We start from the raw sequence: 56,311 nt of genomic DNA, 5'->3' as shown, positions 1-56,311 counted from the left end.
CGGCAAGTTCGTGCAGATTTATGGCGCCAAAGGCCTGGCGTATATGAAGGTCAACGAGCGCGCAAAAGGCCTCGAAGGCATCAACAGCCCGGTGGCTAAATTCCTCAACGCGGAAATCGTCGACGCTATTCTCGAGCGCACCGCTGCGCAGGACGGCGATATGATTTTCTTCGGCGCCGATAATAAGAAAGTGGTTGCCGACGCTCTGGGCGCGCTGCGCCTGAAGCTGGGTAAAGACCTCAGCCTCACCGATGAAGCTAAATGGGCGCCGCTGTGGGTTATCGACTTCCCGATGTTTGAAGACGATGGCGAAGGCGGCCTGACCGCGATGCACCACCCGTTCACCTCCCCGCGCGATATGACCGCGGACGAGCTGAAAGCCGCTCCGGAAACGGCGATTGCCAACGCCTACGATATGGTCATTAACGGTTACGAAGTCGGCGGCGGCTCGGTGCGTATTCACAGCGGTGAAATGCAGCAGACCGTGTTCGGCATCCTCGGGATCAACGAGCAGGAACAGCGGGAGAAGTTTGGCTTCCTGCTGGATGCGTTGAAATACGGTACGCCGCCGCACGCGGGCCTCGCATTCGGCCTTGACCGTCTGACGATGCTGCTGACCGGCACCGATAACATCCGCGACGTTATCGCTTTCCCGAAAACCACCGCCGCCGCCTGTCTGATGACCGAAGCACCGAGCTTCGCCAATCCGGCCTCGCTGGGTGAATTAGGTATTCAGGTTGTGGCGAAAGAGACAAAAGAGTCTCTGGAGAATAAGTAAGATGTCATTCAAGCTCCCCGTTTCTGTACTGGTGGTGATTTATGCCGAAGATACAAAGCGGGTGCTGATGCTGCAGCGGCGCGATGATTCCGCTTTCTGGCAGTCGGTAACCGGCAGCCTGGAAGCGGGGGAAACCGCGCTGCAAGCCGCCGCGCGCGAAGTAAAGGAAGAGGTCGCAATAGATGTTGCCGATGAGCATCTGGCCTTAATTGACTGTCAGCGTACGGTGGAGTTCGAGATTTTTTCTCATTTACGTCATCGCTATGCGCCGGGCGTTGAGCGCAATACGGAATTTTGGTTCCGCCTTGCGCTCCCTCATGAACGCCAGATTGTGTTTACCGAACATCTGGATTACCGCTGGGTCGCCGCGACGGAAGCCGCCGCGTTGACCAAGTCGTGGAGTAACCGGCAGGCGATTGAAGAATTTGTAATTAACGCCAACTAATATTCCCCGCCTCCTGCTGGTCAGAAGGCTTCGGGAAAACGGCATTTTTGGAGAGTTTTTTATGGCAGGTCATAGTAAGTGGGCCAACACCAAGCACCGCAAAGCGGCACAGGATGCCAAACGCGGTAAGATCTTCACTAAAATCATTCGCGAACTGGTCACCGCCGCGCGTTTAGGCGGCGGCGATGCGGCTTCTAACCCGCGTCTGCGCGCAGCAATTGATAAAGCGCTGTCCAACAACATGACCCGCGATACCCTGAACCGCGCTATCGCCCGTGGCGTAGGCGGCGATGATGACGCGAACATGGAAACCATCATTTATGAAGGCTACGGCCCTGGCGGCACGGCGGTGATGGTTGAGTGCCTGAGCGACAACCGCAACCGTACCGTTGCCGAAGTGCGTCACGCCTTCACCAAAACCGGCGGTAACCTCGGCACCGACGGCTCGGTGGCCTATCTGTTCAGCAAAAAAGGGGTGATCTCCTTCGAAGCTGGCGACGAAGACGTGATTATGGAAGCGGCTCTGGAAGCGGGTGCGGAAGACGTTGTGACCTATGACGACGGCGCGATTGACGTCTACACCGCGTGGGAAGATATGGGCGCCGTACGCGACGCGCTGGAAGCGGCTGGCCTGAAAGCTGACGCGGCCGAAGTCTCAATGATCCCGTCGACGAAAGCCGATATGGATGCGGAGACCGCGCCGAAGCTGCTGCGTCTGATCGATATGCTGGAAGATTGCGACGACGTGCAGGAAGTTTATCATAACGGCGAGATCTCTGATGAGGTCGCCGCAACGCTGTGATTCCCGTAATCCTTCAGCCCACAGCGGCGTTGGCTCTCCTCGCTTACCCCGGTTACGTAGTGAATCTACGCTTCCGGGGATGCGCTGCGTGGTCGTCTGGCTGTGAACTGAAATATTTAGGGTCTCAGGGATTCGTTATTACCGGAGATGCGTGATGGCTATTATTCTCGGTATTGACCCGGGTTCGCGCATTACCGGCTATGGCGTTATCCGCCAGGTCGGGCGGCAGTTAAGCTATCTTGGCAGCGGATGCATTCGCACTAAGGTAGACGATCTGCCGTCGCGCCTGAAGCTGATCTACGCGGGCGTGACGGAAATTATCACCCAGTTCCAGCCGGACTATTTCGCGATTGAACAGGTGTTTATGGCGAAAAACGCCGACTCGGCGCTGAAGCTGGGGCAGGCGCGCGGGGTGGCTATCGTCGCGGCGACCAATCAGGATCTGCCGGTCTTTGAGTACGCCGCGAGGCAGGTCAAGCAAACCGTGGTCGGCATCGGCAGCGCGGAAAAAAGCCAGGTGCAGCATATGGTGCGCACCCTGCTGAAGCTGGCGGCTAACCCGCAGGCGGATGCGGCGGATGCGTTGGCCATTGCGATTACCCACTGCCACGTGAGTCAAAACGCGACGCAGATAGGCGATAGTCGGCTAAACCTGGCGCGCGGACGCTTGCGATAACCTCAAATCAGGCTGGATATTTATCCAGCCTTTTTTTATGATACCGGCAGATACTTTAGCCCTTAATGCAGGAGTAGCATGTGATAGGCAGACTCAGAGGCATCGTTCTCGAAAAACAACCCCCGCTGGTATTACTGGAAACGGGAGGCGTTGGCTATGAAGTGCATATGCCTATGACCTGCTTTTACGAACTGCCGGAAGTAGGCAAAGAGGCGGTCGTATTTACCCATTTTGTGGTTCGCGAAGACGCGCAGCTGCTGTTTGGTTTTAATAACAAACAGGAACGCACGCTGTTCCGCGAGCTGGTTAAGACCAACGGCGTAGGGCCGAAGCTGGCGCTGGCGATCCTTTCCGGCATGTCGGCGCAGCAGTTCGTTAACGCCGTCGAGCGCGAAGAGGCCGCGGCGCTGGTTAAGCTGCCAGGAATTGGCAAGAAAACCGCCGATCGCCTGATCGTTGAAATGAAAGATCGTTTCAAAGGGCTGCACGGCGACCTGTTTACTCCGGCGGCGGATCTGGTGCTGACCTCGCCGGCCGGCCCGTCCGATGACGACGCCGAACAGGAAGCGGTTGCCGCCCTGGTGGCGCTGGGCTATAAACCTCAGGAGGCCAGCCGAATGGTGAGTAAAATCGCGCGTCCGGATGCCAACAGTGAAACGCTAATCCGCGAAGCGCTGCGCGCCGCGTTGTGAGGTAGGGGATGATTGAAGCAGACAGGCTGGTATCGGCAGACAGCACCGGGTTTGAAGAGACGGTCGATCGCGCAATCCGCCCTAAATTACTGGCAGAGTACGTGGGCCAGCCGCAGGTGCGCTCGCAAATGGAGATCTTTATCCAGGCGGCTAAGCTGCGCGGAGACGCGCTCGATCATCTGCTGATCTTCGGCCCTCCGGGGCTGGGGAAAACCACGCTGGCCAACATCGTCGCCAATGAGATGGGCGTCAACCTGCGCACCACCTCCGGGCCGGTGCTGGAGAAAGCGGGTGACCTGGCGGCGATGTTGACCAACCTCGAACCCCACGACGTGCTGTTTATCGATGAGATTCACCGCCTTTCGCCGGTGGTGGAAGAGGTGCTCTATCCGGCGATGGAGGACTATCAGCTGGATATCATGATTGGGGAAGGTCCCGCGGCGCGTTCGATAAAAATCGACCTGCCGCCGTTCACCCTGATTGGCGCGACCACGCGGGCCGGTTCGTTAACCTCGCCGCTGCGCGACCGCTTCGGCATCGTCCAGCGGCTGGAGTTTTATCAGATTGCCGATCTGCAGCATATTGTGAGCCGCAGCGCCCGCTACATGGGGCTGGAGATGAGCGAAGAGGGCGCGCTGGAAGTGGCGCGTCGCGCGCGGGGCACCCCGCGTATAGCCAACCGCCTGCTGCGGCGGGTGCGCGACTTCGCGGAGGTGCGTCACGACGGCAGCATCTCCCTCGACATTGCCGCCCAGGCGCTGGATATGCTTAACGTTGATGCCGAAGGCTTTGACTATATGGACCGCAAGCTGCTGCTGGCGGTGATCGATAAATTCTTCGGTGGTCCGGTCGGCCTGGATAACCTGGCGGCGGCCATTGGCGAAGAGCGCGAAACCATTGAAGACGTGCTGGAGCCGTATCTTATCCAGCAGGGCTTCCTACAGCGAACGCCGCGGGGACGCATGGCAACGGTTCGCGCCTGGAACCACTTCGGCATCAAGCCGCCGGAAATGCCCTAGCCGGGCGCCTCAGCCGGTAGCGCTGCCCGGCGCAGCGCTACCGGAAGAAGAGTGCTCAGGCGGCCGCTTTCTTCATCATGCTGAAGATAAACAGCACCGCAGCGCACAGCACCACCGACGGGCCGGCCGGCGTGTCGTAGAACGCCGAGAAGGTCAATCCTCCGGTGACCGCGATCGCCCCGATGCCAACGGCGATAGCCGCCATCTGCTCCGGCGTACGTGCAAAACGGCGCGCCGTGGCGGCGGGGATGATCAGCAGCGAGGTGATGATCAGCGCCCCGACAAACTTCATCGCCACGCCGATAGTCAGGGCAGTGACCAGCATCAGCAGCAGCTTCACCCGCTGCAGCTTCACGCCGTCAACGAATGCCAGGTCGGGACTGATCGTCATTGACAGCAGGTTGCGCCACTGCCAGAGCAAAATGGTCAGCACGATCGCCACGCCAATGGCAATTGAGATCAGATCCTCCGGCGTCACCGCCAGCAGATCGCCAAACAGGTAGGCCATCAGGTCGACGCGGACGTTCGACATCAAGCTGACCACCACCAGACCCAGCGACAGCGCGCTGTGGGCCATAATCCCCAGTAGCGTATCGATGGCGAGGTGAGGGCGCTTCTCCAGCCATACCAGCCCCCCCGCCAGCAGCAGCGTGATAGCGATAACGGCGTAGAAGGGGTTGACGTTGAGCAGCAGGCCAAAAGCGACGCCGAGCAGCGAGGCGTGGGCGAGCGTATCGCCAAAATAGGACATCCGGCGCCAGACGACAAACGAGCCCAGCGGGCCGGCGGCGCAGGCGAGCATCACCCCGGCCAGCCAGCCGGGTAACAGTAGTTCAATCATCAGCGGTCATTTCCCCGACGCAGTACAATCCGCCCCTGCAGGTCGTGGCGGTGATTATGATGGTGACGATAAATACCCAGCTGTTCCGCGCCGCGCTGGCCGAACATTGAGATAAACTGCGGGTGCATCGAGACCACTTCCGGCGTGCCAGAGCAGCAGATATGCTGATTTAGGCACAATACTTCATCGGTTTTCGCCATTACCAGGTGCAGGTCGTGGGAGACCATCAGCACCGAGCAGTTAAGCTCCTGGCGCAGCTGGTTGATCAGGTCATACAGCGCTACCTGGCCGTTGACGTCGACGCCCTGCGTCGGCTCATCAAGCACCAGCAGCTGCGGCTGATTTAGCAGCGCCCGCGCGAGCAGCACGCGCTGCGTTTCACCTCCGGAGAGTTTCTGCATCGGGGCATCGATAAGATGTCCGGCCTGGACACGCTTCAGCGCCGGCAGAATATCCTGCTTACGCGTCTGCGGACGCAGGCGTAAAAAGCGGCTGACGGTGAGCGGCATCGTGGCATCAAGGTGTAATTTTTGTGGGACATAGCCAATGCGCAGCTTTCCCTCTCGTTTGATAACACCGTCAGTTGGTGCTACCAGCCCGAGAACGACCCGTACAAGCGTGGATTTACCGGCGCCGTTCGGGCCGAGTAAGGTCAAAATTTTGCCTGGCTTAAGCGTGAGCGAAATGTCAGACAGCACGCGCCGTTGGCCGAAGGCCACCGAGACGTTTTGCAAAGTTACAAGATTTGTCATGTCAAATTAAGGGTTGCACAAGCTAGTGAATGTTATAATATCACATCTTTCTCATTCATTACGACGATCAGACGCATTATGTTACATAAAAATACGCTTCTTTGCGCTGGACTTAGCGCCGTTTTTTTGTTCACCCAGACCTCCGCGGCGAATGCCGCCGTGGTTGCCTCAATGAAACCTCTTGGCTTTATCGCTTCCGCTATCGCTGACGGGGTCACCGACACCCAGGTGCTGCTGCCAGATGGCGCCTCCGAGCACGACTATTCTCTGCGCCCTTCAGATGCAAAACGCTTACAGAACGCAGACTTAGTGGTGTGGATTGGCCCTGAGATGGAAGCCTTTATGGATAAGTCAACGCAAAGCATTGCGACAAACAAAAAGGTGACGATCGCCCAGCTTGACGGCGTGAAACCGCTGCTCATGAAAGGCGCGGATGATGACGATGACCACGACGGCCACGGTCACGCTGCAGGTGGAAAAAGTGACGACGATCACCATCACGGCGAATACAACATGCATCTGTGGTTATCCCCAGAGATAGCGCGGCTTTCGGCGGTTGCAATCCACGATAAATTATTGGAACTTATGCCGCAGAGTCGAGCCAAACTTGACGCTAACCTGAAGGAGTTTGAGGCAAAATTAGCCTCGACCGATAAACAGGTGAGTCACGAGCTGGCACCGCTGCAAGGAAAAGGGTATTTCGTTTTTCATGACGCCTACGGCTACTTTGAAAAACACTACGGTCTGACATCGCTTGGTCATTTCACCGTCAACCCTGAAATTCAGCCTGGTGCGCAGCGTTTACACGAAATCAGAACACAGCTGGTTGAGCAAAAAGCGACCTGCGTTTTTGCTGAGCCACAGTTCAGGCCAGCCGTTATAGAAGCTGTCGCCAGAGGTACCTCCGTGCGCATGGGAACCCTCGATCCGCTGGGTACAGGAATTAAGCTGGGTAAAGATAGTTACCCGCAGTTCCTGAATCAGCTGGCGAACCAGTATTCGAGCTGCCTGAAAGGAGATTAACGAGGAAGTGAATACGTGCAACAGATAGCCCGCGCTGTCACTCAGGCATTTAACAATTTGCCACGACCTCACCGCGTAATGCTGGGGTCGTTGAGCGTTCTAACCTTAGCGGTCGCCGTCTGGCGACCGTACATCTACCACCACGAATCAGCCCCTATCGTCAGAACGATTGAGCTGGAAAAAAGCGAAATCCGTTCCCTGCTGCCGGAAGCCTCTGAACCTATCGATCAGGCCGCGCAGGAGGAAGAAGCTATCCCTCAGGACGAGCTGGACGATAAGGCCGACGGCGATTCAGGCGGCCATGAGTACGTCGTATCAACCGGCGATACGCTCAGCAGCATCCTCAATCAGTACGGTATCGAAATGGGCGATATCTCCCTTTTATCGACCGCTGATAAAGAGCTGCGCAACCTCAAAATTGGCCAGCAGCTTTCATGGACCCTGACGGCGGATGGCGATCTGCAAAGCCTGACCTGGGAAATGTCCCGTCGTGAAACCCGCACCTATAATCGCGTGGGTAACGGCTTCAAGATGAGCAGCGAGCTGCAGGAAGGGGACTGGGTCAACAACGTGCTGAAAGGCACCGTTGGCGCCAGCTTCGTCTCCAGCGCGCGTAACGCGGGCCTCACCAGTACCGAAGTCAGCGCGGTTATTAAAGCCATGCAGTGGCAGATGGACTTCCGCAAGCTGAAAAAGGGCGACGAGTTCTCGGTGCTGATGTCGCGCGAAATGCTTAACGGCAAGCGGGAGCAGAGCCAGCTGCTGGGCGTGCGTTTACGTTCAGACGGCAAGGATTACTACGCCATCCGTGCCGAAGACGGCAAGTTCTACGATCGCAACGGTACCGGCCTGGCGAAGGGCTTTATGCGCTTCCCAACCGCGCGCCAGTTCCGCGTGTCGTCAAACTTTAACCCGCGTCGCCTCAATCCGGTGACCGGGCGCGTCGCGCCACACCGCGGCGTAGACTTCGCGATGCCGCAGGGCACGCCGGTACTTTCCGTCGGTGACGGCGAGGTGGTGGTGGCCAAACGCAGCGGCGCGGCGGGGTACTATGTTGCCGTGCGCCACGGCCGTACCTACACCACCCGCTATATGCATCTGCGTAAGCTGCTGGTGAAACCCGGGCAGAAGGTGAAGCGCGGTGACCGTATTGCGCTGTCGGGTAACACCGGCCGCTCTACCGGGCCGCATCTGCATTATGAAGTATGGATTAACCAGCAGGCGGTAAACCCGCTGACGGCGAAGCTGCCGCGTACGGAAGGGCTGAGCGGTTCCGACCGCACGGATTATCTGGCGCAGGTGAAAGAAGTGATGCCGCAGCTGCGATTCGACTAACGCGCTGTTAATAAAAGCCGGTGCCAGCGCGCGCCGGCTTTTTCTTTTGTACCTTCCCCAACGTGTCGCTAAACTATAGCCTTAAGTATCTCCTTATCTTTATTCAGCACCATTTTTGCGGATCGGGCATGGAAACGAAAAAAAATAATATTGAGTTTATTCCAAAATTTGAGAAATCCTTTTTACTCCCGCGCTACTGGGGCGCGTGGCTGGGCGTTATTGCTTTTGCGGGGATTGCGCTGACGCCCCCGTCGTTCCGCGATCCGATTCTCGGCAAGCTGGGGCGCTTTGTTGGCAGGCTGGCCAAAAGCTCGCGCCGCCGCGCGCAGATAAACCTGCTGTACTGTTTCCCGGAAAAGAGCGAGCAGGAGCGCGAAGCGATTATTGATGAGATGTACGCCTCTGCGCCTCAGGCGATGGTCATGATGGCAGAGCTGGGCCTGCGCGATCCGCAGCGCATTCTTTCCCGCGTCGACTGGCAGGGAAAAGAGATCATCGACGAGATGCAGCGCAATAACGAAAAGGTGATCTTCCTGGTGCCGCACGCCTGGGGCGTGGATATCCCGGCTATGCTGATGGCGTCCGGCGGACAAAAAATGGCGGCGATGTTCCATAATCAGGGCAATCCGGTATTTGATTACGTGTGGAATACCGTCCGCCGCCGCTTTGGCGGGCGCATGCACGCGCGTAATGACGGCATCAAGCCGTTTATCCAGTCGGTGCGTCAGGGCTACTGGGGCTACTATCTGCCCGATCAGGATCACGGCGCCGAGCACAGCGAGTTCGTAGATTTCTTTGCCACCTATAAAGCCACGCTGCCGGCGATCGGCCGCCTGATGAAGGTCTGTCGGGCGCGGGTGGTTCCGCTGTTCCCGGTCTATGATGGTAAAACCCATCGTCTGACGGTGCTGGTACGCCCGCCGATGGACGACCTGCTGGAGGCCGATGACAATACGATTGCCCGGCGGATGAACGAAGAGGTGGAAATTTTCGTCAAGCCGCATAGCGAGCAGTACACCTGGATCCTCAAGCTGCTGAAAACCCGCAAACCCGGAGAAATCGAACCCTATAAGCGCAAAGAGCTCTTTCCGAAGAAGAAATAGCGCCGCCTGTCGCTCAAGGTAACGATTATTTAGCCACTGTACGCCGACGCGTCAGTGGCTAAATTGTTTAAGCAGTGAGTCGTGCTCCACAATCAGCCGATAGCGGTACTCCGGCCTCCCCGTGGCGCCGTAGTGGTTGCTGGTGTGCAGAATATCGATCTGCGCCAGCCAGAGCAGATACTTGCGGCAGGATACCCGGGAAATATCCAGCTGCGCCGCCAGCTCGTTGGTTGAAAATTCGGCCTCAGGATGAGCGCCTATCCAGCGGCACACCGTGCGCAGCGTTTCGGCGGTCAACCCTTTTGGCAGGCGACGGCTCTCCGCGCGCTGCCGCGAAGCGTGATTGAGCAGGTCGTCAATGTCCGACTGCTGGTAACAGGGCACGGCGTGGCGCTGGCTACGCTTGTGGCTCCAGGCGATCAGCGCCTCTTCAAAGCGGGAGAACTGGAAGGGCTTGATGAGGTAATCCACCACCCCGTAGCGCATTGCGCTCTGCACGGTGAGCGCGTCGGCGGCGGAGGTGATCATGATGACGTCAATATCGTGCGCCGCCCGGCGCAGCGCCGGCAGCAGGTCCAGCCCGTTTTCCTTATGCATGTAAACATCGAGCAGGATCAGGTCAATGCCCTGCGGCCGTTCGCTGATGATGCGCTGCGCTTCGCCGAGGGTCGGGGCGATACCGCAGCAGCAAAAGCCGCTAAGCCGGCTGAGAAACAGGCGGTTTAGCTCAGCGACCATCGGATCGTCATCGATAATAAGGACATTTATCACGCAGGCCTCTCTTAAGGCCGGGAGGCTATCTGCCTCCCGGATATCACATTACCAGCCGGACCCGTCTTTTCAGAACGATGAGCGTTTATAGGCGGTGTAGCGCGCCTGCCAGTAGGTTTGTTCGATGCGGGCAAGCAGCTGCTCTTCGCTGAGCTGCGGCGCCACGCCCTCCTGCTGGGCGACCTTCGCGATAGCCAGGGCAATGGCGCGCGATATCGTTTCGATCTCCGCCACCGGCGGCAGCAGCCCGCCGCTTTCCGCCGCTGCCAGCGGGGAGTGAGCGGCCAGGGTGCGGCTTGCGGCGGTGAGCATCTTTTCCGTTATCCGCTCGACCTTGCCGGCCAGCACGCCGAGCCCGAGGCCGGGGAAGATATAGGCGTTATTACATTGGGCAATATCGTAGGTTTTACCCGCGTAAACCACCGGGGAAAAGGGGCTGCCGGTGGCGACCAGCGCGGCTCCTTCCGTCCAGGCGATCAGATCCGCTGGCTGGGCCTCGGCGCGAGAGGTTGGGTTCGAGAGCGGCATGATAATCGGGCGGGCGCAGTACCGGTGCATCTCTTTGACAATCTCTTCGCTGAACAGACCGGGCTGCCCTGAAACGCCGATCAGTACGGTCGGATGCGCATTGCGCACAACGTCGAGCAGCGAGACGGGGCCGGTGCCGACGTCCCAGTGGGCAATGCTGTGTCGGGAGGTGACCAGCTTTTGCTGGAAATCGAGCAGCTCGGGGATCGCGTCCGTCAGCAGGCCGCAGCGATCGACCATAAACACCCGGCCGCGGGCCTCGTGCTCGGACAGCCCCTCATCGACCATCATCGCCACGATCTTTTCCGCGATACCGCAGCCCGCGGAGCCGCTGCCTAAGAAGACCACGCGCTGATCGCATAAGCGGCTGCCGGCCGCCTGGGCGGCAGCGATGAGGGTACCCGTCGTCACGGCGGCAGTACCCTGAATATCATCGTTGAAGCAGCACAGCCGATCGCGATAGCGCTGCAGGAGGCGGGTGGCGTTCTTTTGGGCAAAATCTTCGAACTGCAGCAGCACGTCAGGCCAGCGGCGCTTCACCGCTTCAATAAACATATCCATAAACTCGAGGTAGCTGTCGTCGTCGATGCGCGGGTGGCGCCAGCCCATATAGAGCGGATTGTCGATCAGCTGCGCGTTGTTGGTGCCAACGTCGAGCATGATTGGCAGGGTAGAGGCCGGATGAATACCGCCGCAGGCGGTATAGAGCGAGAGTTTGCCAATCGGGATGCCCATTCCGCCAACGCCCTGGTCGCCTAGGCCGAGAATGCGCTCGCCGTCGGTGACCACGATGACCCGGATATCGTTGCGCGAGAAGCTTTGCAGCATCTCATCAATTTGGTGGCGGTCCGGCCATGAAATAAACAGGCCCCTGGCGCGGCGATAAATTTCCGAAAAGTGCTCACAGGCCTCGCCGACCGTCGGGGTATAGACGATAGGCAGGGTATCGGTCATATGCGTGCGCAGAACGTTATAAAACAAGGTCTCGTTAGTATCCTGAATATTGCGCAGATAGACGTGGCGTGAAATATCGCGTTTAAACTGACAAAACTGTTCCCAGGCTCTTGCCGTTTGCTCCTCAATCGTTTCCACCTTTTGCGGCAGAAAACCGTGCAGGCCAAAGGCGTCGCGTTCGCCGTCGGTAAATGCCAGCCCTTTATTTAGTAACGGGTTTTCCAGTAATACGGAGCCGTTATAGGGAGTGTAAATAGTTTCCTGGTTTAACATGGGTTACTCCTGAATATGTATTATGCAAAGAATACCGATCAAAAATTTATAGCTAATTAATAGCGCGGAGACCGCCGGGCATAATTTAGGAAATTAAATAGATCATTATGCCCTCCGTCACCACGCCGAGAGCGGTGCCGATTAAAATCGATGAGGATGCTGATTCAATATAGGTATCGCTGCGCAGGGCAAACATTCCGGCGGCAATTGCGGATGGGGTGGCGCCGATAATAATAACCTGCTGCATTAGGCTATGGCTCAGACCCAGCGCCAGCCCGGCCGTCGCCATCATTCCCGGTTGGATCAGGTTTTTAATTCCGATATTGGTAAATACCTGACGATTTAACGCCGGGCGTTCACCGTAAAACAGCAGGCCGAGGGCAAACAGGGAGAGGCCGCCGGCAATTTTACCGACCATTTCAATCGGGGCGCTCAGGAGGTGCGGCAGCTTTATTCCGGCAAGGCTTAACAGGACGCCTAGTATCGGGATCCAGACAATCGGATTTCTGACCGCCTTCATCAGATTTTGCCATACCAGCATCGCGGGGTTCAGCTGCGGCTCCTGTGCCGCGGCGTTTTTATCGCCGAGGCGAATAAGGATAATCGTCAGCGGGATCATAAACACGCTGGTGATGAGATTGCCGATCAGCACGCCAAGGAAGCCTTCCGGCCCGATAAGTACCGCCAGCACGGGCGCGCCAAAATAGGCCATGTCGGGGAACGAACAGACCAGGGACTGGATCGCGCTGGTCTTGATATCGTGGCGGAACACGTAGCGTGAAAGCAGCAGGGTCAGAAAATAAGAGCCCATCAGGCCAATAACCAGCACCGCCATAAAAGTAAAGTTTTTAATTTTATCGGGGTTGGTGTTTAAGGCGCCAATAAAGAGATGAAAGGGCAGCGCGAAGCGAATAACCACGGTCGCTAAAACCGTGGCATCCTCTCGGCGGGTATAGCCGAGCTTGCCGCTGATCCATCCGAGCAGCATGATAAATACCAGCGGGAACAGTGATTCTAATAATAGTGAGGGCATAGGGTATCCTGATAAAGTATGGTCTGCGACTACTGTTTTTTAAATCTAACAATCCCTCGTGCGCCGCAGGGTGATAGAAATCACAGTCTGTTTTGTTTAAATACTTTTACGCCGAGGACTTTACTTACAAATATAGGCGGGAAGGTAACCTGATGTTTTCATTGAGGGCGGTTAAAAATACTCGCCGCGATAATTTTAATTACAAAAGGCCGACTTAAATTACTTAACGTTGAGATTCAAGGTCAATCACAAAAGCATCATTAGAAATGGCGCATGGCTTTTTTATGCCCGACGGCTGTGCTACTTTTTTTTAGGTTCAATGTGCTCGATGTACTATTTTATTCTCGATTTTACTCTGGTTGAATAACATTATTGTTATTTATGCCCCTACCTGGCTATTTATAAAAAATAAGGTGCAAGATGGAAAATAATTCACTAAATCATCCTGTTGATAATTCACTGCCTGCGCGACCCGCGCTCAGAATGCTGGGAAGTGCGGAAGTGGGATCCGTTCCGCTGGTGCTGTTTGTCGGTATTGCGATCGTTGTGGCCGTTGCCGCCTACGCCAGCGTATTGCCAAAAAATATGATCGGCGGCCTGGCGGTGATTATGACCCTGGGCTTTGCGTTTGCCAAAATCGGCCGCATGGTTCCGGTACTGAAAGATATCGGTGGCCCGGCGATACTTTGCCTGATGGTGCCTTCGGCGCTGGTCTACTTTGAAATGTTTGCCCCGCACACGCTAGCGACGGTGCATCTGCTGATGAAAGAAGCCAATCTGCTTTATTTCGTTATTGCCTGTCTGGTGGTGGGCAGCATCCTGGGGATGAATCGGGTGATCCTGATTCAGGGGATGGTCAGAATGTTTGTCCCGCTGGTTGTCGGGACGTTTGCCGCTATCCTCACCGGCCTGCTGGTGGGGACGCTGTTTGGCTACAGCCTGTACCACACCTTTTTCTTTATCATCGTGCCGATCATCGGCGGAGGGATCGGCGAGGGCATTCTCCCGCTTTCGCTGGCCTATTCGGCGATCCTTGGGCAAACCCCCGACGTCTACGTTGCGCAGCTGGCTCCGGCGGCGGTCGTCGGCAACATCTTTGCGATTATTTGCGCCGGAGTACTGGCGAGACTGGGCGTTCGTCGCCCGGAGCTGTCCGGGAGCGGGATGCTGATCCGCAGCCGTGAGGATAACAGCGTCTTCACTCAGGCTCAGGGCCCGCAGCAAACCGACTTTCAGCTGATGGGCGGCGGGCTGCTGATGATTTGCGCCTTTTTCATCGTCGGCGGGCTATTGGAGAAGCTGGTGCATATTCCCGGCCCGGTGCTGATGATCCTTGCCGCCGTCATTTGTAAATATACCAAAGCGATCCCGGCGGCGATGGAGGTGGGTGCCTACAGCTGCTACAAATTTGTCTCCGCGGCGCTGGTATGGCCGCTGATGATCGGGCTTGGGATGCTGTACGTGCCGCTGGAAAGCGTGGTGGCGGTATTCTCCGTCGGCTACGTGGTGGTGTGCGGGTCGATCGTTATCGCCATGGCGCTGAGCGGGTTCTTGATTGCATCGCGCCTCAATATGTACCCCGTGGAAGCGGCGATCGTCACCAGCTGCCATAGCGGCCTTGGCGGGACCGGAGACGTCGCGATCCTGTCGGCCTCTAACCGAATGTCGCTGATGCCGTTTGCACAGATTGCGACCCGTATCGGCGGGGCGTCGACGGTGATTGCCGCCACGCTGCTGATGAACTGGGTGGTGTGATGTCTTTGCCCGGCGAGCGCCCGCGCACAGCCGGGATAAAAAAATACCTGCCGATTTTACGTCGGCAGGTAGGTGGTACGCGGGGTCCGTTGCGCGATGGCTTATTCGACGGTCAGGATCCGCGTGGTGTTGGTGCTACCGATGGTGCTCATGACGTCGCCCTGGGTGACGATAACGAGGTCGCCAGAGACCAGATAGCCTTTATCACGCAGCAGGTTTACCGCATCGTGGGCGGCGGCAACGCCATCGTTGGTGCTGTCAAAATAAACCGGCGTCACGCCGCGGTACAGCGCGGTCAGGTTAAGAGTGCGCTCGTGGCGAGAGAGGGCAAAAATCGGCAGGCCGGAGCTGATGCGCGAGGTCATCAGCGCGGTGCGGCCGGATTCGGTCATGGTGATGATAGCGGTTACACCTTTCAGGTGGTTCGCAGCATACATCGCCGACATGGCGATCGCTTCCTCCACGTTGTCGAACTGAATGTCCAGACGGTGTTTGGAGACGTTGAGGCTCGGGATTTTTTCCGCGCCGAGGCAGACGCGGGCCATGGCGGCAACGGTTTCCGACGGATACTGGCCGGCTGCGGTTTCAGCCGAAAGCATCACCGCATCGGTGCCGTCCAGCACGGCGTTGGCTACGTCCATGACTTCTGCACGAGTCGGCATCGGGTTGGTGATCATCGACTCCATCATCTGGGTGGCGGTGATGACCGAGCGATTCAGCTGACGGGCGCGGCGGATCAGGGCCTTCTGAATACCCACCAGCTCCGGATCGCCGATCTCGACGCCCAGATCGCCACGGGCGACCATCACGACGTCGGAGGCGAGAATAACGTCGTCCATCGCGTCCTGATCGCAAACGGCTTCCGCACGTTCCACTTTAGCCACGATCTTCGCGTCGCAGCCCGCTTCACGCGCCAGGCGGCGAGCGTAGTTCAGATCTTCCCCGCAGCGCGGGAAGGAGACGGCCAGATAGTCAACGCCAATTTTTGCCGCGGTGATGATATCGGCTTTGTCTTTTTCGGTCAGCGCTTCGGCGGAGAGGCCGCCGCCCAGCTTGTTGATGCCCTTGTTGTTGGACAGCGGTCCGCCGACGGTGACTTCGGTGAACACCTTCAGGCCCTGAACTTCCAGCACTTTCAGCTGAACGCGGCCATCGTCAAGCAGCAGGATATCGCCAGGCACGACGTCCGCCGGCAGTCCTTTATAGTCAATACCGACTTTTTCTTTGTCGCCTTCGCCTTTGCCAAGCTCGGCGTCCAGCAGGAATTTATCGCCGACATTGAGGAAAATTTTGCCTTCTTTGAAGGTCGAAACGCGAATTTTCGGCCCCTGCAGATCGCCGAGGATTGCCACGTGGCGGCCCAGTCTGGCCGCGATCACGCGGACTTTATCCGCGCGAATCTGATGATCTTCCGGGGTACCGTGAGAGAAGTTCATGCGTACGACGTTAGCGCCTGCAGCGATAACCTTTTCCAGGTTGTTGTCGCGGTCGGTTGCCGGGCCTAAAGTGGTAACGATTTTGGTTCTGCGAAGCCTTCTGGACATGTAATACTCCGTTGACTAAAACAACTTTGGTGTTGCGTGAACATGGAATCGGTCGTGCCAGCCGGTAAAGTTGCTATGCTGAAACGTAACCGAAGGTGTAATGGGTCACTACTTATTATCTGGTTTTATGGGTTGTCGCTGTGTACGGGCAGTTCTTTATCAAAACGCGATTCTTTCAACGCTTCCTTGACCCTCTTCAAGTTATCTCTGAATTTTGCGCCGCGGCGCAGGGTAAAGCCGGTAGCCAGCACGTCGATGAGGGTCAGCTGGGCGAGGCGCGAGACCATCGGCATATAAATATCGGTATCTTCGGGAACATCAAGCGTAATGGAGAGCGTCGCCTCACGCGCCAGCGGCGTTCCCGCCGAGGTGATCGCGATAACCATGGCATCGTTTTCACGGGCCAGCTGCGCCAGCTCAACCTGACTTTTCGTTCTGCCGGTGTGGGAGATTATCACCACCACGTCATCATCATTGCAGTTCATACAGCTCATGCGTTGCAGGACAATGTCATCGGAGTAGATTACCGGCACGTTGAAGCGAAAAAATTTATTCATCGCGTCATGGGCCACGGCGGCCGAGGAGCCGAGGCCGAAGAAGGCGATTTTTTTCGCCTGGGTTAAAAGATCGACGGCACGATTAACCGCGGACATATCGAGAGAATGGTGGACCTGATCTAAACTGGCCATCGCGGACTCGAAAATTTTTCCGGTGTAAGACTCTACGCTGTCGTCTTCATCGACATTGCGGTTAACATAGAGGGTGCCGTGCGCCAGACTTTGCGCCAGATGCAGTTTAAAATCAGGGAAGCCGCGGGTTTCAAGGCTGCGGCAAAAGCGGTTGACGGTGGGTTCGCTGACGCCGGCTTCCAGGGCGAGCGCGGCAATGCTTGAGTGGATGGCCTGCGCGGGCTCCGCAAGAATGACCTCGGCCACTTTGCGTTCGGATTTGCTAAGGTGTTCCAGCCGGGACTGAATTTTTTCCAGCATATTCATGGTAACAAGGCGCTCATCAATGGAAGCGATTTCATTAATGGGTGAAATCATCAGGCGTTTTAGCAAGAATATACCCCTCCGCAATCGTCAGCGGGGAGGAATGACCTAAAAAAATGTTGTTTTTTTTCATTACATGATCAGAGTCGTATTTTATTAACTGATAACCGGTCGAAACAACGAACAATATTAGCCGTCTGCCCAAATTGTCGCCTGAAGTTTTCTCCTCGTGCGGTTTAGCGCCTGGAAAGGGGGGCCGAGGCTTTCGGGAAAATCGTAAACACAGTACAGTGCAGTGTAAGAAAATTACAAATTATAGCCTGGCATAAGCACCAGACTATCAACTGAGGAGAATGACATGGCGGTAACGCAAACGGCCCAGGCATGCGATCTGGTCATTTTCGGCGCGAAGGGTGACCTGGCGCGTCGTAAATTGTTGCCTTCCCTGTATCAGCTTGAGAAGGCTGGCCAGATCAACCCGGATACCCGCATCATCGGGGTGGGACGCGCTGACTGGGATAAAGATGCTTACACCAAGGTAGTTCGTGAAGCGCTGGAAACCTTCATGAAGGAAAAGATTGATGAAGCGCTGTGGGATACTCTGAGCGGGCGCTTGGAGTTCTGCAACCTTGATGTTAACGACACCAAAGCTTTTACCCGTCTGGGCAAAATGCTCGACCAGAAAAATCGCGTCACCATCAACTACTTTGCCATGCCGCCAAGCACCTTTGGCGCCATCTGCAAAGGCCTTGGCGAAGCGAAGCTGAACGCTAAGCCGGCGCGCGTGGTGATGGAAAAACCGCTGGGAACCTCTCTCGATACCTCCCGCGAGATCAACGACCAGGTCGGCGAATTCTTTGAAGAGTGCCAGGTTTACCGTATCGACCACTATCTCGGTAAAGAAACGGTCCTCAACCTGCTGGCGCTGCGCTTCGCCAACTCCCTGTTCGTCAACAACTGGGACTGCCGCACCATCGACCATGTGGAGATCACCGTAGCGGAAGAGGTGGGTATTGAAGGACGCTGGGGCTACTTCGATCAGGCCGGGCAGATGCGCGACATGATCCAGAACCACCTGCTGCAGATCCTGTGCATGATCGCCATGTCCCCGCCGTCGGACCTCAGCGCAGATAGCATCCGCGATGAGAAAGTTAAGGTCCTGAAGTCGCTGCGTCGTATCGATCGCGCCAACGTGCGTGAGAAAACGGTACGCGGCCAGTACACCGCGGGCTTTGCGCAGGGTAAAAAAGTGCCTGGCTACCTTGAAGAAGAGGGGGCTAACAAATCCAGCAATACCGAAACCTTCGTGGCGATCCGCGTTGATATCGACAACTGGCGCTGGGCCGGCGTGCCGTTCTACCTGCGTACCGGTAAACGTCTGCCGACCAAATGCTCTGAAGTCGTGGTTTACTTCAAGACGCCGGAGCTGAACCTGTTCAAAGAGAACTGGCAGGAGCTGCCGCAGAACAAGCTGACCATTCGCCTGCAGCCGGATGAAGGCGTCGATATCCAGGTGCTGAACAAAGTGCCGGGCCTTGACCACAAGCACAATCTGCAGATCACCAAGCTCGACCTGAGCTACTCGGAAACCTTCAATCAAACGCACCTCGCCGACGCCTACGAGCGTCTGCTGCTGGAAACCATGCGTGGGATCCAGGCGCTGTTCGTGCGCCGGGATGAGGTTGAAGAGGCGTGGAAGTGGGTTGACTCCATTACCGAAGCCTGGGCCGCCGACCGTGATGCGCCGAAGCCTTATCAGGCGGGTACCTGGGGACCGGTTGCCTCGGTGGCGATGATCACCCGCGACGGGCGTTCATGGAACGAATTCGAGTAAGCGCTCGTTATCCGGAGGAGTTATTTTACCGGTAACATGATCTGGCGCAGAAAGCCGCATAATTTTTAATCTTTTAAGCTCCGGGAGGATTCACCCCCGGAGCTTTTTTTATTACACTGCGGGCAGACATTTTGCCTCTGAGCTGCAGCATTGGTGCCTTTTACATCTTCTGATATCGTAAAAATGCCGCAGCCGGACAGATAAATTTTTAGGAGCCTTTATGAATTCGACAATGTTACGGGTAACAAATCGCATTATCGAACGGTCGCGCGATACCCGTGCTGCCTACCTCGCACGGATTAACCAGGCCAAAACGGATACCGTCCATCGCGCCCAGCTGGCGTGCGGTAATCTGGCCCACGGTTTTGCTGCCTGTCAGTCGGATGATAAAGCCTCGCTGAAGAGCATGCTGCGTAACAATATTGCCATCATCACCTCCTATAACGACATGCTGTCCGCGCATCAGCCCTACGAGTCCTATCCCAATATCATCCGCAGGGCGCTGCATTCGGTGAACGCGGTTGGCCAGGTTGCCGGCGGCGTGCCGGCGATGTGCGACGGGGTCACCCAGGGGCAGGACGGAATGGAGCTCTCGCTGCTGAGCCGCGAAGTGATCGCCATGTCTGCGGCCATCGGCCTGTCGCACAATATGTTCGACGGCGCGCTGTATCTTGGCGTCTGCGATAAAATCGTCCCCGGCCTGACGATGGCCGCGCTCTCCTTTGGCCATCTGCCGTCCGTATTCATTCCGTCTGGCCCGATGGCCAGCGGTCTGGCGAATAAAGAGAAGGTGCGTATTCGCCAGCTGTACGCTGAAGGTAAGGTCGATCGAATGGCGCTGCTGGAGTCGGAAGCCGCCTCTTACCACGCGCCGGGCACCTGTACGTTCTACGGCACGGCTAACACCAACCAGATGGTGGTGGAGTTTATGGGCATGCAGCTCCCGGGCTCTTCGTTCGTGCATCCGGATGCTGAACTGCGCGAAGCGCTGACCGTCGCCGCCGCGCGTCAGGTCACCCGCCTGACCGGCAACGGCAACGAGTGGATGCCGCTGGGCAAAATGTTCGACGAGAAAGTGGTGGTTAACGGCATCGTGGCGCTGCTGGCGACCGGCGGCTCAACCAACCATACGATGCACCTGGTAGCCATGGCGCGCGCCGCGGGCATCATCATCAACTGGGATGACTTCTCCGAACTGTCGGACGTGGTGCCGCTGCTGGCGCGCCTCTACCCGAACGGTCCGGCGGATATCAACCACTTCCAGGCAGCAGGCGGCGTGCCGGTGCTGATCCGCGAGCTGCTGAAAGGCGGGCTGCTGCACGAAGATGTCAACACCGTGGCCGGCTTTGGGCTGTCGCATTACACCATGGAGCCATGGCTGAACAACGGCGAACTGGACTGGCGTGAAGGGGCAAGCGCGCCGCTTGACGACCAGGTTATCGCAACCTTCGACAAGCCGTTTTCTCGCCACGGCGGCACCAAAGTCCTGAGCGGCAACCTCGGCCGTGCGGTGATGAAAACCTCGGCGGTGCCGGTGGAAAACCAGGTTATCGAAGCGCCGGCGGTTATTTTTGAGAGCCAGCACGACGTGCTGCCCGCTTTTGAAGCCGGGATGCTGGACAAAGATTGCGTGGTGGTGGTTCGCCATCAGGGGCCAAAAGCGAACGGCATGCCAGAATTACATAAACTTATGCCGCCACTTGGTGTATTATTGGACCGCCGTTTCAAAATAGCGCTAGTCACCGATGGGCGACTCTCTGGCGCATCAGGCAAAGTTCCGTCAGCCATCCACGTCACGCCTGAAGCTTACGACGGCGGGCTGCTGGCGAAGGTCCGCGATGGCGATATCATTCGCGTCAACGGCCAGACCGGCGAGCTGACGCTGCTGGTGGACGATGCCGAACTGGCCGCGCGGCAGCCGCATATTCCTGACCTGAGCGGTTCGCGAGTCGGGACCGGTCGTGAAATGTTCTCTGCGCTGCGTGAGAAACTCTCCGGAGCCGAACAGGGCGCAACCTGCATCACTTTTTAAGACCATACAATTTGTAGATCTGGCGAGAGAGAAACTCTGATGAAAAACTGGAAAACAACTGCAGAAGCAATCCTCACCTCCGGCCCGGTTGTCCCGGTGATCGTGGTGAAAAAGCTGGAACACGCCGTGCCGATGGCAAAAGCGCTGGTTGCAGGCGGCGTACGCGTACTGGAAGTGACCCTGCGCACCGAATGCGCGCTGGATGCCATCCGCGCTATCGCTAAAGAAGTCCCGGACGCGATTGTCGGCGCCGGTACCGTAACTAACGCGGCTCAGCTGAAAGAAGTGACCGAGGCGGGAGCACAGTTTGCGATCAGCCCGGGCCTGACAGATTCTCTGCTCAAGGCGGCAACTGAAGAGGGGACGATTCCGCTGATCCCGGGTATCAGCACCGTATCCGAGCTGATGCTGGGCATGCAGTACGGCCTGAAAGAGTTTAAATTCTTCCCGGCTGAAGCCAACGGCGGCGTGAAGGCGCTGCAGGCGATTGGCGGTCCGTTCGCCCACATTCGTTTCTGCCCGACCGGCGGGATCTCTCCGGCTAACTACCGCGACTACCTGGCGCTGAACAGCGTCCTGTGTATCGGCGGTTCATGGCTGGTACCGGCGGATGCGCTGGAAGCAGGCGATTACGACCGCATCACCACTCTGGCTCGTGAAGCGGTAGAAGGCGCGAAGTAATTTCCGCGCCTCAGTTCTGACCCGGTAAGCGGCAACGCTACCGGGTTTTTTTATCCCTCAACCACCACCGCTGACGCCGCGGCTTTGGCGCGCGCCACCGCTTCATCGACGCTCTCCGCTACCGCCAGCGTGACGCCCAGACGACGGGAACCGTCAATTTCTGGCTTAGCGAACAGGCGCACCTGCAGGCCCGCGCCGACCGCGGCCTGAAGGTTGCCGAAGGTGACGTTTTGACTGGTGAGCTGCGGCAGAATCACCGCCGAAGCCGCCGGGCCATACTGGCGAATCGCCCCCACAGGCAGGCCGAGGAAGGCGCGGACGTGGAGGGCGAACTCCGACAGATCCTGCGAAATGAGCGTCACCATTCCGGTATCGTGCGGACGCGGCGAGACTTCGCTAAAAATCACCTCATCGCCGCACACGAACAGCTCGACGCCGAACAGGCCGTAACCGCCGAGCGCCAGCACCACGTTGCGGGCAATTTCCTGCGCGCGGGCCAGCGCCAGCTCGCTCATCTGCTGAGGTTGCCAGGATTCGCGATAGTCGCCGTCTTCCTGACGGTGGCCGACCGGGGCGCAGAAGTGCACGCCGTCGACCGCGCTGACGGTGAGCAGGGTGATTTCAAAATCGAAGTTCACCACGCCTTCGACAATAACGCGACCGGCGCCGGCGCGGCCGCCCTGCTGGGCGTACTGCCACGCTTCGGCCAGCTGTTCATGACGGCGGATAAAGCTTTGTCCTTTGCCGGAGGAGCTCATCACCGGCTTGACGATACACGGCAGGCCAATTTCGCTTACCGCGTCGCGAAAGGCGGCTTCACTGTCGGCAAAACGATAGGCCGAGGTTGGAAGCTGCAGCTCTTCAGCGGCCAGGCGGCGAATGCCTTCGCGGTTCATGGTCAGCTTTGCGGCGCGCGCGGTGGGAACGACTTTTTGCCCGCACTGCTCCAGTTCAACCAGGGTATCGGTGGCGATGGCTTCAATTTCCGGCACGATAAAGTCGGGTTTTTCTTGTTCAATTAAGGCGCGCAGGGCATCGCCGTGCAGCATGTTGACGACATGCGAACGGTGCGCGACCTGCATGGCCGGCGCGTCAGGGTAGCGATCGACGGCGATGGTCTCAATGCCCAGACGTTGACACTCGATGGCGACTTCCTTACCCAGCTCGCCGGAACCTAACAGCATAACTCGCGTCGCCGCAGGGCGCAGCGCTGTGCCTAATACAGTCATGACTCTCTTCCGCAGTAAAAAACATGCGCCGTAGTATAAACGAAAACGTTTGCGTCTGTCTTTATGCGCGTGAGTTGAGTCCTGGCCCTAAATTTGCTATACTGTATATAAACACAGTATAAAAAAGGGGCTGCACAATGGCGGTTGAAATCAAATATGTGGTGATTCGCGAAGGTGAGGAAAAAATGTCTTTTACCAGCAAAAAAGAGGCCGATGCTTACGACAAAATGCTCGATCTTGCCGAGGTCCTTAACGACTGGCTGGTAGACTGCCCGCTGACGCTTGACGAAGCCCAGCGTGATGAGATGGCGATGTGGCTGGCGGAGCGCAAAGACACCTTACATCACATTATGAAGTCCGGAAAACTCCCCGAAGCGGAAGAGCACGCCGCCGGGCAGGGGGATGACGAAGAGCAGGCGTCGTCTGACGCCAGCGATGACGCCATCAGCGCCGGAGCGGACGACGGCGCGGCGGAAAAAGCGGCGCCCAAACCGCGCAAGGTGAAAGCGGCCTGAGCCACCCGGAATTTGCGCATCTTTAGCCATGGATAACATTTCCTGACATCGCGTCGTTTAGGCTGATGACACCGCCTATTGTGCAACGAGGAAATCATGGCTAACTGGCTTAACCAACTTCAGTCTCTGCTGGGTCAGCAGGGGCAAACTTCTTCATCTGACGATCGCTCTGGCGGTAAAAATCTGCTGCTGCCCGGCGCGCTGGGCGGCCTGGCGGGACTGCTGGTCGCCAGCAAATCGTCGCGTAAACTGCTGGCGAAATACGGCACCAGCGCGCTGCTGGTTGGCGGCGGCGCGGTGGCAGGAAGCGTGCTGTGGAACAAGTATCAGCAGAAGATGCGCGCCGCTTCGCCGCAGCCGGAGCCGGCCGGGCAGGTTCCGGCGTCACCTGAGCCTGATGCCCGCAGCGAGCGGCTGATCCAGGCGCTGGTTTTTGCCGCCAAAAGCGACGGGCATATTGATGAAAACGAACGCGCGAGCATCGAAGAGCAGCTGCGCGCGGCCAATATCGACGTGCAGGGGCGGGTGCTTATCGATCGCGCATTGACTCAGCCCCTCGATCCGCAGCGGCTGGCGCAGGGTATCAGCAGCGAGCAGGACGCGCTCGAGGTCTACTATCTGAGCTGTGCGGTGATTGATATTGACCACTTTATGGAGCGCAGCTACCTCAACGCCCTGGGCGAAGCGCTGAAGATCCCTGCGGAGGTGCGCGCTGAGATCGAACAGGATATTCAGGCACAAAAGCAGGCTCTTTCCTCTTAAATCATCACGTTCCGCTTGCATCGCCGGCGACTTTTGCCACCCTTTATATACAAGTCATCTCTTAGCCTGACGTCGCGCAGGCCGGGGATGACCCTCTCTCCGGCACTATCTCACCCGCGGCCGGGCGTCACAGCGCCGTGGCCGTTTTCAAACCCCCGGACAGAGCGATTGATGCCGGGAAGATTTCTTGTCTTGCCGTCCGGACGCGCGTCGATTAACGTTGTGCGCATAAATTAAGCCGAAGAAGAACAAAGAGATGCTACCAAAAGCGAAACGGATCCCCCACGCTATGGCCTTACATGGCGATACGCGTATTGATAACTACTTCTGGCTACGTGATGACGACCGCGCGCAGCCGGCGGTTCTGGAGTATCTGCGCGAGGAGAATGCCTACGGCAAAGCGGTGATGGAGACCCAGCGCAGCCTGCAGGACCGGGTGCTGAAGGAGATCATCGATCGCATCCCCCAGCGCGAAGTCTCCGCGCCTTATAGTAAAAATGGCTATCGCTATCGTCAGGTTTATGAGCCGGGCTGCGAATACGCCATTTACCAGCGCCAGTCGGTGCTGAAAGAGGAGTGGGACCCGTGGGAGCTGCTGCTCGATAGCAACCAGCGCGCGGCGAAAAGCGAGTTCTACACCCTCGGTGGGCTGGGGATCTCTCCGGACAACGGTCTGATGGCGCTGGCGGAGGATTACCTCTCCCGGCGGCAGTACAGCCTGCGTTTGTGCAACCTCGCCGACGGCAGCTGGTATCCCGAAGTGCTGGAGAACGTCTCCCCGGAATTCGCCTGGAGCAACGATTCACGCACCCTGTGGTATGTCCGTAAACACCCCACCACGCTGCTGCCGTATCAGGTCTGGCGACATACCGTCGGCACCCCGACGGACGCGGACGTGCTGGTGTACGAAGAGCAGGATGAAACCTTTTACGTCAGCGTGCACAAGACCACCTCGCAGCAGTTCGTGGTTATCTATCTTGCCAGCGCGACCACCAGCGAAGTGCGGCTGCTGAATGCTGAAATGCCCGACGCCGAGCCGGTGTGCTTTCTGCCGCGGCGCAAAGATCATGAATACAGCCTCGATCACTATCAGCACGCGTTCTACCTGCGCTCAAATCGTGAAGGCAAAAACTTCGGTCTCTACATTACGCATCAGCGCGACGAGCAGCAGTGGCAGGCCCTGATCCCGCCGCGCGATGACGTGATGCTGGAAGGTTTTACGCTGTTTACCGACTGGCTGGTGGTGGAGGAGCGCCAGCACGGGCTTACCAGCCTGCGGCAGATCAACCGTAAGACCCGGGAAGCGGTGGGGATTGCCTTTGATGACCCGGCCTACGTCACCTGGCTTGCCTATAATCCGGAGCCGGAAACCGCGCGCTTACGCTACGGCTACTCCTCGATGACCACGCCGGATACGCTATTTGAGCTCGATATGGATACCGGTGAACGGCGGGTGCTTAAGCAGCAGGAGGTTAAAGGTTTCGATGCCAGCCATTACCGCAGCGAGCATCTGTGGATCCGGGCCCGCGACGGCGTTGAGGTGCCGGTCTCGCTGGTCTACCGACACGAATATTTCCGCCGCGGCGCCAGCCCGCTGCTGGTCTACGCCTACGGTTCCTACGGCGCCAGCGAGGATGCGGATTTCAGCGCCAGCCGCCTGAGCCTGCTCGACCGCGGCTTCGTTTTCGCCATCGCCCACGTGCGCGGCGGCGGCGAGCTGGGGCAGCAGTGGTATGAAGACGGCAAGTTTCTTTGCAAGAACAACACCTTCAATGATTACCTCGACGTCTGCGATGCGCTGCTCAAGCAGGGCTACGGCGATCCGCAGCTGTGCTACGGTATGGGCGGCAGCGCCGGTGGGATGCTAATGGGCGTGGCCATCAACCAGCGCCCGGAGCTGTTTCACGGCGTGGTGGCGCAGGTACCCTTTGTTGACGTGCTCACCACCATGCTCGACGAGTCCATTCCGCTAACGACCGGGGAGTTTGAAGAGTGGGGCAACCCGCAGGATGAGACCTATTATCGCTATATGAAGGGCTACAGCCCCTACGATAACGTTACGGCTCAGGCCTATCCGCATATGCTGGTAACCACCGGGCTACACGACTCCCAGGTGCAGTACTGGGAGCCGGCAAAATGGGTCGCGAAGCTGCGTGAGCTGAAGACGAACGATAATCTGCTGCTGCTGTGTACCGATATGGACTCAGGGCACGGCGGGAAATCGGGGCGTTTTAAAAGCTATGAGGGCGTGGCTCTCGAGTACGCGTTTCTGATAGGCCTGGCGCAGGGCACGCTGCCAGGCCAGGCCGACGTCTAGGGGGGCGCTTAGTCCCCGAGATAGTGCTTGAGGGTTAAGCGCAGCTCGGGGCTCATCCGATCCAGATTGTTGAACAGCCAGCGAAGATAGCCCGGATCGTTTTCCGCCACTTCCGCCACCGGCTTGCCGCGATACTTGCCAAAGGTAAAGGTCGTCAACAGCGCCGGACGGCCGGTAATGGTCGCCATATCGTCAGGCGACCAGCCGGAGACGTTGATAATATCAAGCAGCAGCGCAGCGGTGATATAGCAGTCATAGAGCGCGCGGTGGTGATGCAGGCCGGCGGGCGTGGCGACGTTCAGCTTGCGCGACTTATAGAGCCCCATGTTGCTGTATTTAATCCCCGGCCACAGGCGGCGCGCCAGCTTCATGGTGCAAATCCAGTCGCCGTGCATCTCCGGCAACACCCGCCGGTCAAAGCTGGCGTTGTGGGCGACGTACCACGGGCTGCCCAAATAGTGCGGGACAATCTCTTCAATCCACGGCTGGTCGGCGACCATCTCTTCGGTGATGTGATGAATAGCCATCGCCTGCGGGCTGATAGGGCGATCGGGGCGGACCAGATGGCTCATCGGATTGGTTATCTGGCCATCGACAATATCGACAGAGGCGATCTCTACGATGCCGCCCTGCAGTCCGCAGGTTTCTGTATCGATTACGCGTAGCATAGCGCGCTCCTGGTCAAAGGGGTCAGCGTAATAGAATGTGCCGGTCTTGCCAACCCGGGTCTCCACGGGAGGGCTGAATTATTTTGTTTTGGGTTCATAGGGCAGGCGCGAGAGCGAAACGGATGCCAGTCGATGGGCGATCAGGCGTTCGCGGAACCAGTCCCGGAGATGAGCAGGCTGCTCTCTTTCGACCAAATCGGCGACCACCGGCATATTATAACGTTCTTTAAAGGCGACGCTGGCCGCCGCAAGATCGACGTTGACCTTGTCCATCTCGTCCTGCGAGATTTTTGCCAGATTATTTTCCATTGGGTTTCTCCTGGATGATGCCGAAAGCTTGCCGAGCGTGACCTAAGACTGATACGCATGGCTCGACTACGCCATTATACAGGGTTATTCTCTGTGCTACATACATAACGAAAAGGAATGACGATTATGCGTATTCTCACCGCAGGCGCGCTGCGCGCTGCCGCTCTTCTCGCCGGTTTGCTGGCCAGCGCTGGAGCTTTGGCCCACGCGCACCTGCAGCAGCAAACTCCCGCCGCGGACTCGACGGTGAACGCCTCGCCGCAGGCGCTGACGCTGAGCTTTTCCGAGGGCATCGAAACCCGCTTCAGCGGCGTGACGCTTAGCGGCCCTCAGCAAAACGCGGTGGCGACCGGCAAGCTGGCGCTTAGCAATGATAATAAAGCGCAGCTGGTGGTCCCGCTGGCGCAGCCCTTAACGCCGGGTGACTATACCGTTGACTGGCACGTGGTCTCCGTCGACGGTCATAAGACCAAAGGGCAGTACCACTTTACCGTTAAATAAACGATGCTCGCGTCACTCTATATCACCCTACGGTTTGTACACTTCGGCTCGCTGATGGTGGCCTTCGGCTGCGTGCTGTACGGCGCGTGGTGGGCGCCATCGACGCTGCGTCGCCTGCTGATGCAGCGATTTTATCCGCTGCTGCGCCATCTGCTGTTGATTAGCGCGCTTTCAGCGCTGCTGATGCTAATGGTGCAGGGCGGCCTGATGGGCGAGGGCTGGCCCGATGTCTGGCAGCCCGCTATCTGGCAGGCCGTCGCCGGCACGCGATTTGGCAGCGTCTGGGTATGGCAAATTCTGCTAGCCTGGGTGACGCTTATCGTCGTCTGGCTTAAGCCGCACCATTCGGCGCGACTGCTGCTGGTGCTGCTTTGCGGCCAGCTGCTTTTACTGGCGGGCGTGGGCCATGCGGCGATGAGCGAAGGCGGGCTGGGGGTGCTGCAGCGCGCCAATCATGCCGTGCATCTGTTCTGCGTCGCCGGCTGGTTTGGCGGGCTGCTGCCGTTTATCTACTGCCTGCGTCTGCTGCAGGGGCGCTGGCGGCAGGCGGCAATTGGCGCCATGATGCGCTTTTCGCGCTACGGGCATCTGGCGGTGGCTGGCACCATTGCCAGCGGCGTGGTGAATACGCTGCTGATCCAGGGCGGATTTTTCAGCGCTTCGCCGTGGGGCAGAATGCTGTTGATCAAATGTGCTCTGGTCGCGGGGATGGTGGCAATCGCGCTGGTGAACCGGTATGTTCTGGTACCTCGAATGTCGCTGAACGACGCGCGGGCAGAGCGGCTCATTTTGCGTACCACGCAGGTGGAGATGGCGCTGGGGGCGCTGGCGCTGCTGGCCGTCAGCCTGTTTGCTACCTGGGAACCTTATTGAATTAACTGGTTAAATCATGAAAAAAATTGTTCTGACACTGATGTTACTGGCAAGCTCCGGCGCCGCGCTTGCGGCCCCGCAGGTTATTACCGTTAGCCGCTTTGAGGTCGGTAAGGAGAGCTGGGCGTTTAACCGTGAAGAGGTGATGCTGACCTGTCGCCCGGGAAATGCGCTGTTCGCCATCAACCCCAGCACGCTGGTGCAGTATCCGTTAAATGATATTGCTATCGAGCAGGTTAAGGCCGGTAAAACCAGCGGTCAGCCGATTTCTGTGATCCAGGTCGATGATCCCCAGCATCCGGGGCAAAAAATGAGCCTGGCGCCCTTTATCGAGCGAGCGCAAAAACTCTGCTGATTTTTGGAACTATCTGACTGTATTAAAATGAAAAAACCGCCGTATTCCTGCGACAGGAACGGCGGTTTTTTTATGCGTTTCCGCGATTTTACCGGGAATTATTGGCCCACTTTTGTTGCGGACTGGAAAACCTGACGCGGTAAACTATTCTTATAAGGCAAGGCGACTTAGCCTGCATTAATGCCAACTTTTAGCGCACGGCTCTCTCCCAAGAGCCATTTCCCTGGACCGAATACAGGAATCGTGTTCGGTCTCTTTTTATCTTTATCTTTCAAGCAATTATCCAGGAAGGCCCGAGACGATCCCTCATTTCCCGACGCGACCTTTTCCCCTTATACCACAACAAAAAACGCATTCACATTTCCTTTACAGAAAAACGCGGCGTAAGCGTTCACCACGAGACGGTCACGGTGACGGTATCGCTGTAGGTCCCGGCCGGCTTGCTGGTTTGAGCCGGATTTATTTTTAGGGTGTAGTTTACGTCCTGAGATACGCCGGTGCCGCTAACGCTAAGGTTATTGGTCTGAGTCCACGCGCTGCCGGAAGGCTGGTAAAACTGATACTGCAGCCCGTAGCTGGTCTGGTTAATCGTCGCCATCAGCTGGCGCCAGCCGTCGCTGACGGGATTGGTGCTGGTGAGGTTAACGGTATAGGCGGCGTTCTTCGTACAGCGTACGGAGAATTTGCCGCTCAGGTTGGCAAAGCTGGAGGGAAGGGAGGCGGGCGCAAAGGCCACGTCCGGCGCGCTGTCGAGGAAGCAGTAGTTGGTCACCTTCAGCGTAACGTTAAGCACCACCTGCTGATGGCCGGTGGCGTAGTTGCACGAAATGATGCCGGAGACGCAAATCCTGTAATCCCACAGGATGTTGATATTGTCGGTATAGGTTCCCGCGGGCATATTGAGCCCGGCGGGGATTTTCAGAAAAATGGGCAGCGAACCATCGCTGGCGTTGAACAGCCCCAGCAGCCCGATAAGCGAGGTGATGCTCCAGGTTTTGGTATAGCCGATGGGGTAAATCTCGGAGCAGGTGTTATCTGAGCAGAGGGTGTAGGGCACAAAATCGGTGCCGCTGGCGCTCATCATCTGCGGAATAGAGCCATTTGGATGATCCGATGAGACGATTTTAGCGCTAATGGTATTGGTGCTGAGCAGCGACAGCGCGCTGCCGGAACAGGCAAATCCGGATGCCGACTTTACCGTCTGCGGCGTATTCGCAAGGGTAAAGGAGTCTACTGAACCAAAGCTTGCCGCGCTGGTGAGCTGAAATGAACAGCTGATATCCGCCCGGGCAAGCGGGCTTAATAAAAACAGCAGGGTGCATAAAATAAGGATGCGTTTCAACATCGTCTCCGGGTTGTTCATTTGCAGCTTATCGGCCCCACCCGCTGCGGGACCGGCGTTTGTTCAGGTAGTTTGAAGTGCACAACGCACTCCCCGTTGCCGGCGCTGACGACCAGCTTATTCTCCCGATTCAGGTGTGAAAGCCAGACGATCCCGTCGTATCCCACCACGCTGGCCTGACGGCTGGTGGTTTCCTCAATCGGGGTACCGAGCGCTAAAGGCTGGCCTGCGCCATCGACAAGGACGATCGTTGCCGAGCGAACCCGACGAACCGGGAACTCCACCAGCGCACCGCTGGCCTCACGCACGGCGATACGCTGTTCGACCAGCGCGACTTCGGTATCGGTCGGCAGGGGCAGAGTGTCCAGCGTCACTTTGCCCGGGTACCACGCCGTGGCCCATGGAATAAGAAGGTGACCACTCTTATCGGTGGTGCCAACTTTGCGGTTTTCATAGTTCACCGCGACGCCAGGGTAGCCGCCGGTCGAGACCAGGATAAACGCGTCGTTAATACGGCGGGCGAAAAACAGGCTGTTATCCATCACGATCGCCGAACCTGCGGCCTCAAGCCAGCCGTGGCGATCGTCGCGCGATCCGAAATAGCCGCCGCTCAGCGTTGCCCGACTATTTATCCACGTCACGTCGGCCTGGCCGTAATCATCACCGCTGATCGAGTGAGCGATATTCCAGCCGACTCCGCCCTCAACGGGAGCGGAGCGGCTGTAGGCAACGTTTTGCCCCCACTCGCCGGAGCTTGAGCGCTGGCCGCTGGTTTGCACGGTACCCAGGGCGTCAAAGGGAACAATAAGCTGCAGCATGCTGGAGTATGTGTTGGCCTGCAGATCCCGGTTAACGCTGATATTCATGCTGCTGTTTTTCCACAGGCTCCGGCTCCATGACAGGTTCATCAGGCGCGTGCGGCTGCTATCCTGCGCCTGAATATCGAAGTAGCCGAGGCTGAACGAGCCCAGCAGCCGACCCCACGGGCTTAAGCTCAGCGTCGCCTGATCCGACTGGCGGCTAAGGGTGGCGGTTGAGCGATAGCTGCTGAGGTTGTCGAAGTTAGCGCTACGCTGAATATGCTGATAGTTGATCCCCCAGGCGCTGCTGTAGTAGGAGTAGCCTGAGGTCAACTGGTTACCTTTGCCTTCGCCCTGGCTGGCGCTGGCGGAGAGGCTCAGGGTGCCTAACGTCCCGACGCTAATATCGCTGCCGAAGCCCGCGTTGGTTAGCCCCTCGCGATCCTCGGTGTGCGTTGATAGCGTCAGCCAGTTGCTCACGCCGTAACGATATATGGCGCTGACGGCGCCCGCGCCATAGTCGGCATTCTTGATCCCGTAGTTATTGCGCAGCGCGCCGATGGAGAAGTCAAAATCGCTGAGGCCTTTGCGCAGCAGGGTGTTAGAGACGTAAAAGGGGACGCTGGTTGTGACCTGGCGACCCAGCGCATCGGTGGTTACCACCGTGGCTTCACCCGCCCCGCTGATGTAGGGCACGTTCGTCAGGGTATAGGGTCCGCCGTTAATTTGGGTTGAGCTCGTCTTATAGCCGTTGATAAAGAGATCGACGCTCGATGGGACCTCCGCGCTGCCGGAAAGGTTGAGCAGCGGGTAGGTGACCAGGTCCGGGCGAACGCTGAAGTTACGGCTAAAGCGCAGGCCGCCAAGGCGGACGGAGCTACTCCAGGTTAACGCGTCGCTGACCACGTCCCCGGCCTGGTAGCTCAGCATTCGCTCGGTATCGCTATATTTCCACAGCGAGTCGTAGCGGATATAGCCCTGCTGTTCGTCGTCTCCTGAAGTCCAGTTCTGCCGTATCACGGCGAAGTTGGAAAAGGTGCCTGCGGCGCCGAAAAAGCGCGTTTCCGTCGACGTGCTGGTGGTTTTGCTGCCGTCGGAGGAGGCGAGGCTATAGGAGTCATAGTTAAAGAGCAGGCCAGGGGTGCTGAGCGGCGGGTAGTAATTCTGCCCGGTCGTATTATCAATGCGCTGTTCCGGTAGCCAGCTCTCGGGAACCTTGAGCCTGAGCAGCTGACCGGCCCGATCGTACTCGACCTGTACCGAAGGAATAAGGGAAACGTCGACCAGCGCTTCGCCTTCCGCTAGCGGAATATGGGCCTGCCGCAGGACGGAGGCCGGGACCCAATAGCGATCGTCAATAACTTTTACCGGAACCGTGCCGGCCGGCGTGTTGCCGTTCACGGAGATGCCCAGATACAGCACATACTCCCGCTTCGGGCTAAAAGAAGCCATCGGCGCCGGTAAGCTATCGTAGGTTGCTGCCAGGCCGGCTGCCGATGTTAACGCCAGCAGCCCACCTGCTGCGGTCCATGCCAGAAGCCTCATAATCAACGGGATGGCGAAATCTCCACCGCCTGACTATTGTCGGTCAATCTGGCAAACAGGCGCAGGCCTGGCGATACCGCCGCTTTTCCTGCCAGCGGGAAGCAGACGCTGCGCTGGGCCAGAACGTAGCCGAGCAGCCCCTCCGTCTGGGTGACCTCCGCCTTACCGGCGGCTTTCGCCCAATAGACGTTGCTTAGCCTCGCGTGCTGGTTGCCCGCATTCTTAATGCACAGCGCCCGGCGACCCTGCTGGCTGGAAAGCGTCCAGCTCAGGGTGGCCCTTACCGGCTCGACGGGGCTTTCTAGCTTCAGCGGTGCGAGGCCTTGTCCATAGGTAAATAGCGGCAGCACGTAGCGCATGCGCATTTTCAGCCCTGCGGAGCTTTTATCGGTTTGCACCGCCGGCTGGCTGGAGGGGACTTCATCTATCACAATACGATACGATTTTTCCCTGCCGGCAGAGACGGGAGCGATACGCATCAGGCGCACCAGCTGGCGCTGTCCGGGCTGTACGGTGGTGAAGGGCGGGCTGGCAACCACCTCGCTCTGATCGGCATAGACATCGGAAGAGTCCTTCTGATCCCAGGCGAAAACCCGCAGCTGCAGGTTGACCGCCCCCGTACCGCGATTTTCCAGCCAAAGTTCGGATCCCTTTTCGCTATCGCTGATGGTTTGATAAATGGGCCACACCAGAACGGAGCTGGCGGCGTGCGCGGTGGTGAAGAGAGAAGAGGTGAGCAAAAACAGGGCAACACTACTGCGAATCATATTTAACCTGCTAATTATCTAATATGTCAGTGTGACCGTGACCGTGTCGGTATACGAACCCTGCGCCGGGAAGCCATTCGTGGCAAAAAGGCGGCCATAAACCGTATAGGTTTGTGTGGTGTTCGGAAATGAGGCAACGCTGTATGCCAGGGCGTTCGTCCCCCAAACGCTGGAGCGGTTGATGTCCTGGAAGAGCTGATAGGCAAGGGTATTACCGCTGCCGTTTACCATGTAACGCTGCGTGGCTGAGCCGCCGTTGACGCCGTAGTCGAGCGCAATAGAGACGGCCATGCCCGGCGTGCAGGCCACGACGATAGAGCCAGCCCCTGCGGAGCTGGCAACATCGACGTTATTGTAAAGAGAAGACATCGACCCGAAGCTCAGCGTGCCGAAATCCGCTGCTGGCGCACCGCCGCCGCTGCCTAACAGGCAGCCCGTCGTAATTTGTGCCGAGACCTTAAAGTTCTTCTGGGCTACGTCAGCATAAGCGCCTGCGCTCATGAGCATTAATGCGACTAGCCACTCCGTTCGAAGCATGACGTCCGTTTCCTCGTGCCGTTACCAGGTCAGGGTGGCAATAACCATATCCTGATAGAGACCTGCAGACGGTGCCGTTACCCCACCCTGATCCGTTGGCAGAATGCGCGCGAAAATAGGGATTTCCTTTTCGCCCCCGGTCAAGGCTACCGTAAACGCGGTATCCATTAGGAGTGGATTTTGGCGAGCGCTATCGGAATAGAGGCGATAAGCGATTTTCGCCGTACCTGCATCATTTTCCATATAGCGCAGGGGGCCGGAACCGCCGTGTGCGCCGCCGTTGAGCGTCAGATTCGGGCTAATGCCGGTGCTGCATTTTATGGTGATAGCACTCCTACCACCGCTGCCTATCATACCGGCGTCGATGGCGTAGCTCAGATCGCTATATGAGCCGAAATCAATGGTGCCCCAGCTGTTGGTGCTGTCCGCGTTAGTACCGTTCGTTACCGTACAGCCTGCGCCGATGGTCAACTGCACTCCCACCTGGCCGGTCAAGGTTCCGGTTTCTAACGGGTCCGCGGCAAGCGCCGAATGAGCCACAACCATAGCGCCGAATAAGCCACCTAATACGCTGCCTGTAATCGTTTTGACGTTCATGGTGAACCTCTTTTTAATTTGAAAGCCGCTGAGAGAAATCGAAGCACAACGAGAAACCTTGCCGATCGTTCAATGAGAACCGTCCTATTTTTTTAACGTATAACCACTTCCCATGAATAAGTGTAATTTTATGTGAATGGCTGATTTTTTTTGTTATTACTGATTTTTTATTCTGTATTTTTTGATTTTAATGGTTTTATGATTTGCTTAATGCGCTAATTGTTGGTTTTTTGTTTTGATTGTTAACGTATTGCGGCTAGTGAGAATTGTGAATATTTTTAAAAATCTGCATCTGGTGCAAAGTTCAGAACAAAAAATCTGGACAAAAGTGAGGTTACAGATACGGGGATGTACGACGAGGATCAATTCTAAACGGATGATTCAACGAGGGAAGAGCGTATCCGCTTCGGCGCAAACATCAGATACCTGCGCAGTCAGCGGAGCGTAAATTGACCGGGTGAATTAATCGGCCGGTGGCGGAGTAAAACCGTCATGATTTTTCTTATTTATGCGCTGTTATGCCGCGAAAAAATGAGGATGTGAGAAAAAACGCGCATATAGCGTGTGTAAATAAAGAGGGGTTATTCCGGAGCGACTAAAGAGGGATATAGCCGCGTTTCCAGATAACTGACGAGGGACCAGATTTCGCCGCTGAAAATAAACCACAGGGAAGCCGTCAAAATAATCAGGACGATAGCCAACAGCACTGCTTCTGCTTTACTCATAACTTCAATGGCTACCTGAACGGAAACGAAGAAGTGATGATAGTAACGAAACCGCAGGATAAGATGCAAACGCCGTTGCGAAAACGGCGTTTATTTATTGGCAAGCTACGCCTGCCGGGAGCCGGCGGTGAGGGCGATAACCTCGGCATTCAGATCGTCGAGCAGCTGGAAGCGGCGGCGATACTCAGCCCGTTTTTTGCTGGCAATCTCGTCCAAAGACTTGCGCTCAAGGCGCAGCGGTAAACGCCAGCGCCACGCGCCGTCGGCCTCGCCCTCAATAGACTTCCAGAACTCGTCATAGCTGGCGTGGAAGTGGCGTCCTTTACTTAAGCGATAGCGCAATGCTCTGAAAACGTGGCCGTTATCGCTCACGCCATAAATTGCCTGGATATTGCTTTGCGCCGCCAGCGCCCAGATAAACTCCAGCAGCAGGCGCTTAGGAAACAGGCCGTAGCAGGCGCGGGTAGCCTGTTTGATCACCTCGTGCGGGACGTTGCGCCGCGGCCCCTGCAGCCCGCCGATGGTCAGCTGCCACTGCTCCTGGTCGCGCACCACGCTAAACGTCGCGCTGGCCAGCAGCGTCTGGTTCCCGTCGCGCAGCCAAAGCGTGGTTTCGCCTTCGCGCTCGGCTTTCCCGGCAGAGGAGGCCGACAGCGTAAACCGGGCGTCATCTTTGCCCCGCAGCTCCAGCAGCGGCATCTCCTGCACCGCGGTCATGGCGGCACCCAGCCGGCCGGCGGGTAAGGTATCAATATACTGATAGTGGCTGACGATCGCCGCGGCGCGCTGGCCGGCGTTGAGCCCGCGCCTCAGGTACTGACGATGAACTTTTCCCGGCAGCGTCACCTGAGCGGCGAGCAGCTGGCTGAAGTTGGGTCGCGCCGCGAGATTATCCAGCATGGTCCGGGTTGGCGTATAAAATAATGCGGTTCGCAGCAGGAACTTAAGCCGGTAATTACGCTTTTGCCAGATTGGCGCGGGAATAAGTCTGCCCATCACCAGATCGGTAATTAGATTTGTGTGTGGCTGTAGTATGTAAGCTGAATGCAGGCTATTGTCCGTCACGATGAATACCTCGGCGTTATTTAGCTTCTATTTTAATGAGAGTCAGGCGCGAGATTAATGCCCTGGCGGACTATATTTCCGTTTCGTTTAAATTTTATTGAAGTGTGTTTCAGGGAGGAGAACAGGAGAAATAGTTCGCTATAATTGTGGCAGGAGGATCAATATGTATCAGCATCTTGATGGTTCAGTCTGGCGTAATATTTGGCTCGTCGGAGACCTGCACGGCTGCCTTGCGCTGCTGGCGGCAAAGCTGCGGCTGCTCAGGTTTGACCCGTACCAGGATCTGCTTATCTCCGTGGGCGATCTGATCGATCGCGGGCCGCAAAGCGCGGCAACGCTGGGCCTCCTTGATCGTCGCTGGTTTCGCGCGGTGCGGGGCAACCACGAGCAGATGGCGCTGGAGGCGCAGGAGAGCGGGAAGATGGCGCTGTGGATGCTCAACGGCGGGCGCTGGTATCAGGAGAGTTCGTCGCAGGCGCGGCGGCAGATGGCGCCGCTCTTTGCCCGCTGTCGTCGGCTGCCGTTGATTATTGAGCTCCGCGCCGGCTCGCAGACCCACGTTATTGCCCACGCGGACTATCCGGCGGCGTGCTATCGCTGGCAGCAGCCGGTGGATGCTACCCAGGTCCTGTGGAACCGTCAGCGCCTGACGGACCATCTGGCCGGGCGACACGGGGCGATTGGCGGTGCCGATCATTTCTGGTTTGGCCATACGCCGCTCAGGCAGCGCTACGACGGCGATAACCAGCACTATATTGATACCGGAGCCGTCTTTGGCGGCGAGCTGACCCTCGTGCAGCTGCAGCAGGCAGGCTAGAAATCGCTGTATTCGCTGGCGGGGCGCCAGAAGCCGTCGATAAAGTCTTCTACCGGAAAGCAGCCGCCCTGGCGGATCCGCTGATCGTCCATCGCGACCACGCAGCGTCGTTCGTCGTCGTAAACATCCACGACAATATCCTCGCAGCCGCCGTCCAGGTAACAAATGAACAAAACTAAGGCAAACATCCTGGCCACATGTTCAGGTTAACATGCTAATAAGTATAGGGGAGTTTAGCGAGTGCGGGGGGTAAATAACCCGTCTCAGGCGACGGGTTCTTTTTGAGTCAGGCTACGCGCATGACCCAGGCGTCAGATTGTTGATCGTAGTGCTTACGGTAGAGAACGGAATGTCGGCCATCGAGAATGGCCGGAACGCTGGTGTCAGCATCCCAACCGTCGAGCTGCATACACAAATCCGGATCGGATTTGCAGGGAATGCTTAACGTTCGCTCCCCCTGCTGTTCAGCGTGCAGTTCGGCGTCGTCTATCTCAAACGCGCCGATGCGTATGTTTGTTTTACTCATAAATTCACCCCGTTTGTCTGCTGAATTGTGGTACGACCAGTTAAGGCCGCCATTTTTCAGCGTAGACAATGGGGCGCAAATAGCCAGTGAAAAAGTGCTGTTTTTTTGCGCTCAATCACACCTTGCCGGCAAATAGCTTCCCGTCACGCACCAGCTCTCGGGGATAGCTGTTCTTCAGGCGTGAACCCACTTTTTTCGCCAGGCCGAGGGTTGCGCCCTGGTAAGTGACGATCGCTTCGTCCTGCTGCGGCGGGGTTTGCGGGTAAATATCGCGGCCGCGATACCACTCTTCGGCCTCACTCTCCGTCAGCGCAAAAGGCGTCCCGGATGCGGCAAGGGCGATGACCGCCTCGTGCTGCCAGCGGAAGCCCTTGTTGTGCGTTTCCGCCAGCCGGATGCCAATTCGCGAAAAGCGGATCCTGCCAATAAACGCTTCCATGGCCTGCGGGAACAGCCAAATTTCCTTATCGCGCTGCCAGAGGGTATGGCTCTCATCCCAGCGCAGACCCACGGCCGCCGCGGCGTCCGACACGGCGGCGCTTTCCCGGTGCTTCATCGGGATAAACGGAAACTTACCCACCTTGTAGCCCGGCGCCGGCAGCGGTTCAACGGCGGCGGTTTTACGCAGACGGGCAACGAAGAAGCCCTCGCAGTCATAAATCTGCGGGAAGACGTGAAGAAAGCCCTCCGCCGTCAGGGCCTCGCTGGCCTGGGGGAAGAGCGAGCCGAGAGGCAGCGTCTCCACCGCCTGCGGATAGCGCGCCAGCAGCCACTGCACCACGTCCTCATTTTCTTCGCGGTTCAGGGTGCAGGTTGAGTACACCAGCGTACCGCCCGGTTGCAGGGCGTGAAAGGCGCTATCGATAAGCTCGCGCTGGGTTGCCGCGATCTGCTGGTTGCTTTCCGGGGACCAGTTTTTCAAGGCCTCGGGATCCTTGCGCACCACGCCTTCACCGGAGCAGGGGGCGTCGAGCAGGATCGCATCGAAGCTCTCCGGCAGCGCGGCGCCAAATACCCGGCCATCGAAATGCGTTAGCGCAACGTTGCTTATTCCGCAGCGGCTGATATTGGCATGCAGGACCTTGACCCGGCTGGCGGAATATTCGTTGGCGAGGATCCCGCCTTTATTCCCCATCCTGGCGGCGATTTGCGTGGTTTTTGACCCCGGCGCGGCGGCGACATCCATCACCCGCTGCGGCATATCGCCATCGGCAAACAGGGCGGCCACCGGCAGCATTGAGCTGGCTTCCTGAATATAGAAGAGTCCGCTGAGATGCTCGGCGGTGCTGCCTAACGGCAGGGACTCCTCGTCCTCGCGCTCTATCCAAAATCCCTCTGCGCACCACGGCACCGGCGTAAGCTGCCAGCCGTAGGGGGCGACCAGCTGTAGAAAGTCGCCTACGCTGGTTTTCAGCGTGTTAACGCGGATGCTGCGGCGTAGCGGACGTTGGCAGGCGGCAATAAAATCATCGAAAGAGAGATGTGTCGGCATTGCCGCACGCATTTGAGCGAGGAATTCGTCAGGAAAAAAGACAGCGTTTTGAGCCACTGGAGCGCACCACAAGAAAAAAGGGTGCGCAGTTTACCATAAACGCTCCGGCATCGGACACCGGAGCGTTCAGCCAGCGCGGAGCTCAGGCGTCGGGGCGGCGGCTGAGCTCCAACAACCTGCGGGCTAGCGCGGCAGGGCGGTGCCCCATTCGCGCCACTCTTTCGGTTCGCTCTCCAGCAGCAGGAAGTGTTTATCATCCTGCGCTTTTGGCGCCAGCGGCGTGCCCGGCGGGGTGGCAAAGGAGATGCCGCCGCGAATGAACTGATTGAAGGTCCCGGTTTTCACCACTCCGCCAATCAGGCCAAAGTCGAGGTTGTAGCCGGAAGAGAGCCAGAACACCGAGTTGTTACGCACCAGATACTGGTAACGCTTGCTGATCCGCAGTTTGACCATTACGCGGTCCGACAGCGATCCCAGCGTCAGCCCGGTGACCGTCCCCACCTCGAGGCCGCGGAACAGCACCGGCGTGCCGATATCCAGCGAACCGGCTTCCGGAACCTCAACCACGATGCTCAGGCCGTCGATATAGCGCGAGTCGCTAATGGTCGTTTCCTGGATTTCGAAGTCGCGGCGCGGCGTGCCCCGACCTGGCTCAACGTTGATATACGGCTGGAAGATGGTATCCAGGTGCTCGACGCCCGCCGCGGAAATTTGCGGGGTGATCACCGAGAATCGGGTGCCTCCGCGGGCGAAGGTATCCACGTACTCCGGGTAGAGCACGGCTTTCGCCTGCACTTCGTTTTTGGCGGTGATCAGGTTCAGCGATTGGATCTGGCCGATGTTAATCCCCAGGTAGCGGATAGGCATGCCGGAGGAGAGTTTTCCCGCATCGAAGGCGTGCAGGGTTATCTGCCCGCCCACCGCGCGGGCGGCGGTCTCTGAAGCATACAGAATACGTTTATTACCGCTGCGTGCCCGGGCGCTGGTGCCGCTCAGATCGTCAAAGCTGATCGCCCCTTTAAGGGCGCGAGCCAGCGGCGAGGCCTGCACGGTCAGGCCGTTGCCGTCGAGCTGGACCTTCGCGCCGCCTTCCGCCCAGAACACGCTATTGCCGGTGAGCAGATGACGATATTCTGGCTGAATGTGCAGATCGATATCAAACGCGTCGCTGCGCGGCCTGACGGAGGTCACCTCGCCAACGGCAAACTTGCGGTAGAGCACCACCGAGCCTTCCTGCACATCCGGCAGCGTTTCCGCCGTGAGGCTCAGGGTGGTGGTCGGGACGTCGCTCAGGCTATTCTCCTGCGCTTTTTCCATATTGGCATACAGCGGATAGCTGGACTGAATCGCCCCTTTGGCGCCTGGAATAATGCGGATACCGCCGTCAACCCATTCGCTGGCGCTGGCACCAAGCACCTTAATGCCGTCGAGGCCAACCTTAACGTCGAGGCGGCTGTTAACCACAAATTTACTGTCTCCGTGCACCAGATCGCGATATTCCGGCGTAATGGCCACCTGGAAGGTGACGCCTTTCGCCGTCAGCCTGCGCTCCAGCACCTGGCCGATTTTCACGCCGTGCAGCACCAGCGGCTGTCCGGCGTCAATGCCGAAGCTCTCCGCTGCCGTCAGCGTGATGGCGGCGACGTTGGGCTCCTCCAGCAGCGATTTATCCGCCGGCAGCACCACGAAGTGGCTGCGCGCCTCTCCCTCTCCCGGAACCAGCTCAAAGGTATTGCCGGTCAGCAGGGCGCTGAGGCTTGGGTTATCCAGCGAAATTTTCGGCTTTTTCATCTGAATAAGCGTCTTATCGCGCAGCAGGGTTACGACGCTGGGATCGACGGTCATCTCGCCGGTGACTTTACTCCCCGGCTGGAGGTTGAGCTTAGTCAGCTGTCCGACCTCGAGACCCTGGTACATCAGCGGCGTAGAGCCGGCTTTCAGCCCCGCGCCGTCGGGTAAATCGAGCGTCACCAGTACGCCGCGCTGGCTGTGGGCCAAATCTTCGTAAAGCCCGTATTCATCGTTTTGCTGAGCGACTTTGGAATCGTCGGGGGAATCGAAGGCAATCGCCCCGTTAACCAGGGCCGAAAGGCTTTCCAGCTCCACTTTAGCGCCGCTAATTCCGACGTCGGCCTTGACGCCGGAAACGTTCCAGAAGCGGGTGCCTTTTTTGACCAGATTGGTAAAGCGGCGCTCGATCAGCACGTCAATGGTGACGCCCTGGTTGTTATCGTTGAGCGCATAGTCGTAAACCCGGCCAACGGGAATTTTGCGGAAATAGACCAGCGACCCGCTGGTCAGCGAGCCGAGATCCGCGGCGTGGAGATGAATCATCAGCTCGCCGTTGTTGATACGGTATTTCGGCTGGGTATCGAGGGCGACAAAGTGGTCCTCAGGTTCGCCCCGACCCGGCATCATGCCGATATAGTTCCCGCCGACCAGCGCATCAAGGCCGGAAACGCCAGCCAGGGAGGCTTTCGGCGTGACCAGCCAGAACTGCGTGTCCTTGCGCAGGGCGTCTTTCATATCGCTTTTGACGCTGGCCGAAACCTCTATCTTGCTCAGGTCTTTACTCAGCGAGATATTCTGCACCGTGCCCACTTCTACCCCCTGATAGCGGATAGGCGTGCGTCCGGGGACAATCCCGTTAGCCGACTGAAAGTCGATAGTGATCGTCGTCCCGCGATCGCTATAGCTGGTCCAGATCAGCCAGATGGCGATCATCAGCGCGATGACCGGCAGCAGCCAGAATGGCGAGATGCGACGTTTGGTTTTAATTTTGGCTTCAGTCGGCGAAGCGGGCGTTTCCTGACTCATGTGCGTCCCAAAGTAAGCGGCTGTCCAGCCATTCAACAGCAAGGATAGTTAATATTACCGCGGCGCCGAAATATACCGCAGCAGGCCCCATCGTAAAAGCGAGGAGTTGATCGCGGTTTATCAGCGACATGGTTAATGAGATAACGAAAAGATCGAGCATCGACCAGCGGCCAATCCAGGTAATCAGCCGCAGCAGCAGGATGCGGGTGCGCAGTCCCTGTTCGCACCTGAATTGTATGCTGACCAGCAGCGTAAACAACACAATAACTTTGGTAAACGGCACCAGAATACTGGCGATAAACACCACGCCGGCAATGGCGACGTTGCTGTTGGCCAGCGACATAATCCCGGAGAGGATCGTATCGTCCTGGCGCGCGCCGTTAACGTAGATAATCGAGATCGGCAGCAGGTTGGCGGGGAGCAGGAACATCACCGAGGCAATCAGCGCCGCCCAGCTCTTCTGCAGGCTCTGCGGCCGACGGTGGCGTAGCGGCGTATGGCAGCGACGGCAGCGTCCGCGGGAGTCGCGGTGCCCGGTGTAGTGGCAGCCGGTGCACACCTGTAGATTCGGGTCCGGGCGCAGCGCCGGGCGTTCGGGATAGAATCGCTCCCACAGCTCTTCGACGTTCATGTGAATGAGCGTGAGGATGCTGAGCAGCGTCAATGACACAAAGGCGATAAGCCCGACGCCGGGCTGCAGGAACGCGTAATCCTGGACCTTGATCGAGGCCACGCCGATGCCCACCAGGTAGATATCAAGCATCACCCACTCTTTAAGCCGCTCCAGCATCAGCAGCACCGGGCGCAGGTTCATCCCCAGCACGTTGCCTAGCCAAAGATAGGCGATGGAGATAACCAGCAGGGCCGGCGCGCCAATGGCGCAAAATAGCACCATCGCCGCCGTCAGCGGATCCCCCTGGTCGGTCATTTGCCAGATGCCCTGTAATACGTTAGCGTCGATACGCACGCCGAGCAGGTGCAAACGCAGTAAAGGCTCCATCCAGGCGAAAGGCATCAGCAGCATCATGGCGATCGCCATACTGCCAAGGCGCGAAAGCGACCAGTCGCGGCCGTCGCGTATTTTGGCGCTGCAGCGTGGGCACCAGGCGCTCTGATTGCGCTTAAGCACCGGCAGGCGAAACAGAATGTCGCACTGCGGGCAGCGGTGATAGTGGGCCTGAGGCAGCGGCGAACCGACCGCATGTACGGTCATCTTTTTCGCTGGCGTGATCTGGGGTGTTTTTAGTGGCATTTATTACGTACGGCAATGAATGTATTTCACTATATTAACCCAGGAATGAATTCATCTTGAGCCTGAACGCATTTAATGCTTATTTTATTAGGCAGTCGGTGTACGAGAGTAAGACAACTAAGTGATTATATAATGAACAAAACAGAATTTTACGCGGATCTGAACCGTGATTTTCAGGCATTAATGGCAGGTGAAACCAGTTTTCTGGCCACGATCTCTAATACCAGCGCGCTGCTGTTTGAGCGGCTGACCGAGGTTAACTGGGCCGGGTTCTACCTACTCGAAGGCGATACGCTGGTGCTGGGGCCCTTCCAGGGCAAGCTGGCCTGCGTGCGAATTCCGGTTGGGCGGGGCGTTTGCGGTTCTGCCGTTTCGCAGAATCGCGTGCAGCGCGTGGAGGATGTTCACGCCTTTGACGGGCATATCGCATGTGATGCCGCCAGCAATTCGGAGATTGTCTTCCCGCTGCGGGTGAACGGTCAGATTATTGGCGTCCTGGATATCGACAGCACCGCGTACGCCCGCTTCACCGCTGAGGATGAACAAGGGCTTACGGAACTGGTAGCGCAGCTGGAAAAACTCATTTCTGCGACCGACTATCAAAAAATATTCACCCACGTCGCAGGATAATCAACGGATAACGTAGCATTTAGCGATGGCGTCATTATAATGGCGCCTGTTCATGCCTGCGGCTTGTTGGCTACGTCCGTTGTAATCAGGAAATTTCATGGAAAATCAACCTAAGTTGAATAGCAGTAAAGAAGTTATCGCATTTCTGGCCGAACGTTTCCCACAGTGCTTCAGCGCTGAAGGTGAAGCTCGCCCCCTGAAAGTCGGTATTTTTCAGGATCTCGTTGAGCGCGTTGGGGGTGAGATGAATCTCAGCAAAACCCAGCTTCGTGCCGCTTTACGTCTTTATACTTCGAGCTGGCGCTATCTGTACGGCGTTAAGCCAGGGGCGATTCGCGTCGACCTCGACGGCAACCCGTGCGGCGAACTGGAAGAGCAGCACGTTGCTCATGCCCGTCAGCAGCTCGAAGAAGCAAAAGCTCGCGTCCAGGCACAGCGTGCAGGCCAGCAGGCCAAAAAACGCGAAGCCGCAGCTGCCGCTGCAGGTCAGCAGGAAGACGGCACCCGTCGTGAGCGTAAGCCGCGTCCTCAGGTTCGCCGCAAAGAAGGCACCGAACAGCGTAAGCCGCGTCCTGCCGTTGCGAAAGCACCGCGCGAAGAGCGTCATACTCCTGTATCAGATCTGACCGTGCTGTCCGTCGGCCAGGCTCTGAAGGTGAAAGCAGGCAATAACGCAATGGACGCCACCGTTCTGGAAATCACCAAAGATGGCGTTCGTGTACAGCTGACTTCTGGTATGTCAATGATTGTACGCGCAGAACACCTGGTGTTCTGAAACGGAGGCCGGGCCAGGCATGAACACATTCTTTAAGCTCACCGCGCTTGCGGGCCTGCTAGCAATAGCAGGCCATGCGTTTGCCGCGGATGATATTACCCGAGCCGATCAAATCCCCGTGCTGAAAGAAGAGCCGCAGCACGCGACGGTGAGTGAGCGCGTAACCTCGCGCTTTACTCGTTCGCACTATCGACAGTTCGATCTCGATAACGCCTTCTCGGCAAAAATTTTTGACCGTTATCTGAACCTGCTGGATTACAGCCACAACGTGCTGCTGGCCAGCGACGTTGCCCAGTTTGCCGCCAGGAAAAATCAAATCGGCGACGAGCTGCGCAGCGGAAAACTGGACGTTTTTTACGACCTGTATAACCTGGGACAGAAGCGGCGTTTCGAACGCTACCAGTACGCATTGAAGGTGCTGGAGCGTCCGATGGACTTTACCGGCAACGATAACTTCAACCTTGACCGCAGCAAGTCGCCCTGGCCGAAAGACGAGGCCGAGCTGAACGCGCTGTGGGATGCCAAGGTGAAGTTTGACCAGCTGAGCCTGAAGCTTGCGGGTAAAGACGACAAAGAGATCCGCGAAACGCTGACCCGCCGCTATAAGTTTGCTATTCGCCGTCTGGCGCAAACCAATAGTGAAGATGTGTTCTCGCTGGTTATGACCTCCTTTGCCCGTGAAATCGACCCGCATACCAACTACCTGTCGCCGCGCAATACCGAGCAGTTCAATACCGAAATGAGCCTTTCGTTAGAAGGGATCGGCGCGGTGCTGCAGATGGACGACGACTATACGGTGATTAACTCGCTGGTGGCCGGCGGCCCGGCGGCGAAGAGCAAGTCAATTAGCGTTGGCGACCGTATCGTCGGGGTTGGCCAGGCCGGCAAGGGCATGGTTGACGTGATCGGCTGGCGTCTTGACGACGTGGTGGCGCTGATTAAAGGGCCGAAGGGCAGTAAGGTTCGTCTTGAAGTGCTGCCTGCGGGCAAGGGCGCGAAAACGCGCATCGTCACGCTAACCCGCGAGCGAATTCGTCTCGAAGATCGCGCGGTTAAAATGTCGGTGAAAACCGTTGGTAAAGAAAAAATCGGCGTGCTGGATATCCCCGGTTTCTACGTTGGCCTGACGGATGACGTCAAGGTTCAGCTGCAGAAGCTGGAAAAACAGAACGTCAGCAGTATCGTTATCGACCTGCGCAGCAACGGCGGCGGGGCGCTGACCGAGGCGGTATCGCTTTCCGGCCTGTTTATCCCGTCTGGCCCGGTAGTGCAGGTTCGTGATAACAACGGTAAAGTGCGTGAAGACAGCGATACCGACGGCGTCGTGTACTACAAAGGCCCGCTGGTTGTACTGGTTGACCGCTTCAGCGCTTCGGCTTCTGAAATCTTCGCCGCGGCGATGCAGGACTACGGGCGCGGACTGATCGTCGGTGAGCCAACCTTCGGTAAAGGCACCGTGCAGCAGTACCGCTCCCTGAACCGTATTTACGATCAGATGCTGCGTCCTGACTGGCCGGCGCTGGGTTCCGTGCAGTACACCATCCAGAAGTTCTACCGCATAAACGGCGGCAGTACTCAGCGTAAGGGCGTAACGCCGGACATCATGATGCCAACCGGCACCGAAGATCGCGAGACCGGCGAGCAGTATGAAGATAACGCCCTGCCGTGGGATAGCGTGAATGCAGCGACCTACGTCAAGTCCGGCGACTTAACGCCGTTCGGCCCCGGTTTGCTGAAGCTGCATGATGAGCGGATTGCCAAAGATCCGGAATTCCAGTACATCATGAAGGACATTGCTCGCTATAACGCGATGAAAGACAAGCGCAATATCGTTTCTCTGAACTACGCCCAGCGTGAGAAAGAGAACGAAGAGGATGATGCGACTCGTCTGGCCCGCATTAACGATCGCCTGAAGCGTGAAGGCAAACCGCAGCTTAAGAAGCTGGACGATCTGCCGAAGGATTACCAGGAGCCGGATCCGTATCTTGATGAAACGGTCCATATCGCGCTCGACCTGGCCCATCTGGAGAAAGACCAGCCGGCGGTGGAGCCACCGGTTAGCAAATAAGCACCCGACGGGCACACATGTTGTGCCCGTTTTTTTATCCGATCCTGCGGTCAAAAACCTCGATTCCCCCGCGCGCGATGTCAATATATTATGCAGATGTCAGCGATATGCTACAAAATGTAAAGTTGTGTCTTTCTCGTGACTTAGCGGGGGAGGATGGTTGAAAATTAACGTTGTACCCCTACGATATGGGGAATCGCATAGTGCGTTTTGTTAAATCGAGGTTAGAAGAAAATTATGATGCGAATCGCGCTCTTCCTGTTGACCAACCTGGCCGTTATGGCGGTGTTCGGGCTGGTGCTAAGCCTGACGGGAATACAGTCAAGCAGCATGACCGGGCTAATGATCATGGCGCTGCTTTTTGGTTTTGGTGGTTCGATCGTTTCGCTGCTGATGTCGAAATGGATGGCGCTAAAATCGGTGGGTGGGGAAGTCATTGAGCAGCCGCGTAACGAAACCGAACGCTGGCTGATGAATACCGTCGCGCAGCAGGCGCAGCAGGCGGGCATCGGCATGCCGCAGGTTGCTATCTACCATGCGCCGGATATTAACGCCTTTGCCACCGGCGCACGCCGTGATGCTTCGCTGGTTGCCGTCAGCACCGGGCTACTGCAAAACATGAGCCGTGACGAGGCGGAAGCCGTTATTGCCCATGAAATCAGCCACATTGCCAACGGCGATATGGTGACCATGACCCTGATTCAGGGGGTGGTGAACACCTTCGTTATCTTTATCTCGCGCGTTATCGCGCAAATTGCCGCAGGATTCCTTAGCGGCAACCGCGATGAAGGCGAGAGCAGCAACGGCAACCCGCTGGTTTACTTTGCCGTCGCTACCGTTCTGGAGCTGGTGTTTGGGATTCTGGCCAGCATCATCACCATGTGGTTCTCGCGCTATCGTGAGTTCCATGCGGACGCGGGCTCTGCCCGTCTGGTCGGTCGCGAGAAAATGATCGCCGCCCTGCAGCGTTTGAAAACCAGCTACGAGCCGCAGGAAGCCAGCAGCATGATGGCGCTATGCATCAACGGCAAAGCGAAATCGATGAGCGAGCTGTTTATGACGCACCCGCCGCTGGACAAACGTATCGAAGCTCTGCGCAGCGGGGAATATCTGAAGTAACATTCTTCTTTAGAGCGCAGAAACAAAAACCGCAGCCTTAATCGGGCTGCGGTTTTTTTTGTGCCGTAATCGGGCGGGCTATTGTCCGGGGCGCGGCTGGGTGACGCGCAGGCCGCTAACGGTAGCCGCAACCACCGCCAGTCCTCCGGCCAGCAGCAGCGCGGTATGGGTGCCGCCGTTACCCTGCAGATTGAACAGCAGCGCGACCAGCGCCGCGCCGGTGCTTTGTCCCAGCAGTCGGGCGGTGCCGAGCATTCCGCTGGCCCCTCCGCTGCGGTGGCTCGGGGCCGATGAGACTATAGTGTGGTTATTCGGCGACTGGAACAGGCCGAAGCCCGCGCCGCAGAGCGCCATGCGCCAGATAATATCGAGGTCGGACGGCGATGAGGGCAGCAGCGCCAGGCCAAACAGACCGCAGGCCATGACCGCCAGACCGACCGCTCCCAGCAGCCCCGCGTGAATTTTCTCAATCAGATAACCCGCCAGCGGCGCCATCACCATGGTCGCGAGCGGCCAGGGCGTCAGCAGAAGTCCCGTCTCGACCTCGCTGCGTCCAATCGTCGCCTGCAGGAAGAAGGGCAGCGAAACCAGCGCCAGCATCTGGGCGCAGAAGGAGCAGATTGAGGTGCAGATGGAGAGCGAGAAAAGCGGAATACGCAGCAGATCAACCGGCAGCAGCGGCACCGGCATCCGCAGCTGGCGGCGAATGAAGAAGAACCCGATAACCAGCATAGTGGCCAATTCAGCGAGCACCAGCCGGCCGGACTGCCCCTGCGCAAAGCCGCCGAGCGCGACGATCAGCAGGCCAAACGTCAGCGCATTCATGATAGCGCTGGGGAGATCGAAGCGGGTGATCCTGCTGCGGCCGCTGTTGGCCGGCAGGTAGCGCACGGCGAGCGTCAGCGAAATAATCCCCAGCGGAATGTTGATTAAAAACAGCCACTGCCAGGAGGCGACGGAGAGGATAGCGGCGGCAATCGTCGGGCCGGCTGCGGATGAGACGGCGACCACAAACGAGTTGATCCCCATTCCCCGTCCGAGGAAGCGCTTCGGGAAGATAAGACGAATGAGCGCGGTATTCACGCTCATCAGCGCGGCGCCGCCGAGGCCCTGGGCTACGCGGGCGAGAGTCAGCATCTCCAGCGAGTGGGATAGGGCGCAGGCCAGTGAGGTAAAGGTAAACACCAGTAACCCGATTTTATAGATGCGTCGATAGCCGAACATATCACCCAGAAAGGAGAGCGGCAGGAGCGCAATGACGATGGCGATTTGGTAAGCGTTGACTATCCAGATTGAGGCGGCGGGCGAAGCGTTAAGGTCGGTGGCGATGGTCGGCAGGGCCACGTTGGCAATGGCGCCGTCGAGTACCGCCATCGCGATGCCTAAAACAATGGTCAGAATGGCGCCGTAACGCTGCGGCAGGGGCAGACCATCGGAAACGTTTTTATCCATGTTAAGCTTATGTCTTTATCGTAACTATTCTCTGGATAATGATTTTAGCATTGATTATTCGGCTGTATGTCGCAGATTTGTAACGAATGGGCAGAAGAACGATTGCGGGCATCGGGTTGCGAATTTATAATAAAAACCGGTTCTAATTTTTATAAAACAGTAGCGATGAGGTGATAAATGGCAGTTGCAGATTTGGATAAACAGCCAGATTCTGTCTCTTCAGTATTGAAGGTTTTTGGCATCCTGCAGGCGCTTGGCGAAGAGCGTGAAATTGGTATTACCGAACTATCTCAGCGCGTTATGATGTCAAAAAGCACCGTTTATCGCTTTTTGCAGACCATGAAGTCTCTGGGCTACGTTGCCCAGGAAGGGGAGTCTGAGAAATACTCCCTGACGCTGAAGCTGTTCGAGCTGGGCGCGCGCGCGCTGCAGAATGTCGATCTGGTGCGCAGTGCGGATATTCAGATGCGCGAGCTGTCGCGCCTGACGAAAGAGACTATTCATCTGGGCGCGCTGGACGAAGACAGTATCGTCTACATCCATAAAATCGATTCGATGTACAACCTGCGCATGTATTCGCGCATCGGCCGCCGCAACCCGCTGTACAGTACCGCCATCGGCAAAGTGCTGCTGGCGTGGCGCGACCGCGCCGAGGTGGAGCAGATCCTCGAAGACGTCGAGTATAAGCGCAGCACCGACCGGACAATTACCAGCACCGAAGAGCTGCTGGGGGTTCTGGACAGCGTTCGTCAGCAGGGCTACGGCGAAGACAACGAAGAGCAGGAAGAGGGGCTACGCTGCATTGGCGTACCGGTCTTCGACCGCTTTGGCGTAGTGATTGCCGGGTTGAGTATCTCTTTCCCGACGCTGCGCTTCTCGGAGGAGCGTCTGCATGAATACGTTGCAATGCTGCACACCGCGGCGCGTAAAATTTCTGAGCAGATGGGCTATAACGACTATCCGTTCTGACAGCGGCGGGCGCTAGCTGCGGCGGCTACAGCGAGAAGAGGCTTCCTGCTGTAGCCCGCAGTGGATTAACCTTTGTCGATAACGGTTTCGCTTTTACGCAGAACCGGACAGTCGGTCAGACCAATAATACCGCTGTCAGAGTGAACGTACTGCACGGTTGTGGTACCGCGAGCGGTCAGATATTTACACTGGAGGCCCAGCCCCGCTGCGTTCTCATTGCTGCCAATCAACATGCCGTAGCCGCTTAATAATACGCCAATCCATAAGATAGCCAGTACTACAATCGTACGAATGATCAATCGCATTGTTGCCTCATAATTTGCATTATCCTCGGCGTTTATTTTGACAGGTACACGAGTTGAAACAAGTCTATGATTCTGAAACTTGCGTTTCGTATTACAGTTAGCCGCGGTTTAAGATGAGCGTGCTATCCTGGCAACATCTGGTATTGATGCGGAGTGTGGAGTGAAAAAATTACGCTGGGTTTTGCTGATTGTTGTCATAGCGGGCTGTTTGTTGCTGTGGACTCAGATGCTTAACGTAATGTGCGATCAGGATGTGCAGTTTTTCAGCGGCATCTGCACCATCAACAAATTCATCCCCTGGTAAGACATTTTTATGACGACTGATTTTCTTCTGCTGCGCGGGTGGTAGAATAAACGCCTTCTCTTTGAGGTGGTGAAATGAGTGAGTTACTAAGTCCTGGGATCGTAAATCTGGCATCGCTGGCGCTTTCCATTGTGCTGTTGCTTGTCGGCCTGTTGTTATGGTTTTTTGTTAATCGCGCAAGTTCGCGCGCTAACGAGCAGATTGCGCTGCTGCAGGCTCTGCTGGATCAGCAAAAGCGCCAAAATGCGCTGCTGCGTCGTCTCTGCGAAGCCAATGAGCCTGAGAAGGAAGAGGTTGCCGAACCTTCAGCCGTTGAGAAGGGGAAGGACGACGACGACTTTATCCGTCTCGTCGCTGAACGGTAGCTGATAAACGGGTGTACACCGCGCTGGTGTACACCTGCCTCATCGCCTTACGCAATAACTTATTCTTATCCTTCCGCGCTTATTGCCACATTTCTTATGTCACTTAATGTGTTAGCGATCGCAATTTTATCCAATAAGCTATGGATTTTTGAGCTATTCAAATAAAATAATAACATCGTGATTTAATTGCATGATGAAAGTGTGTGTCATCGAAATTTCATTATTAAGATGCAATATAAACACTATTTGTCGCGTGGCTAACAGCATTTAATTAACCCTGCATATTCTCGGCCTAAGCCAATTTTCAACTATCAATATGCGCGTTTATGCGCATCGTTATGCAGCTATGCGCACGTAACCCCTCAAAATTGGCAGGGTGCATGCATGGCGGGCTGGACGGAGCGAAGTTGTTGAGCTGTGGTGAAAAAGTTGCAGCTATCATCCATGCATAATCGGATGTTTGCCGCGCGCCCCGGGATTAACGGCAGGCGAGAAAAGGCGCATAAACGTGCAGTTGGTCAAATGATTCCCTTATATTTTGTGCGAAGGATCGAGAGCCGTTTAAAAATGGCTTGCCATTATTAACGTTGTATGTGATAACACCTTTCGGGTTAAACGAGGTACAGTTCTGTTTATGTGTGGCATTTTCAGTAAAGAAGTCCTGAGTAAACACGTTGTCGTTGAATACCGCTTCTCTGCCGAACCTTATATTAGTGCCTCATGCAGTAGTGTGTCAGTTTTATCTATGTAAGCGCCTGCGGGCGAAGAAAACAGTCTAAGGAATTTTGCAAATGGCAAAGATTAAAGGTCAAGTTAAGTGGTTCAACGAGTCTAAAGGTTTTGGCTTTATTACTCCGGCTGATGGCAGCAAAGACGTGTTCGTACACTTCTCCGCTATCCAGGGTAATGGCTTCAAAACTCTGGCTGAAGGCCAGAACGTTGAGTTCGAAATTCAGGACGGCCAGAAAGGTCCGGCAGCAGTTAACGTAACTGCTATCTGATTCAAGACCACTCAGCTTGTAAAGAAAGCCTCGCCTTTGCGGGGCTTTTTAGCGTTTATTGCAAAACATTTCCGATTTCCCCCCTCCGTTGCGCTTTGTTGCAAAACAACACCTTTATTAGCACTGTTTCGCATCCTGTTTTGTCGATTTTCTGTTAAATCAGAGGGTTGCAAAATAATGCTGGAGCTACGGTGCAAAAGAACAAAACTAAAACAGGCGCGAATTTCACCCCGATTCGCTTTGGGCTACTGTGCGCAGCGATCCTCAGCTGCCTTGGGCTGCTTTTAGGCCGGGTGGGATGGCTGCAGATTGTCTCCCCCGATAATCTGGTTAAGCAAGAGGATATGCGTTCGCTGCGCGAAGAGCCTATTGACGTTCAGCGCGGGATGATAAGCGACCGCGAGAATCGCCCGCTGGCGGTCAGCGTACCGGTTAGCGCTATCTGGGCCGACCCGCAAACGATCCTCGAGAAAGGGGGCGTCGGCTATGGTCCGCGCTGGCAGGCGATGGCGGAAGCGCTGCACCTTAACCTGAGCGACCTGGCGAAACGGGTTCAGGCTCATCCCCATATGCGCTTTGTCTATCTGGCGCGCCAGGTTAACCCGGAGCAGGCCGAGTGGATCGATAAGCTGCATCTGCCGGGGATTAACCTGCGCGACGAATCCCGACGCTTTTATCCGGCTGGTCACGTTGCGGCCAACCTGCTTGGTTTTACCAATATCGATAATCAGGGCATTGAAGGGGTTGAAAAAAGCTTCAACGCCCAGCTGACCGGAAAGGCCGGGCGTCGGCTGGTGCGTAAAGATCGCCACGGCCACGTGATTGAAAATATCACCGAGGTGGCGGCGGTTCCGGCGCACAATTTACAGCTGAGTATCGACGAGCGGCTGCAGACGGTCACCGAGGATGCGCTGGATAATGCGGTCAGCTGGAACAAGGCCGAGTCCGGAGCGGCGGTGCTCATTAAGATTGATACCGGCGAAATCCTGTCGATGGCCAGCTATCCGGACTTTAACCCCAATAATCGCGATAACGCCCGGCTGGATGATTTCCGTAATCGCGCCATCAGCGATACCTTTGAGCCAGGCTCGACGGTGAAGCCGCTGGTGCTGATGACGGCGCTGCAGCAGGGGATTGTGCAGCCTGACAGCGTGGTGGATACCCATCCTTTCGTTCTTGACGGTCACCGCATTCGCGATGTCGGCTACTATCCGGAGCTGACCCTCACCGGCATTCTGCAAAAATCCAGCGATGTCGGCGTCTCGCACCTGTCTCTGGCTATGCCGGTCCAGCACCTGATCGACACCTATAAGGCCTTTGGCTTTGGCGACCCGACGGGCCTCGGGCTCACCGGGGAAAGCACGGGGCTGATGCCCCAGCGCCGCTACTGGGGCCAGTTGGATCGCGCGACTTTCTCTTTTGGCTACGGCCTGATGGTCACCCCGCTGCAGCTGGCGCACGTCTACGCCACCATCGGCGGCTTCGGCATCGAGCGGCCGCTGTCGATTACCCGCATCGATCCGCCGGTTATCGGCACGCGAGTGATGCCGGAACAGATCGTCCATGAAGTAGAGCATATGATGGAGAGCGTGGCGTTGCCGGGCGGCGGCGGGACAAAAGCGGCCGTCCGCGACTATCGGATTGCGGTAAAAACCGGGACCGCGAAAAAAATTGGCCCGGACGGCAAGTACATCGATAAATATGTTGCCTATACCGCGGGCGTGGCGCCGGCCAGCAACCCGCAGTTTGCGCTGGTGGTGGTGATCAACGACCCCAGCAACGGCTCCTATTACGGCGGGGCCGTTTCGGCGCCGGTATTTAGCCAGATAATGGGCGACGTCCTGCGTCTCGAAAACGTGATGCCGGACGGAATGCCGGCGGGCTCGGACAATCTTATCGTTATGCACAACGACGAGAGCCTGCCTCCGGCGCTGTAACAGTGGTCTGAAAGAGCGAATAACGCTACACTTTCGCTCTTTCAGCGACACCGGAGTTGTCATGTCTTACAGTTGCCCCCTTTGCCACGCGCCGCTTGAGCGCCGCGAAAATAGCTATATCTGCCCGCAGCGGCACCAGTTTGATTTAGCGAAGGAGGGATACGTTAACCTGCTGCCGGTGCAGTTCAAGCGCTCGCGCGATCCGGGCGACAGTGCGGAAATGATGCAGGCGCGACGCGCCTTTCTCGATGCCGGCCACTACCAGCCGCTGCGTGATGCGATCGGCGAGTTTCTGCAGACCTGTGCGCCAGCCGACCTGCTGGACATCGGCTGCGGCGAGGGTTACTACACCCACGCGTTTGCCGCTATTTCAGCCCGCTGCTGGGGCCTCGACGTCTCTAAATCAGCGGTTCGCGCGGCGGCCAAACGCTATCCGCAGGTGAATTTCTGCGTCGCTTCCAGCCAGCGTCTGCCGTTTGCTGATGCCAGCTTTGATGCGGTGGTGCGGATCTACGCTCCCTGCAACGCGCTCGAGCTGGCGCGGGTGGTCAGACCCGGGGGCTGGGTGGTTACCGCGACGCCGGGTCCGAAGCATCTGCTTGAGCTGAAAGGCCTGATTTACGACGAGGTGCATCTGCACGAGCAGAATACGGAAGAGATGACCGGTTTTTCCCTGCGCCATGAGCAGCAGCTGGCTTATCCCATGACGCTAAGCGGAAGTGAGGCCGAGGCGCTGCTGCAGATGACGCCGTTTGCATGGCGGGCGAAACCGCCGGTGCGTGAGACGCTGCGCCAGCAGGCGCTATTCGGCTGCCAGACAGATTTTATGATCCACTGCTGGCAGCGTGATGCCTGATAGCTAACCGGCGAAATGGCTCCAGAGAATTTCTGCCCCGATCCCGATCAGCACAATCCCGCCGAGAATTTCAGCCCGTTTGCCAAGCAGCGGGCCGATAAACCGCCCCAGCATAATACCCAGCGTTGACATCACCATCGTCGCGCAGCCAATCGCCAGCGCGGTGGCAATGATGTTCACCTGCAGGAATGCCAGACCGACGCCAACGGCCATCGCGTCAAGGCTGGTAGCAATGGCGGTGGTGACCAGCAGCCAAAAGCCGTGACGATGGGGCGCTTCGCACTCATCGTCAACGCCGCCGCGAAATCCTTCAATGACCATTCGGCCACCGAGGAAAACCAGCAGCACAAAGGCAATCCAGTGATTCCACTCGAGGACGAACTGGCTGGCAAGCATCCCCATTCCCCAGCCGACAAGCGGGGTCAGCGTTTCAATCGCGCCGAAGATAAGCCCGGTGCGTAACGCTTCGGAAAATTTAGGTTTGTGGAGGGTGGCACCCTTACCGATAGAGGCGGCGAAGGCGTCCATGGACATGCCAAAGGCCAGAAGAATCGTTGCGGATAAGTTCATGAGTGCGTCCTGACCGGGGATATTCCATATGACACATCGCTGCCCCCAGTAAATATACGCAATAACTCTAATGACTATATATTGCGCACCGCAGTGATGTGCCTATGGTCTCGCCTGATTGAATGCGTTCTTCAACCCGTACGTGCCACGTTTTGCAACGAGTATGTTGACACGTACATCTTCTGGCCTGGCGGACAGAAGATCGGCTACTCCCCAACGACGGGCGCAACCTTAACATATTTTGAGAATATAAAACAATAACACGATTTAGATATTTTAATAACCA

54 protein-coding genes, 2 pseudogenes and 1 riboswitch (1 of these 57 cut by a window edge) are annotated in these 56,311 nt (G+C 57.2%); of the genes and pseudogenes, 31 read left to right on the top strand and 25 right to left on the bottom strand.

The features are described 5' to 3' along the window. From aspS to ruvB, 6 genes are all read left to right on the top strand, one after another. A protein-coding gene (gene aspS / locus EDF75_RS08645; RefSeq protein WP_133598539.1) for an aspartate--tRNA ligase crosses the window boundary here: on the top strand, nt 1-778 show its final stretch. It extends 1,010 nt beyond the left edge of the window; only the last 778 of its 1,788 coding nucleotides appear in the window; the start codon falls outside the window, past its left edge; it ends in the stop codon at nt 776-778. A gap of 1 nt (nt 779) precedes the next feature. Further along, nucleotides 780-1,223, top strand: a complete 444-nt coding sequence (gene nudB / locus EDF75_RS08640) for a dihydroneopterin triphosphate diphosphatase (RefSeq protein WP_045859234.1) — start codon at nt 780-782, stop codon at nt 1,221-1,223. Between the two features lie 61 nt (nt 1,224-1,284). After that, the gene (locus EDF75_RS08635) at nt 1,285-2,025 is read left to right on the top strand and encodes a YebC/PmpR family DNA-binding transcriptional regulator (protein WP_045859232.1); all 741 of its coding nucleotides are present in this window, start codon (nt 1,285-1,287) and stop codon (nt 2,023-2,025) included. A 154-nt stretch (nt 2,026-2,179) separates the two neighbouring features. Then, nucleotides 2,180-2,701: a crossover junction endodeoxyribonuclease RuvC gene (gene ruvC, locus EDF75_RS08630; protein ID WP_041146240.1), complete on the top strand. Its 522-nt coding sequence runs from the start codon at nt 2,180-2,182 to the stop codon at nt 2,699-2,701. Between the two features lie 80 nt (nt 2,702-2,781). Next, nucleotides 2,782-3,393, top strand: a complete 612-nt coding sequence (gene ruvA, locus EDF75_RS08625) for a Holliday junction branch migration protein RuvA (RefSeq protein ID WP_095101670.1) — start codon at nt 2,782-2,784, stop codon at nt 3,391-3,393. An 8-nt stretch (nt 3,394-3,401) separates the two neighbouring features. Continuing rightward, the gene (gene ruvB / locus EDF75_RS08620) at nt 3,402-4,412 is read left to right on the top strand and encodes a Holliday junction branch migration DNA helicase RuvB (RefSeq protein WP_095101672.1); all 1,011 of its coding nucleotides are present in this window, start codon (nt 3,402-3,404) and stop codon (nt 4,410-4,412) included. A 55-nt stretch (nt 4,413-4,467) separates the two neighbouring features. On the opposite strand, the gene znuB is transcribed toward ruvB, so the two are convergent. Continuing rightward, the gene (znuB, locus tag EDF75_RS08615; RefSeq protein WP_133598537.1) at nt 4,468-5,253 is read right to left on the bottom strand and encodes a zinc ABC transporter permease subunit ZnuB; all 786 of its coding nucleotides are present in this window, start codon (nt 5,251-5,253) and stop codon (nt 4,468-4,470) included. Beyond that, entirely contained in the window at nt 5,253-6,005 is a 753-nt protein-coding gene (gene znuC, locus EDF75_RS08610; RefSeq protein WP_041146236.1) for a zinc ABC transporter ATP-binding protein ZnuC, read from the bottom strand. The genes znuB and znuC overlap by 1 nt, the downstream gene beginning before the upstream one ends. Before the next feature lie 78 nt (nt 6,006-6,083). Here znuC and znuA point away from each other — a divergent pair, with 78 nt between their 5' ends. From znuA to lpxM, 3 genes are all read left to right on the top strand, one after another. After that, a complete protein-coding gene (znuA, locus tag EDF75_RS08605; RefSeq protein WP_133598535.1) occupies nt 6,084-7,028 on the top strand; it encodes a zinc ABC transporter substrate-binding protein ZnuA in 945 nt (314 codons plus the stop codon). Between the two features lie 15 nt (nt 7,029-7,043). Further along, nucleotides 7,044-8,363 (top strand): murein DD-endopeptidase MepM, encoded by a 1,320-nt coding sequence (gene mepM / locus EDF75_RS08600; RefSeq protein ID WP_133598533.1) that lies wholly within the window; start codon nt 7,044-7,046, stop codon nt 8,361-8,363. Nucleotides 8,364-8,491: 128 nt separating this feature from the next. After that, nucleotides 8,492-9,466: a lauroyl-Kdo(2)-lipid IV(A) myristoyltransferase gene (gene lpxM / locus EDF75_RS08595; protein WP_133598531.1), complete on the top strand. Its 975-nt coding sequence runs from the start codon at nt 8,492-8,494 to the stop codon at nt 9,464-9,466. Between the two features lie 51 nt (nt 9,467-9,517). On the opposite strand, the gene dcuR is transcribed toward lpxM, so the two are convergent. From dcuR to EDF75_RS08580, 3 genes are all read right to left on the bottom strand, one after another. Then, nucleotides 9,518-10,237: a two-component system response regulator DcuR gene (gene dcuR / locus EDF75_RS08590; protein WP_133598529.1), complete on the bottom strand. Its 720-nt coding sequence runs from the start codon at nt 10,235-10,237 to the stop codon at nt 9,518-9,520. A 69-nt stretch (nt 10,238-10,306) separates the two neighbouring features. Beyond that, nucleotides 10,307-11,992: an NAD-dependent malic enzyme gene (locus EDF75_RS08585; RefSeq protein WP_133598527.1), complete on the bottom strand. Its 1,686-nt coding sequence runs from the start codon at nt 11,990-11,992 to the stop codon at nt 10,307-10,309. 85 nt (nt 11,993-12,077) lie between these two features. Next, the gene (locus EDF75_RS08580; RefSeq protein ID WP_133598525.1) at nt 12,078-13,025 is read right to left on the bottom strand and encodes an AEC family transporter; all 948 of its coding nucleotides are present in this window, start codon (nt 13,023-13,025) and stop codon (nt 12,078-12,080) included. Between the two features lie 420 nt (nt 13,026-13,445). Here EDF75_RS08580 and EDF75_RS08575 point away from each other — a divergent pair, with 420 nt between their 5' ends. Continuing rightward, nucleotides 13,446-14,780 carry a 2-hydroxycarboxylate transporter family protein gene (locus EDF75_RS08575; protein ID WP_045859214.1) on the top strand — a complete coding sequence of 445 codons (1,335 nt, stop codon included), beginning with the start codon at nt 13,446-13,448 and terminating at the stop codon, nt 14,778-14,780. A 101-nt stretch (nt 14,781-14,881) separates the two neighbouring features. Here the strand turns inward: EDF75_RS08575 and pyk are convergent, their stop codons facing one another. Together pyk and EDF75_RS08565 are read right to left on the bottom strand one after the other, a co-directional pair. Beyond that, complete coding sequence (pyk, locus tag EDF75_RS08570) at nt 14,882-16,324, bottom strand: pyruvate kinase (RefSeq protein ID WP_133598523.1); 1,443 nt, start codon at nt 16,322-16,324, stop codon at nt 14,882-14,884. Nucleotides 16,325-16,449: 125 nt separating this feature from the next. Then, nucleotides 16,450-17,354 (bottom strand): annotated as a pseudogene (locus tag EDF75_RS08565) (MurR/RpiR family transcriptional regulator). Nucleotides 17,355-17,674: 320 nt separating this feature from the next. Between EDF75_RS08565 and zwf the strand changes: the two are divergent. From zwf to EDF75_RS08545, 3 genes are all read left to right on the top strand, one after another. After that, nucleotides 17,675-19,150 carry a glucose-6-phosphate dehydrogenase gene (gene zwf, locus EDF75_RS08555; protein WP_041146227.1) on the top strand — a complete coding sequence of 492 codons (1,476 nt, stop codon included), beginning with the start codon at nt 17,675-17,677 and terminating at the stop codon, nt 19,148-19,150. Nucleotides 19,151-19,370: 220 nt separating this feature from the next. Then, complete coding sequence (gene edd / locus EDF75_RS08550) at nt 19,371-21,182, top strand: phosphogluconate dehydratase (protein ID WP_133598521.1); 1,812 nt, start codon at nt 19,371-19,373, stop codon at nt 21,180-21,182. 39 nt (nt 21,183-21,221) lie between these two features. Then, nucleotides 21,222-21,863 (top strand): bifunctional 4-hydroxy-2-oxoglutarate aldolase/2-dehydro-3-deoxy-phosphogluconate aldolase, encoded by a 642-nt coding sequence (locus EDF75_RS08545; RefSeq protein ID WP_041146225.1) that lies wholly within the window; start codon nt 21,222-21,224, stop codon nt 21,861-21,863. A gap of 50 nt (nt 21,864-21,913) precedes the next feature. On the opposite strand, the gene purT is transcribed toward EDF75_RS08545, so the two are convergent. Further along, nucleotides 21,914-23,092 carry a formate-dependent phosphoribosylglycinamide formyltransferase gene (gene purT, locus EDF75_RS08540; protein WP_133598519.1) on the bottom strand — a complete coding sequence of 393 codons (1,179 nt, stop codon included), beginning with the start codon at nt 23,090-23,092 and terminating at the stop codon, nt 21,914-21,916. A 137-nt stretch (nt 23,093-23,229) separates the two neighbouring features. Between purT and EDF75_RS08535 the strand changes: the two genes are divergently transcribed. From EDF75_RS08535 to ptrB, 3 genes are all read left to right on the top strand, one after another. Continuing rightward, entirely contained in the window at nt 23,230-23,607 is a 378-nt protein-coding gene (locus EDF75_RS08535) for a YebG family protein (protein ID WP_133598517.1), read from the top strand. Between the two features lie 96 nt (nt 23,608-23,703). Then, a complete protein-coding gene (locus EDF75_RS08530; RefSeq protein ID WP_133598515.1) occupies nt 23,704-24,369 on the top strand; it encodes a tellurite resistance TerB family protein in 666 nt (221 codons plus the stop codon). A gap of 256 nt (nt 24,370-24,625) precedes the next feature. After that, nucleotides 24,626-26,686, top strand: coding sequence for an oligopeptidase B (gene ptrB, locus EDF75_RS08525; RefSeq protein WP_133598513.1), 2,061 nt, complete (start codon nt 24,626-24,628; stop codon nt 26,684-26,686). Nucleotides 26,687-26,694: 8 nt separating this feature from the next. Here ptrB and exoX read toward each other — a convergent pair whose 3' ends face one another. Further along, complete coding sequence (gene exoX / locus EDF75_RS08520) at nt 26,695-27,354, bottom strand: exodeoxyribonuclease X (RefSeq protein ID WP_041146220.1); 660 nt, start codon at nt 27,352-27,354, stop codon at nt 26,695-26,697. A 78-nt stretch (nt 27,355-27,432) separates the two neighbouring features. Next, nucleotides 27,433-27,663: a DNA polymerase III subunit theta gene (locus tag EDF75_RS08515; RefSeq protein ID WP_133598511.1), complete on the bottom strand. Its 231-nt coding sequence runs from the start codon at nt 27,661-27,663 to the stop codon at nt 27,433-27,435. Nucleotides 27,664-27,789: 126 nt separating this feature from the next. Here EDF75_RS08515 and yobA point away from each other — a divergent pair, with 126 nt between their 5' ends. From yobA to EDF75_RS08500, 3 genes are read left to right on the top strand one after another with little or no spacing between them, the layout of a single operon-like run. Then, entirely contained in the window at nt 27,790-28,164 is a 375-nt protein-coding gene (gene yobA / locus EDF75_RS08510; RefSeq protein WP_133598509.1) for a CopC domain-containing protein YobA, read from the top strand. A gap of 3 nt (nt 28,165-28,167) precedes the next feature. Beyond that, nucleotides 28,168-29,037 (top strand): copper homeostasis membrane protein CopD, encoded by an 870-nt coding sequence (gene copD, locus EDF75_RS08505; RefSeq protein ID WP_133598507.1) that lies wholly within the window; start codon nt 28,168-28,170, stop codon nt 29,035-29,037. Nucleotides 29,038-29,053: 16 nt separating this feature from the next. Then, the gene (locus EDF75_RS08500) at nt 29,054-29,392 is read left to right on the top strand and encodes a YebY family protein (protein ID WP_166646149.1); all 339 of its coding nucleotides are present in this window, start codon (nt 29,054-29,056) and stop codon (nt 29,390-29,392) included. 391 nt (nt 29,393-29,783) lie between these two features. Here the strand turns inward: EDF75_RS08500 and EDF75_RS08495 are convergent, their stop codons facing one another. The 7 genes from EDF75_RS08495 to EDF75_RS08470 all read right to left on the bottom strand — a co-directional run bounded on the left by EDF75_RS08495 (nt 29,784) and on the right by EDF75_RS08470 (nt 36,770). After that, nucleotides 29,784-30,737, bottom strand: a complete 954-nt coding sequence (locus tag EDF75_RS08495; protein WP_243733521.1) for a Csu type fimbrial protein — start codon at nt 30,735-30,737, stop codon at nt 29,784-29,786. A gap of 14 nt (nt 30,738-30,751) precedes the next feature. Next, nucleotides 30,752-33,079: a fimbria/pilus outer membrane usher protein gene (locus EDF75_RS08490; RefSeq protein ID WP_133599416.1), complete on the bottom strand. Its 2,328-nt coding sequence runs from the start codon at nt 33,077-33,079 to the stop codon at nt 30,752-30,754. 2 nt (nt 33,080-33,081) lie between these two features. Then, entirely contained in the window at nt 33,082-33,846 is a 765-nt protein-coding gene (locus EDF75_RS08485) for a fimbrial biogenesis chaperone (protein WP_133598504.1), read from the bottom strand. An 18-nt stretch (nt 33,847-33,864) separates the two neighbouring features. Further along, nucleotides 33,865-34,383 (bottom strand): Csu type fimbrial protein, encoded by a 519-nt coding sequence (locus tag EDF75_RS08480; RefSeq protein ID WP_133598501.1) that lies wholly within the window; start codon nt 34,381-34,383, stop codon nt 33,865-33,867. A 21-nt stretch (nt 34,384-34,404) separates the two neighbouring features. Next, nucleotides 34,405-34,980, bottom strand: coding sequence for a Csu type fimbrial protein (locus EDF75_RS08475; RefSeq protein ID WP_133598499.1), 576 nt, complete (start codon nt 34,978-34,980; stop codon nt 34,405-34,407). A gap of 581 nt (nt 34,981-35,561) precedes the next feature. Further along, on the bottom strand, nt 35,562-35,705 hold the full coding sequence (locus EDF75_RS27055) for an Ecr family regulatory small membrane protein (protein WP_148070661.1): 144 nt from the start codon (nt 35,703-35,705) through the stop codon (nt 35,562-35,564). Nucleotides 35,706-35,810: 105 nt separating this feature from the next. Beyond that, nucleotides 35,811-36,770, bottom strand: coding sequence for a VirK/YbjX family protein (locus EDF75_RS08470; protein WP_133598497.1), 960 nt, complete (start codon nt 36,768-36,770; stop codon nt 35,811-35,813). 163 nt (nt 36,771-36,933) lie between these two features. Here EDF75_RS08470 and pphA point away from each other — a divergent pair, with 163 nt between their 5' ends. Then, entirely contained in the window at nt 36,934-37,587 is a 654-nt protein-coding gene (gene pphA, locus EDF75_RS08465) for a protein-serine/threonine phosphatase (protein ID WP_133598495.1), read from the top strand. Here the strand turns inward: pphA and EDF75_RS08460 are convergent. From EDF75_RS08460 to yebS, 5 genes are all read right to left on the bottom strand, one after another. Then, entirely contained in the window at nt 37,584-37,775 is a 192-nt protein-coding gene (locus EDF75_RS08460) for a YdfD/YebW family protein (protein WP_133598493.1), read from the bottom strand. The two genes, pphA and EDF75_RS08460, sit on opposite strands and share 4 nt — an antisense overlap. A 98-nt stretch (nt 37,776-37,873) precedes the next feature. Beyond that, the gene (locus EDF75_RS08455; protein ID WP_045859185.1) at nt 37,874-38,113 is read right to left on the bottom strand and encodes a YebV family protein; all 240 of its coding nucleotides are present in this window, start codon (nt 38,111-38,113) and stop codon (nt 37,874-37,876) included. Between the two features lie 115 nt (nt 38,114-38,228). After that, nucleotides 38,229-39,662: a 16S rRNA (cytosine(1407)-C(5))-methyltransferase RsmF gene (gene rsmF, locus EDF75_RS08450; RefSeq protein WP_133598491.1), complete on the bottom strand. Its 1,434-nt coding sequence runs from the start codon at nt 39,660-39,662 to the stop codon at nt 38,229-38,231. Nucleotides 39,663-39,788: 126 nt separating this feature from the next. After that, on the bottom strand, nt 39,789-42,422 hold the full coding sequence (locus tag EDF75_RS08445; RefSeq protein WP_133598489.1) for a PqiB family protein: 2,634 nt from the start codon (nt 42,420-42,422) through the stop codon (nt 39,789-39,791). Continuing rightward, complete coding sequence (gene yebS, locus EDF75_RS08440) at nt 42,391-43,674, bottom strand: membrane integrity lipid transport subunit YebS (protein ID WP_133598487.1); 1,284 nt, start codon at nt 43,672-43,674, stop codon at nt 42,391-42,393. The genes EDF75_RS08445 and yebS overlap by 32 nt, the downstream gene beginning before the upstream one ends. 132 nt (nt 43,675-43,806) lie before the next feature. Between yebS and EDF75_RS08435 the strand changes: the two genes are divergently transcribed. From EDF75_RS08435 to htpX, 4 genes are all read left to right on the top strand, one after another. Next, the gene (locus EDF75_RS08435) at nt 43,807-44,304 is read left to right on the top strand and encodes a GAF domain-containing protein (RefSeq protein ID WP_133598485.1); all 498 of its coding nucleotides are present in this window, start codon (nt 43,807-43,809) and stop codon (nt 44,302-44,304) included. A 97-nt stretch (nt 44,305-44,401) separates the two neighbouring features. Next, complete coding sequence (gene proQ / locus EDF75_RS08430; RefSeq protein ID WP_041146207.1) at nt 44,402-45,079, top strand: RNA chaperone ProQ; 678 nt, start codon at nt 44,402-44,404, stop codon at nt 45,077-45,079. A 19-nt stretch (nt 45,080-45,098) separates the two neighbouring features. Continuing rightward, a complete protein-coding gene (gene prc / locus EDF75_RS08425) occupies nt 45,099-47,147 on the top strand; it encodes a carboxy terminal-processing peptidase (protein WP_133598483.1) in 2,049 nt (682 codons plus the stop codon). Between the two features lie 237 nt (nt 47,148-47,384). Beyond that, a complete protein-coding gene (gene htpX, locus EDF75_RS08420) occupies nt 47,385-48,266 on the top strand; it encodes a protease HtpX (RefSeq protein ID WP_133598481.1) in 882 nt (293 codons plus the stop codon). Nucleotides 48,267-48,344: 78 nt separating this feature from the next. Here the strand turns inward: htpX and EDF75_RS08415 are convergent, their stop codons facing one another. Then, nucleotides 48,345-49,718: an MFS transporter gene (locus EDF75_RS08415; protein WP_133598479.1), complete on the bottom strand. Its 1,374-nt coding sequence runs from the start codon at nt 49,716-49,718 to the stop codon at nt 48,345-48,347. Nucleotides 49,719-49,895: 177 nt separating this feature from the next. On the opposite strand from EDF75_RS08415, the gene kdgR reads away from it, so the two are divergent. Next, nucleotides 49,896-50,687, top strand: a complete 792-nt coding sequence (gene kdgR / locus EDF75_RS08410) for a DNA-binding transcriptional regulator KdgR (RefSeq protein ID WP_045859170.1) — start codon at nt 49,896-49,898, stop codon at nt 50,685-50,687. 65 nt (nt 50,688-50,752) lie between these two features. Here kdgR and EDF75_RS08405 read toward each other — a convergent pair whose 3' ends face one another. Continuing rightward, entirely contained in the window at nt 50,753-50,992 is a 240-nt protein-coding gene (locus EDF75_RS08405; protein WP_041146202.1) for a YobH family protein, read from the bottom strand. A 160-nt stretch (nt 50,993-51,152) separates the two neighbouring features. Between EDF75_RS08405 and mgrB the strand changes: the two genes are divergently transcribed. The 6 genes and pseudogenes from mgrB to rlmA all read left to right on the top strand — a co-directional run bounded on the left by mgrB (nt 51,153) and on the right by rlmA (nt 55,455). Beyond that, entirely contained in the window at nt 51,153-51,296 is a 144-nt protein-coding gene (gene mgrB, locus EDF75_RS08400) for a PhoP/PhoQ regulatory lipoprotein MgrB (RefSeq protein WP_041146201.1), read from the top strand. Nucleotides 51,297-51,370: 74 nt separating this feature from the next. Further along, nucleotides 51,371-51,661 (top strand): YebO family protein, encoded by a 291-nt coding sequence (locus tag EDF75_RS08395; protein ID WP_045859168.1) that lies wholly within the window; start codon nt 51,371-51,373, stop codon nt 51,659-51,661. A 634-nt stretch (nt 51,662-52,295) separates the two neighbouring features. Continuing rightward, nucleotides 52,296-52,440: pseudogene (locus EDF75_RS08390) on the top strand (DUF2627 domain-containing protein). A 12-nt stretch (nt 52,441-52,452) separates the two neighbouring features. Then, on the top strand, nt 52,453-52,662 hold the full coding sequence (gene cspE / locus EDF75_RS08385) for a transcription antiterminator/RNA stability regulator CspE (RefSeq protein WP_001062678.1): 210 nt from the start codon (nt 52,453-52,455) through the stop codon (nt 52,660-52,662). Between the two features lie 191 nt (nt 52,663-52,853). After that, nucleotides 52,854-54,599, top strand: coding sequence for a peptidoglycan glycosyltransferase FtsI (gene ftsI / locus EDF75_RS08380; RefSeq protein WP_132511958.1), 1,746 nt, complete (start codon nt 52,854-52,856; stop codon nt 54,597-54,599). A gap of 61 nt (nt 54,600-54,660) precedes the next feature. Beyond that, nucleotides 54,661-55,455: a 23S rRNA (guanine(745)-N(1))-methyltransferase gene (rlmA, locus tag EDF75_RS08375; RefSeq protein WP_133598476.1), complete on the top strand. Its 795-nt coding sequence runs from the start codon at nt 54,661-54,663 to the stop codon at nt 55,453-55,455. Nucleotides 55,456-55,458: 3 nt separating this feature from the next. Here rlmA and mntP read toward each other — a convergent pair whose 3' ends face one another. Further along, nucleotides 55,459-56,025, bottom strand: a complete 567-nt coding sequence (mntP, locus tag EDF75_RS08370) for a manganese efflux pump MntP (protein WP_133598474.1) — start codon at nt 56,023-56,025, stop codon at nt 55,459-55,461. Nucleotides 56,026-56,141: 116 nt separating this feature from the next. Then, nucleotides 56,142-56,252: riboswitch (yybP-ykoY riboswitch) on the bottom strand. Nucleotides 56,253-56,311: the final 59 nt, after the last annotated feature.

Origin of the sequence: Klebsiella sp. BIGb0149, from assembly GCF_004362605.1 — a bacterium.
Taxonomy (GTDB): domain Bacteria; phylum Pseudomonadota; class Gammaproteobacteria; order Enterobacterales; family Enterobacteriaceae; genus Klebsiella; species Klebsiella terrigena.
The sequence above is the reverse complement of the archived record's forward strand: the minus strand, read 5'-3'. Positions and strand labels throughout refer to the sequence as shown.

Excerpts from the sequence above, each read along its gene's own strand:
- kdgR (WP_045859170.1), top strand. The coding sequence starts at position 49,896 with ATGGCAGTTGCAGATTTGGATAAACAGCCAGATTCTGTCTCTTCAGTA.
- EDF75_RS08635 (WP_045859232.1), top strand. The coding sequence starts at position 1,285 with ATGGCAGGTCATAGTAAGTGGGCCAACACCAAGCACCGCAAAGCGGCA.
- rlmA (WP_133598476.1), top strand. The coding sequence starts at position 54,661 with ATGTCTTACAGTTGCCCCCTTTGCCACGCGCCGCTTGAGCGCCGCGAA.
- EDF75_RS08585 (WP_133598527.1), bottom strand. The coding sequence starts at position 11,992 with ATGTTAAACCAGGAAACTATTTACACTCCCTATAACGGCTCCGTATTA.
- EDF75_RS27055 (WP_148070661.1), bottom strand. The coding sequence starts at position 35,705 with ATGAGTAAAGCAGAAGCAGTGCTGTTGGCTATCGTCCTGATTATTTTG.
- EDF75_RS08545 (WP_041146225.1), top strand. The coding sequence starts at position 21,222 with ATGAAAAACTGGAAAACAACTGCAGAAGCAATCCTCACCTCCGGCCCG.
- ruvB (WP_095101672.1), top strand. The coding sequence starts at position 3,402 with ATGATTGAAGCAGACAGGCTGGTATCGGCAGACAGCACCGGGTTTGAA.
- EDF75_RS08435 (WP_133598485.1), top strand. The coding sequence starts at position 43,807 with ATGAACAAAACAGAATTTTACGCGGATCTGAACCGTGATTTTCAGGCA.
- nudB (WP_045859234.1), top strand. The coding sequence starts at position 780 with ATGTCATTCAAGCTCCCCGTTTCTGTACTGGTGGTGATTTATGCCGAA.
- znuC (WP_041146236.1), bottom strand. The coding sequence starts at position 6,005 with ATGACAAATCTTGTAACTTTGCAAAACGTCTCGGTGGCCTTCGGCCAA.
- ptrB (WP_133598513.1), top strand. The coding sequence starts at position 24,626 with ATGCTACCAAAAGCGAAACGGATCCCCCACGCTATGGCCTTACATGGC.
- exoX (WP_041146220.1), bottom strand. The coding sequence starts at position 27,354 with ATGCTACGCGTAATCGATACAGAAACCTGCGGACTGCAGGGCGGCATC.
- lpxM (WP_133598531.1), top strand. The coding sequence starts at position 8,492 with ATGGAAACGAAAAAAAATAATATTGAGTTTATTCCAAAATTTGAGAAA.
- EDF75_RS08535 (WP_133598517.1), top strand. The coding sequence starts at position 23,230 with ATGGCGGTTGAAATCAAATATGTGGTGATTCGCGAAGGTGAGGAAAAA.
- pyk (WP_133598523.1), bottom strand. The coding sequence starts at position 16,324 with ATGTCCAGAAGGCTTCGCAGAACCAAAATCGTTACCACTTTAGGCCCG.
- EDF75_RS08480 (WP_133598501.1), bottom strand. The coding sequence starts at position 34,383 with ATGCTTCGAACGGAGTGGCTAGTCGCATTAATGCTCATGAGCGCAGGC.
- EDF75_RS08455 (WP_045859185.1), bottom strand. The coding sequence starts at position 38,113 with ATGAGTAAAACAAACATACGCATCGGCGCGTTTGAGATAGACGACGCC.
- EDF75_RS08490 (WP_133599416.1), bottom strand. The coding sequence starts at position 33,079 with ATGAGGCTTCTGGCATGGACCGCAGCAGGTGGGCTGCTGGCGTTAACA.
- yebS (WP_133598487.1), bottom strand. The coding sequence starts at position 43,674 with ATGCCACTAAAAACACCCCAGATCACGCCAGCGAAAAAGATGACCGTA.
- mntP (WP_133598474.1), bottom strand. The coding sequence starts at position 56,025 with ATGAACTTATCCGCAACGATTCTTCTGGCCTTTGGCATGTCCATGGAC.
- proQ (WP_041146207.1), top strand. The coding sequence starts at position 44,402 with ATGGAAAATCAACCTAAGTTGAATAGCAGTAAAGAAGTTATCGCATTT.
- cspE (WP_001062678.1), top strand. The coding sequence starts at position 52,453 with ATGGCAAAGATTAAAGGTCAAGTTAAGTGGTTCAACGAGTCTAAAGGT.
- htpX (WP_133598481.1), top strand. The coding sequence starts at position 47,385 with ATGATGCGAATCGCGCTCTTCCTGTTGACCAACCTGGCCGTTATGGCG.
- znuA (WP_133598535.1), top strand. The coding sequence starts at position 6,084 with ATGTTACATAAAAATACGCTTCTTTGCGCTGGACTTAGCGCCGTTTTT.
- EDF75_RS08515 (WP_133598511.1), bottom strand. The coding sequence starts at position 27,663 with ATGGAAAATAATCTGGCAAAAATCTCGCAGGACGAGATGGACAAGGTC.
- EDF75_RS08485 (WP_133598504.1), bottom strand. The coding sequence starts at position 33,846 with ATGATTCGCAGTAGTGTTGCCCTGTTTTTGCTCACCTCTTCTCTCTTC.
- zwf (WP_041146227.1), top strand. The coding sequence starts at position 17,675 with ATGGCGGTAACGCAAACGGCCCAGGCATGCGATCTGGTCATTTTCGGC.
- prc (WP_133598483.1), top strand. The coding sequence starts at position 45,099 with ATGAACACATTCTTTAAGCTCACCGCGCTTGCGGGCCTGCTAGCAATA.
- EDF75_RS08530 (WP_133598515.1), top strand. The coding sequence starts at position 23,704 with ATGGCTAACTGGCTTAACCAACTTCAGTCTCTGCTGGGTCAGCAGGGG.
- EDF75_RS08575 (WP_045859214.1), top strand. The coding sequence starts at position 13,446 with ATGGAAAATAATTCACTAAATCATCCTGTTGATAATTCACTGCCTGCG.
- EDF75_RS08395 (WP_045859168.1), top strand. The coding sequence starts at position 51,371 with ATGAGTGAGTTACTAAGTCCTGGGATCGTAAATCTGGCATCGCTGGCG.
- EDF75_RS08475 (WP_133598499.1), bottom strand. The coding sequence starts at position 34,980 with ATGAACGTCAAAACGATTACAGGCAGCGTATTAGGTGGCTTATTCGGC.
- edd (WP_133598521.1), top strand. The coding sequence starts at position 19,371 with ATGAATTCGACAATGTTACGGGTAACAAATCGCATTATCGAACGGTCG.
- EDF75_RS08500 (WP_166646149.1), top strand. The coding sequence starts at position 29,054 with ATGAAAAAAATTGTTCTGACACTGATGTTACTGGCAAGCTCCGGCGCC.
- EDF75_RS08495 (WP_243733521.1), bottom strand. The coding sequence starts at position 30,737 with ATGTTGAAACGCATCCTTATTTTATGCACCCTGCTGTTTTTATTAAGC.
- EDF75_RS08460 (WP_133598493.1), bottom strand. The coding sequence starts at position 37,775 with ATGTTTGCCTTAGTTTTGTTCATTTGTTACCTGGACGGCGGCTGCGAG.
- EDF75_RS08415 (WP_133598479.1), bottom strand. The coding sequence starts at position 49,718 with ATGGATAAAAACGTTTCCGATGGTCTGCCCCTGCCGCAGCGTTACGGC.
- copD (WP_133598507.1), top strand. The coding sequence starts at position 28,168 with ATGCTCGCGTCACTCTATATCACCCTACGGTTTGTACACTTCGGCTCG.
- EDF75_RS08445 (WP_133598489.1), bottom strand. The coding sequence starts at position 42,422 with ATGAGTCAGGAAACGCCCGCTTCGCCGACTGAAGCCAAAATTAAAACC.
- EDF75_RS08405 (WP_041146202.1), bottom strand. The coding sequence starts at position 50,992 with ATGCGATTGATCATTCGTACGATTGTAGTACTGGCTATCTTATGGATT.
- purT (WP_133598519.1), bottom strand. The coding sequence starts at position 23,092 with ATGACTGTATTAGGCACAGCGCTGCGCCCTGCGGCGACGCGAGTTATG.
- znuB (WP_133598537.1), bottom strand. The coding sequence starts at position 5,253 with ATGATTGAACTACTGTTACCCGGCTGGCTGGCCGGGGTGATGCTCGCC.
- ruvC (WP_041146240.1), top strand. The coding sequence starts at position 2,180 with ATGGCTATTATTCTCGGTATTGACCCGGGTTCGCGCATTACCGGCTAT.
- pphA (WP_133598495.1), top strand. The coding sequence starts at position 36,934 with ATGTATCAGCATCTTGATGGTTCAGTCTGGCGTAATATTTGGCTCGTC.
- yobA (WP_133598509.1), top strand. The coding sequence starts at position 27,790 with ATGCGTATTCTCACCGCAGGCGCGCTGCGCGCTGCCGCTCTTCTCGCC.
- EDF75_RS08580 (WP_133598525.1), bottom strand. The coding sequence starts at position 13,025 with ATGCCCTCACTATTATTAGAATCACTGTTCCCGCTGGTATTTATCATG.